Source organism: Streptomyces sp. NPDC048637, assembly GCF_040650675.1.
Taxonomy (GTDB): domain Bacteria; phylum Actinomycetota; class Actinomycetes; order Streptomycetales; family Streptomycetaceae; genus Streptomyces.
The window spans coordinates 344,432-399,049 of record NZ_JBEZHQ010000003.1; the positions used below are offsets into that span (position 1 = coordinate 344,432).

A 54,618-nucleotide genomic window follows, 5' to 3' on the forward strand; every position below is an offset into this window, starting at 1 on the left:
GGCGGATGGTGATCTCGTTGCCCTCGGGCAGCGTCAGCACATCGCGTCGCGGCGGCACCCGCTGGCCGAGCCGGGCGTCCAGATCGACCAGCGCGCGGACCCGGGCGAACTCGGTGGGGGTGAAGGGCAATTGCGGCCTTTCGATGGTGAGAGACCCCCCGGAGGGGTCGCGGAACTTCATGAGGTGCTCGTCCAGCACGCCCTCCGTGGGGACCTGCTCGGCGAGCGGCTGACCGCGCAGCGAGCGCGCGGGCACCGAATGAATGGTGCAGCGCCCCAGCAACTGGCGTAGTGCCAGGGGGAGTTCGGCGGAATCGAGAGCCGTGCGGGTCGCCAGCCCCAGCATCCGGGTCGGCGCATCGACGAGATCGTGTGCGTCGGCCCGCTCCAGCCAGGTGTGCGTGCCGCCCGCGCCGGCCACCGTACGGGTCAGCTCGGCGGGCGTCAGCGCACCGGGCGCGCGCAGCAGGAACTCGTCGACCGTGCCGTTGGAGAGCGGATGGGTCTGCAGGCTGAGTATGTCCACCCGTCGCGCACCCAGCGCCGTGCACAGCGCAGCCAGGCTGCCCGGCTCGTCCCGGACCGTGGTCCGCATGCGCCACAGCACCGTCTCCTGGCTGCCGGCCCCCGGGGCCTGGCCGGCGGAGGACGGCGCCGTGGCGCCGGTATCGGTCGGCGGCGGGGCGTAATCGTGGCGTCGTGACCACCAGATGTGGAAGCCGGCCGTGGCGAGCAGTGCCACCGCGGCGAAGCACAGCAGCACCGGGCCCGACGGGCCGTGCGCCACGGTGTTGGCGACGGCGTCGGCCACCGCCACGGCCGTGAAGAGGGCGGCCAGCTCGACGACGTCCCGCCGCCAGTGAGGGCGGCGGGCGGAATGGGCAGAGGATGCTTCAGTCATGCACACAAGCCTGGCCGACAGGTGTTGCCTGATCGCCAACACATTGTGTCCGACGGGTAAAAGACGCAATCGACGCATTGGCCACTACTGTCCTACTCGTCCCGGTTGCAGCACCTTGCTGAACAACACCTGGCCGCCCTCCTGACGAAGCCGCACCGTCAGTTCCCCGCTGCCTCCGTCGATATCGACCTCGCCGAAGTACTGCGGACTCTCCGCGGGGGAGGTGTTGGCACGGTCCGGCGCCTTGATGAACGGCTGCTCGGGCCCAAAGGTTCCATCCAGCTTCAGCGCCTGGAATCCGCCCGCGTTGAGCGGCCCCGACACGAACTCCCAGAACGGCTCGAAGTCCTTGAACGCGGCCCGCTCCGGCGCGTAGTGCTGCGCAGAGGTGTAGTGCACGTCCGTCGTGAGCCAGACGGTGCCGGTCACCCGGTCGTGCTTGATGTGCCGCAGCAGCTCGGCCAGCTGCAGCTCCCGCCCCAGGGGAGCGCCCGGATCGCCCTGCGCCACCGCCTCGAAGTTGGTCTTGCCGTCCGGGACGACCAGACCCAGCGGCATGTCGGAGGCGATCACCTTCCACACCGCATGCGAGCGGGAAAGCTCTCGCTTGAGCCAGCGCAGCTGCTCCGCCCCGAGAATGCCCTGCGGGTCGTCGGTCTGCCGGCCCGGCGAATTGGCGTTCCGGTAACGGCGCATGTCCAGCACGAACACATCGAGCAGCGGGCCGTGATGCACCACGCGATAGACCCGGCCTCCCCGGTCGGGCCGCAGCGTACGGATCGGGAAATACTCGCTGAAGGCGCGCAGCGACCGCGCGGACAGCACGTCCGTGTCCTTCTCCGTGTAGCGGTCGTCGTCGAGCAGCTGCCCCGGGTACCAGTTGTTGTGCACCTCGTGGTCGTCCCACTGCGTGATCGTCGGGACCTGCGCGTTGAAGCGGCGCAGATTGTCGTCGAGCAGGTTGTAGCGGAACGCGCCCCGGAACTCCGCGAGCGTCTCGGCGACCTTGGACTTCTCCTCGGTCGTCACGTTCCGCCAGATCCGGCCGTCCGGCAGCGTCACCCGCTCGGGGATCGGGTTGTCGGCGTAGATGTTGTCGCCGCTGCACAGGAAGAAGTCCGGGTTCCGGCGCCGCATGTCCTCGTAGATGCGGTAGCCGCCGCGGTCCGGGTTGATGCCCCAGCCCTGCCCGGCCAGATCGCCGGACCAGTGGAAGCGGAGGTCCGCACGACGTCCCGTGGGCGCCGTGCGGAACGTACCGGCGACCGGCTCGCCGGTGCGCCGCGGGTCGTCCGGGTCGGCGAGCAGCACCCGGTAGTGGATCTGCTCACCGGACGGCAGGCCGTGCAGCGAGGTCACGCCGGTGAAGTCCGTGTCCGGTCCGATCACCGGGCCGTGCCAGGACCGGGCATGCCGGAAGGACTCGGTCGCCGCGGTCTGCACCACCATCCGGGCCGGCCGGTCGGACCGCACCCACACCAGACCCGAGGAGGTGGTGACATCCCCGACCTGGACACCCCAGTCGGCGCCCGGCCGCCCGCTGCGCGCCTGTGCCGGCGCGGCACAGGAGAGCGTGGGCAGTGCCAGCGCCACCGAACCCGCGGCGGCGCCCTGCAGCAGCGACCGCCGTCCGAAGCCGCTGCCGGATCCCTGCGCCATCTCCAACCTCCATGCCTCGACCGATCTCACTGCCGACCCGTTCGTATCGCTTTCCGGTGCCCCGCAGCCGAACGGACGGTGAACACCGGCCTGTTCACGGACCACGGTGCACCGTTCGCCCCAACGGGTCCAGGGGCCTGTGACCGGTGGACCGGTCCCAGCGACGTGCGACCGGCGGACCGGCCCCAGGGACCTGTGACCGGCGGACCCGGGCCATGGTGGCAAGAGCACCGCCCGATCGCCAGGACACTGCCGTGGCGCATACGGTCTTGATACGCGCCGCCGGCACGGTGACCCCGGGAAAACGGTGGCCCCGGGAAACGGTGGCCCCGGGGAAGGTGACACCGCATGCCGGCCAACGGTTCCGCTCCGCATCGCCCGCCGGGGTGATCCGAACGACCCGCCCTAACCCACCGTGTCGAGGATGACCCGCGCCACCAGCGCCGGATCGTCGTTCATCGGCACATGCCCGCAGCCCGGCAGCCGTACGAGCCGGGCGGCCGGGATGGTGTGCTTGGCGCGTACGCCCTGGCGGGGCAGGAGCAGCCGGTCGCGGCTGCCCCAGGCGATCGTCACCGGGACGTCGGGCACATCGGAGCTGAACCGCACCTCCCGGCCGGCCGCCAGCGTCGGGGCGAAGCCGGGTGCCTCGCGCAGCGCCCGGGTCTCCGCCACGACGGCATCGGCCGAACGGCGGCCGGGGTGGGCGTAGATGGTGCCGGTCAGCGAGGCGCGGCCGAGGGCGGTCCGGGCCAGCGATGCCACCATCGGCTCGGGCAGCGCCCGGGCGCCGGCGTACATCCCGCGCAGCACACCGAAGGCGTACCGCCGCTCGGCCGGCGTCCAGAAGCCCGCGGGCGACAGCGCGGTGACCGACCGCACGGCGCGGGTGCGGCCCAGCTCCAGTGCGAGCAGCCCGCCCAGCGAGTTGCCCACCACATGCGGGCGGTTGACGCCGAGCCCGGTGAACGCCGCGGTGAGCAGCGGGACGACCGTCGACAGGTTGTAGGAGGAGCCGCCGGGCAGCGCGGGGGAGGCGCCGAACCCCGGCAGATCGAGCGCGATGACCTCGTGGGAGGCGGCAAGGATGTCGCACACGGGGCGCCAGGCCTGGAGGTGGTGGCCGATGCCGTGCAGCAGGACGATGGGTTCGCCCGCGCCCTTGCGGTCGTAGGCGACCGTGAACGGCGGCCGGTCCGCGGGGGTGATACGGGCGAAGGAGACCGGGGCGGCCATGGGTGAACTCCTCTGGGGGTGCGGGTCTTTCGGTGGTGCCGGGCGTGCGCTGACACGATGCCAGCTGGGGCTACTGAGCGGTATGGGGCGGCCGGGGTGAGAGCGAGTGTGCTGCACACCACGCACCCGCGCGGCCGCGGTCCGTGGTTTCCGCTGGACAAGGCCGGGGTGGCCGGGTGGGATGGAGAGGTGCTGAAGGATTCCGCTACCGAGGTCACCGACGTTTTCGAGGAGCACCGCGCCGTACTGTTCGGGGTGGCCTACCGGATGCTCGGCCGGGTGGCCGATGCCGAGGACGTGGTGCAGGATGCCTGGCTGCGCTGGTCGGGCGCGGACCGTACGGCGGTCCGTGAGCCGCGCGCCTTTCTCGTACGGATCACCACCCGGCTGGCCATCGACCGGCTGCGCCAGGTCCAGTCACGGCGCGAGTCCTATGTGGGGCCCTGGCTGCCGGAGCCGCTGAGGACCGACGTCGGCGGCACCGCCCCGGACACCGCCGAGCGGGCGGTGTTCACCGAATCGGTCACCCTCGCCGTACTCGTCGTCCTGGAGTCGCTCTCCCCTCTGGAACGCGCGGTGTTCGTGCTGCGTGAGGCCTTCGGCTATCCGTATGCGGAGATCGCCACCACCCTCGACCGCAGTGAGGCAGCGGTCCGCCAACTGGCGGGACGCGCCCGGCGGCATGTGGAGGAGGGCAAACCGCGCTTCGAGGTCGATCCGGACCGGCAGCGGGATCTGACCGAGCGGTTCCTGGCCGCGGCGGCCGGCGACGACCTGGACGGGCTGCTGAGCCTGCTGGCGGCGGACGCCCGGCTCGTCGGGGACAGCGGAGGAAAAGCCAAGGCCCCGCTGCGGATCATCGAGTCCGCGGACAAGGTCGCCCGCTTCCTCTTCGGCGTCACCAGGTCCGTGCCGCCCGGCCTGGAGTTCACCATCCTCGAACTCAACGGCGGGATCGCGCTGTTGGCGCATCACGAAGGCGTGCCGGACTCCGTCATCCAGCTCGGGATCGCGGACGGCAGGATCCAGACCGTCTACATCGTCCGCAACCCCGAGAAGCTGGAGTCGCTGGCGGCCTGCTGAGCGGCGGCCCGCAGCCCGAGCCGCGGACTCGACAGCACCGGGACGCCGCTGTCGAGGCCCTCGGCGGCCGGCGCCATGGAAGCCTGTGCCAGGACGATCGCATCGGCGTCCCGGATCTCCCGTGCCGCGGCGGCAATGGCCGACAGATAGCCGTCGGTGTCGCCGCTCTCGAAGCGCTCCCAGGCGCCCGGCACCAGCACGGTACGCACCCGGACCTCGCGGCCGGCCCGTTGGGCCTCCTGGGCGATCAGGGCTTCCGTAGGGGCGAGGGTGCTCTCCAGGGCGGCGAGCACGGCGATCCGCTGCCCGGCGGCGACGGCGGCCGCGGCCATCGGACGGTCCACCCGCAGGACGGGGAGACCGAGCGCGGCGCCGGCCGCCTCCGCCACCGAACCGATCGTCGAGCAGGTGCAGAGCGCTGCGCGCGCACCGTGCCCGGCCGCCTCCGCGAGCATGGCGGAGACCTCCGCCGAGACGGCGTCGGGTCCCTGCGCCCTTGCCCGGTCGAGGAGTTCGGGGTGTACGAGGTGATGCATCGCCAGGCCGGGGGCCTCCGCGTCCCGCAGCGCGTCGAAGACCGGGACGTGGACGGGTGAGGTGTGCAGCAGAGCGAGCATGCCGGGAACGGTACCGAGCGGCGCTGCGGAGGGCGCGGGCGGGCGGGCGGCCGGTCCGGGCGTGCGGGACGGTCCGAAACGGATACCGGTTGGTCTTGACCAAGGGTGAGGGCGGCCATATCGTCGGGATACTGCAACAACCTTTAATAAAGAAGCGCTCATAATCGGGCGCGCAGCGGGCCCACATCTGCCGGCCGCGCGCGGCCCGAGTCCCATGGGGGAGCAGCCCCGGTAACGGTCAGTGCGGAGGACAGGGTGGGGACCACGCAGCTCGAAACGGTGCCGGAGCCGAAGTACTGGCACCTCAAAACCGTGCTCAGCGATGCGCTCGATTCGGAGTTCACGGTCGGCGAGATTCTGCCCAACGAGCGTGATCTGGCGGCGCGGTTCGGCGTCGCACGGGCCACACTGCGGCAGGCGCTCGAACAGCTGGAGCTGGAAGGCAGACTCCAGCGCCGCCGCGGTGTGGGCACCACGGTCGCACCGCCCCGCGTCGGTGTCGCCGTCGCTCCCGCCCGCCACACCTGGCCCGGTGCGGCCGGTGACGACTGGCAGCCGGTCGACGCCGTCGAGAGCGACACGGTGCCCGCCGCGGTGACCCACCTGCTGGAGACGGCCGCCGGCGACCGGATACACATCGTCCGCCGCAGCCGGGTCACCCAGGGCCGGCCCCTCGCCACCGAGTTGCTGTACGTTCCGGCCAGCGCGGTCCCCGGGTGCCCGGCGACCGATGCGCTGAGCGGTCCGGCCCGCGCCCATGCGGTCCTGCAGGAGCTGCAGTCGCTGGACCTGGAGGGCCAGGACCGTACCGTCGAGCTCGGCTCGGCCCGCGCGGAGGACGCCAAGCAGCTGGACCGGCTGCCCGGCGCGCCCGTCCTGGTCGTCACCACCCGCTATGTCTCGGGGGGCCGCACGACCGCTGTTGCGGTCTCCACCTACCGTGCGGACACCTGCCGTCTGACCTTCGGCGAGAGCGACGCGGTCGCCCTGCTCGCGGGCTGACCCGCCCGGCAGCTGACGTACGGGCCCGCTCCGGATCATGCTCCGGAGCGGGTCCGTACCGTTGTGGTGGGCCGTTGGGGGCGGCCGCCCGCCGGGGCCGACGCCGTCCGTCACCGCGCTGCCGTTCGGGAGGTGCCCTCACCGTGCCGCCGCTCCGGGCGGGCCGTCAGCGTGCCGCCGCCCCGGGCGGGCCGTCAGGGTGTCGCCGGGCAGGAGGGGCCGTCAGCGTGCCGCGGTCCGACGACGCCCCGTCACCGTGCCCTCCACCGCGAAGAGTTCGCCCTCCACGTGGTCGAGCGCGAGCCGCAGCGCCCCGGTGGCCACCGCCGCCTCGCCGAGCTGCGACAGGGCGACCTGCGGCGGGCGCAGACAGTAGCGCGCCAACTCCCCGCGCAGCGGCTCCAGTACGCCCGCCAGGCCCGCCGCCCAGCCACCGATCACCACCAGCTCCGGGTCCAGCGCCAGCACCAGTGCCGCGACATCGTGCACCAGCCGCCGGATGAAGCGGTCCACCGCCTCCCGCGCCTGTGTGTCACCGTCCCGCGCCGCTGCGAAGACCGCCGCCACCTGCGCCTCGTCCAGGGGATGCAGCGGCTCCCCGGTCGTCGACAGCAGCTTCTCCGGCGTCGCCTCCCGGCCGAGCAGATGCAGCGCGCCGATCTCCCCGGCGGCCCCGCCGAATCCGCGGTGCAGTCGTCCGCCGATCAGTGAGCCGGCGCCCGGACTGAGGCCCGCCAGCACGAAAACGATGTCATCGGAGCCGGTCGCTGCGCCCTGCCAGTGCTCGGCCACCGCCGCGGCGTTCGCATCGTTCTCGACCAGCACCGGGCAGCGGAACGACCGTCGCAGCCGCTCACCCAGCGGCAGTCCCGTCCAGCCCGGCAGCGCGGTGCTCAGCCGGACAGTGCCGTCCGCCTCCACGATGCCGGGGCCGGCCACCCCGACGGCCCGCAGCGATCCGCGGGGCACGCCCGTACGGCGCAGCAGATCGGCCACCACGGTACGGACCCGCTCCAGCCGCTCGTCGGCCGGTGCGGTCTCCGCCACGGGGCGCTGCGCGGTGTCCAGCACCTGCCCGCCCAGATCGGACAGCAGGGCCGCGACGCGGTGCGGGCCGATCTCGATGCCCAGCAGATGGCCGGCTTCCGTACGGAAACGGAACCGGCGGGCCGGCCGGCCCTGACGACGCGTCTCACCCTCCTCGGGGGCCGCCTCCACCACCAGCCCGGTCTCGATGAGCCCCTCGACCACACCCTCGACCGTCGGCCGGGACAGCCCCGTCACCTGGACGAGGTCGGTGAGCGTGGGGGAGTCCGCGGCGCGCAGCGCATGCAGCACCACCGCGGAGTTGATCCGTCGCAGCAGGGACGGATCCCCGCCGGTGAGCCGCCCCAACGTCCGTCTCCCTCACTTTGCGTGTGTGGCGGATCGTAGCCGGTCACCTGAGGGGCGGCGAGTCCCGTGGGCGCTGCTCGCCGCGGTCAGCCGGGCGCGACGAAGCCGGACTCGTACGCGGCGATCACGGCCTGGGTGCGGTCCCTGGCCCCCAGCTTCGCCAGCACCGAGCTGACATGCGTCTTCACGGTCTCGGCCCCCAGGACGAGCTCGGCGGCGATCTCCGCGTTCGACAGCCCACGGGACATCAGCCGCAGTACCTGCTGCTCCCGTGCGGTGAGCGCTGCCCGCTCGAAGTCCGCACGGGCGCGGTCGTTGCGGCGGCCGGCCGCCATGGAGCGCAGGGCCGCCGGGAGCAGCAGCGATCCGCCCTCGGCAACGAGCCGCACCGCGTGCACGATCTCGGCCGGCCGGGAGCGCTTGAGCAGAAAGCCGTCCGCGCCCGCGCGCAGCGCCCCGTAGACGTACTCGTCCTCCTCGAACGTGGTGACGACGAGGATCCGGGGCGGCTCCGGCACCGAGCGCAGCACCGCGCGGGTCGCCTCGATGCCGTCCAGGAGCGGCATCCGTACGTCCATGGCGATCACATCGGGCCGCAGCTTCCGCACCAGCGGGACGACGGACGCTCCGTCGGCCGCCTCGCCCGCCACCTCGATATCGGACTGCGCTTCCAGGATGGCGCGCAGCCCCGCGCGTACCAGCGGCTCGTCGTCGACCAGGAGTACGGAAATCGGCACGGGATCAGCGTAGTTGGCGCAGGGGGAGACGGGCGCGCACCCGCCACTCGCCGCCGTCCGGTCCGGTCCGGGCCTCGCCGCCGAGCAGCGCGGCCCGTTCGCGGATGCCGCGCAGACCACGGCCGCGGTCGCCGCTGCCGGGTTCCGGGGAGGGGACGGGCAGCGGATTGCGTATCTCCAGTTCCAGTGCGTCGGCGTCGGCGGCGATCCGTACGGACACCGGCACCGGGCCCGCGTGCCGCAGCACATTCGTCAGGGCCTCCTGCAGCATCCGGTACCCCTCCCGGGAGACGGGGCCCGGCAGGCTCTCCAGCGGGCCGCTCAGTTCGGCGCGCAGGTCCGAACCCGCGGCCCGTGCCGACTCCAGCAGGCGCTCGGTGTCGGTGAGCGCCGGCCGGTCGGCGGGTCTCGGTGCGTCCTCCCGCAGCAGCCGCAGCGCCCGCTCCAGATCGGCCAGCGCCTGGCGTCCGGTGTCCTCGATGGCGGCCAGCGCCCGCTCGGTGAACTCGGGCGAACCGGCGGCACGGGCCGCGCCCGCCTGCACCACGGTGACCGTCAGCGCGTGGCCGATCGCATCGTGCAGCTCCTGGGCCAGCCGGTTGTGTTCCAGCATGCGCTCCGTACGGGCCTCCAGTCCGGCCAGCCGCTCGGCGGCCGAGGGACCCAGCAGCAGCCGTGCGGCGCCGGTCGTCAGTGCGCCCGCCCCGACGGCGACGGCCGGTAGCAGGACGAGGGGAAGCGGTGCGAGCAGCCCGTACCACCAGTGGGGCGCTTCGATCGCCGGCAGGCACGTGGGGTGCGTGGGGCGTCCTGCGGCAGCCTTCACGAACGCCCCGGCCAGCATGGGGAGTTGAACGGTCAGGGCCGACAGGGCAACGCCCACCTCGAGCCGCAGCAGCAGCCACACCGCCGTACGGCCTCGATCGCTCCAGGAGCCCGACGGGGTCGTGGCGATCCCGGAAGCGGTGCGCGCTTCGAGGCCGTGCGGGCCCGGAGTCAGCAGCAGTTGGGCCTGGAGCCCCTCGACGCGGCGGACCACCGGTATCAGGGCGGCAAGTACGAGCAGTGGCGCGGGGAGCGCCCCCATCCACAGCCACGTCAGACATCCGCCCCTGAAGAAGGTTCCGCTGTGCAGGAAGCCGGTCAGCACCCCGGCCACCGAGGCGATCAGCAGATGCAGCCAGCGGGTGTAGGTGACGGCCCGGGAGAGCGGGCGGAGAACGGTGGAGAGCGAGGAGGGCACCCCGTCATCGTGGCAGCGGCCACCGGTCCGCGGCCTCCCCCGCCCGGGGGAGGCGTTCCCGGGATGGCGGGGGAGGCCGGAGACCGGGTACGGCCGACGGGCGCTGCTCGGCGAGGCGGGCGTGAGCGCCGGTCGCCCGGGGGTGGCGCGGCGGGCATCGCGGTGATCGCCGGCTGGGCGGCGCCGGCAGCGGCGGCGGGGCTGCGGTCACTGCTGCGCAGATGTCTGAGGCGTCGGGCGCAGGGCAATTGTCAGACCCGGGCGGTTTACTGACGGCATGACCATTGACGCGCATCTCACCGTCATCGACCGATGGCGGCTCCGGGATTTCCCCGCCGCTCCGGGCCGTTCCGCCCTGGTCGAAAGCGGTCCGGGCTTCCACATAGCCGGACTGCGGGTCAGCCAGGAGTTCTGGGACGCGGACGCCGCCGAGGTGGCGGAGGCCGCGGAGGAGTTCGAGGCCGAGCTGACGGCGCTGGTGCAGGCACTGTCGTTACGGTGGGGCAAACCCGAAGTGATGGATCTTGCCGTGCACTTGGCACGCTCCGCGAGGGGTCTGCCGGTCCGGCCGCCGCTGGACACACTGTGCGGATATGTCCCGCGGATGCACGGCTGGCGGGTGCAGGGCCGCTGGATCGGCGTGGGGGTGGGGCAGGGCGCGCCGGAACTGCCCTTGCAGCTGCTGGTGGCCGTGGGGGAGGGGGCGGTGGTTTAGCGGGAGAAGGCGGGGGCGAGCGCGGCGGAGAGGAGGCGGTGCGGGGTGCCGGTGCCGTCGGCGGGGACGGTCCACAGATCGGAGCCGTAGTCGCCCGGCAGGGAGTAGACCAGGGTGTGGCCGTCGCGCCAGACGGCCTGGTCGTCGATGTTGCGGTGTTCGCCGGTCGCGGTCTCGCGCAAGGTGCGCAGATCGAGGACGTACAGCCGCCAGGGGGCGTCGGGGTCGGCGCCCGCGAGGCGCTTCTTGTAGGCGATACGGGTGCCGTCGGGGGACAGGGAGGGGCATTCGACGTTGGGGTGCAGGGCCCGGAGGGTTCTGGTGTTGCGGTTGCCGCGGACGAGATAGGTCTTTCCGGCCGTGGCGGCGGTGGCGTAGAAGTGGGTGTCATCGGCGAAGGTGACGCCCCAGACATTGATGTCGGCGGCGCGGACCCGGTGTCCGTCGACGGTCAGCGCATAGGTCTCCAGATTGGCGTCCAGGTGCCGGCCGCGGGTGTCGACGACGGAGGTACGGGTGGAGAAGGCGGTGCCCGCGTAGGAGTCACCGCTGACGAAGACGGTCCAGGCGACGGTGCGGCCGCTGGGGGAGACCCGGGCACGGGTGGGGGCCCCGGCCAGGTCGTAGTGGCGCAGTTCGCGCAGCCGGTTGTCCAGGAGGACGGCGTGGTAGGAGTCCCGGAGTTGGCCGTGCACGGCCTGCAAACAGATGCCGGTTCCGGAGGCCGCGTGGAACCGCAGGCAGCGGACTCCGGACGCGGTGCGCGGGCCGGTGAGCCGCCCTTCGGGTACCGCGGTGATCTCGTCGCGGTGCGGCCCCCAGGCCATGTTGCGGAAGAGACCGTGGTGCGGATCGTCCAGGCGTACGGGCCCGGAGGCCACCTCGGGGCCCCCGGACTGTGGGCGGTCCTTCCGGTCGGCGCGCCCGGCGGCGTGCAGGGTCGCGCCGACGGCGACCCCGCCGAGTACGAGGACGGTGGCGAGCAGGACGAGCAGGCGCGCGGTGCGGTTCATCGGGGTGCGGTTCACGGTGTGTGCTCCGAGGGGGAGTTCGGGGCCGGTGCCGGTCCGGCCGGGCGCAGCAGCCGGGCGCTGAGGGCCGCGGCCAGGGCCAGTCCGACGGCCGCGGCGAGGACGGCGGTGCGGTCGCCCCAGGCGGTCCAGGCGGCACCGAAGGCGAGCGAGCAGACGAAGCGAGCGGCCGTCTGACCGGTCTGCACCACCGCCAGTCCGCTGCCGCGGGCGTCCTCGGGCACCGCGTCGGCGGTCGCGGCCGCCAGCACTCCGTCGGTCGCCGCGTAGAACGTGCCGTGCAGCACGAGCACGGCACAGACCAGCGTCACGCCGCCGCCTACGGGAGCCAGCAGCAGCCCGTAGGCGCAGAGCAGCACCAGATGCCCGGCCAGGAAGAGCCGCCGCCGGCCGATCCGGTCGGCAATCGCTCCCATCGGCACCGCCAGCGACAGAAACGCCGCGGCCGTGCCCAGCGGGAGCAGCGGAAACCACGCCGCCGGGAGGTCCAGCCGCCGCTGCAGGGTCAGGTAGAGGAAGGAGTCGCTGACGGTGGTCAGCCCGAGCAGCACGGCGCACCCGGTCAGCCGGCGTACCTGCGGCCGGCCCAGCAGGGCGCGCACCGGCGTCCGGGGCGGGGCCGGGGTCCGGGGCGGGGCCGGGGCCCGTCCGGCGGTGTCCTCCGCGGCGGGCAGGGCCCGGCCCGGGACGAACAGCAGGAGGACGACCACGCCCAGTACGGCGACACAGAAGCTGACCGTGAAGACCGCGTCATATCCTTCCGCCGCCGCCCGCAGCAGCACGAACGCCACCAGCGGGCCGCACAGTGCGCCCGCGGTGTCCATCGCCCGGTGCACCCCGAACGCCCTTCCCCGGGCGGCCGGTTCGGCGGCCAGGGAGATCATCGCGTCCCGTGGTGCGGTCCGCAGCCCCTTGCCGGTCCGGTCCACCGCCAGCACCGCTCCGATCAGCGGCAACGAGTGCACCATCAGCAACAGGGGCTTGCAGAGGGCGGAGAGCCCGTACCCGACCGCGGCCACCGCCTTGTGTCCGCGGCCCCCGCCCCGGTCCGAGATCCGGCCGCCCACCAGCCGGACCAGTGCACTCACGCCGTTGTAGACCCCGTCCAGCACCCCGAACCCCAGCGGGGACAGGCCGAGTTCGGCGACGAGGTACAGCGGGAGCACGGCCGTGATCATCTCCGAGGAGATGTCGGTGATGAGGCTGACGACGCCCAGGACCAGCACTGTGGAGGGGACGGCGGCTCGGGCGCGACGGTTTCGGCCGGCGCGCCGGCCACCCGGCGGTACGGAGGCGGAAGGGGCCGGGCGGCCGTCTGCGAGATACACGGGTCAGCCGGCCCAGATACCGCTGATGTCCTTGGCGTCGGCGGCGTGGCCCGCGTGCGAGGTGCCGTACATGTCCTCAAGGGTGCGCAGCACGTCGTAGTGGTTGTAGGTGGTGGCCGAAGTCGAGCCGGCCTGCACCGGCTGGCCGTACAGGACGGTCGGGATGCGGTTGCCGCTGAGCCGGTTGTCCTCGTCGAAGGTGAGCAGCAGCAGACTGTTGTGGGTCTTGGCCCAGTCGGCGTAGCTCTTGAGGTTGTTCTTCAGCCAGGTGTCACCCGTGGACACCGAGCAGTCGTGCATGTCGCTGCACAGGTTCGGTACCACGAACGAGACGGTGGGCAGCTTCGAGAAGTCGTCGGGGAAGGCGTCGAAGGTGTGCGCCGAGCTGGTGGAGACGTTGCTGAAGCCGAACCACGGGTTGTGCTTCTGCGCGTACTTGCCGCTCTTGCAGGTGGTCGAGCCCTCGGACGGCAGCGACTCGTTGTAGCTCGCCCAGGATTTGCCGGCCGCCGTCAGTTCGGAGGCGAGGTTGGGGGCGTCGCTGAACCCCGGGTCGACGCAGCTGTCGTCGGTGACGCCCTGGGTGTCACCGGAGAAGAGGGCGTAGTAGTTGGGCTGGCTGGGGTGGGTCTCGGCATAGGAGGCGGTCAGGCTGGCGCCCCCGGAGGCCAGGGAGTTGGTGTACGGCGCGCTGGAGCTGCCGACCACCTGGTCGTAGGCGTGGTTCTCGAAGACCACCACGACGACATGGTCGGGGGTGGGCACGGCGGCCGCGGCCGGCTCGGCGCCGAAGCCGTTGCCCGCCCAGATGCCGAGACCGGCGGTGGCGAGGCCGAACGCCCCGGCGAGCGCGGTGACTTTGCGGCGGCGCGAGCGGCGGATGCGGTGGGCGGAGGGGGACACGGCGGCGGAAGGCGACGCGGACGTGGCAGGCACGGCAGTCTCCGTAGGGGAGTGGGGGGCGTGCGCGGGCGGCGTCAGAGTAGAACCGTCCGGTAACCATGTACATGCCTTCAAGGTGACGGATGGCCGAACGGTGCACGACCTTATGCGCCGTCGCCCTCCGCGAACGCCGCGGCACGCAGCCGTCCGTACTCCTCCGCCATGGTCGCCACCGTCCAATGGGCGTTCAGACCACTGGGGTTGGGCAGGGCCCAGATGCGGGTGCCGCCCAGCATCCGCTGCTGTGGCCCGATCGCGGCCTTCTTGTCGTCGAAGGCGACGCGGTAGGCCGTGACACCGGCGACGGCGAGCCAGCGGGGGCGCAGCCGCGCCACCTTCTCGGCCAGCAGCCGGCCGCCCTCGCGGTACTCCTGCGCGGTGAGCTCATCGGCCTTGGCCGTCGCCCGCGCCACGACATTGGTGATGCCCAGGCCATGGGCGAGCAACTCCTCCTGCTCGGCGGGCCGGAACTGGCGCGGGGTGAAACCGGCGGCGTGCAGTACCGGCCAGAACCGGTTGCCGGGCCGGGCGAAGTGGTGGCCGGTGGCCGCCGTCATCAGCCCGGGGTTGATACCGCAGAAGAGCACCCGCAGGCCGCCCGCGGCCACGTCCGGGACGACGCGGTCGCGAGCGGCTGCCAGCTCTTCGGGGGTGAAGCCCATGGGCCCTCGCGTCAGAGGATCGAGCCGGGGGTGTACGCCGCGGCCGCCGGGTGCTGCTTGGTGATCTCCTCGATCCGGGCGACGACGGCCGCCACCTGGTCGGCCGCCGCACCGGTGAAGGAGAGCTTGTCCGCCATCAGGGCGTCCAGCTGCGCCTTGTCCAGCGGGATCCGCGCATCCGCGGCCAGCTTGTCCAGCAGCTCGTTGCGCTCCGCGCCCTGCTCCCGCATGGCCAGCGCCGACGCGACCGCGTTCTCCTTGATCGCCTCGTGCGCCTCCTCGCGGCCCACACCGGCGCGTACGGCACCCATCAGCACCTTCGTCGTGGCGAGGAAGGGCAGATAGCGGTCCAGCTCGCGGGCGACGACGGCGGGGAAGGCGCCGAACTCGTCGAGCACGGTCAGGAACGTCTCCAGCAGGCCGTCCAGTGCGAAGAAGGAGTCCGGCAGGGCGACCCGGCGCACCACGGAGCAGGACACATCGCCCTCGTTCCACTGGTCACCGGAGAGCTCACCGGCCATCGAGGCATAGCCGCGCAGGATCACCATCAGGCCGTTGACGCGCTCGCAGGAGCGGGTGTTCATCTTGTGCGGCATCGCCGAGGAGCCGACTTGGCCGGGCTTGAAGCCCTCGGTGACCAGCTCGTGCCCGGCCATCAGCCGGATGGTCTTGGCCAGCGAGGAGGGGGCGGCGGCCAGCTGCACCAGCGAGGTCACCACGTCGTAGTCGAGCGACCGCGGGTAGACCTGACCGACGGAGGTGAAGGCCTGGCCGAAGCCGAGGTGCGCGGCGATCCGCTGCTCCAGTTCGGCGAGCTTGGCGGCGTCGCCACCCAGCAGGTCGAGCATGTCCTGGGCGGTGCCGACGGGGCCCTTGATCCCGCGCAGCGGGTAGCGGGTGAGCAGGTCCTCCACCCGGGCGTACGCGACCAGCAGCTCGTCCGCCGCGGTCCCGAAGCGCTTGCCCAGCGTCGTGGCCTGCGCCGCGACATTGTGCGAGCGGCCCGCGAGGACCAGCTCGGCATTCTGGGCGGCCAGCGAGCCCAGGCGCGCCAGCACGGCGACCGTACGGTCCCGCACCAGCTCCAGGGACAGCCGCACCTGCAGCTGCTCGACGTTCTCCGTCAGGTCGCGGGAGGTCATGCCCTTGTGGACCTGCTCATGGCCGGCGAGGGCGTTGAACTCCTCGATACGGGCCTTGACGTCGTGCCGGGTGACCTTCTCGCGCTCGGCGATGGAGGCCAGGTCGACGTTGTCCAGGACCCGCTCGTAGTCGGCCAGCGCCTGCTCGGGGACCTCCACCCCCAGGTCCTTCTGTGCACGCAGCACGGCAAGCCACAGCTTCCGCTCCAGCTTGACCTTGTACTCGGGGGACCACAGCACGGCCAGCTCCGCGGAGGCGTAGCGGCCGGCCAGGACATTGGGGATGCGAGGCTTCGCAGACACAGCAGTCACGTGGTCAGAGTCTACTGGCGGTTTGCGCAGGCCAGCGCCCCGGCCCCGGCTGTACTTTCCTCCAAACCGCGCCCGGCGGGTGCGGAGCCCGGCGAAGAGCGGGCGTCAGCGCTCGTACGGCAGCAGGTCGGGGCGCCTGGCCGGACGGCTGTCACCGGACGGTGCACCACCCGCCCCAGGTGCCCCAGTGGCAGCGGGTTACGGCTCAGCCCCGGTATCTCTACCAGGTGGAGATACCGGCAGCGCCGTCAGCTTGGGCCGGACCCTGTGGTGCCAGCCCCTGACACAGCCAAGAGCATGCAGGAGAGCTTCCGCGGGTGAGCCCCGGCGAATCCACGCGGACGATCTCCGGTCATCTGAGCGCGCGAGGCACTCCGGGGCCGGAAGAGGAATGCCGGCGGGCGCATGCGGCCCCTGGCCGGCCCCGCTCACGCAAATCCACGTTCTGGACCGGGTCGCGAGAGCCTGCGAAGTCCTGCGTCCGGACCGCGATGCCGCAGCCCTCACCTGGGTAAACTGTTGCTGCCCCGACAAGCCCCGAACAGCAGCAGGAGACCGGATGCCGCCGCACGACACGTCCGCGCCCGGGGCACCGCGGGCTGGGAACGGACGGGACCTGCCTCCTGCCCGTCAGGCTCTCTCGGACAGCGTCTACGAGAACATCAAGGCCATGGTCATGGACCATGAGATCACCCCCGGCGCACGTGTCAGCATCGAGGCCCTGGCCCGCGACCTCAACGTCTCACCGACCCCCATCAGGGAGGCACTGGCCAGACTGGAGTCCGACGGCCTGGTGGTGAAGCGGCCGCTGTCGGGGTACCGCACCACCGAGCTGCTGACCCGCCAGGGACTTGAGGAACTCTTCGAGATGCGGCAGCTGCTGGAACCGAGAGCAGCCGCTCTCGCTGCGGTCAACGCCACTGAGGCTCAGCTCGACGGCATCGAGCGGATCGTGGAAGAGATGCAGTCCAACCCAGAGCCTGCCGGGCGCTATGCGGACTACCGCGACTTCGCCGCACTCGACCAGCGCTTCCATGACGCGATCGCACAGGCATCCCAACGGCCGCTGCTCGCGGACGCGGTGGAGCGGCTCCACTCCCATCTGCACATCTTCAGGCTCAGCAGCGCTTGCGGCACCGATGACCCGACCCTCGCGGAGCACCAGCGCGTGGTGCACGCGATCTTGCGCCGCAATCCCGACCGCGCGGCCGAAGCGATGGCGGAGCACCTTTCCCGCAGCCTCCAGCGCCAGCTCAGCCGGGACGAGGAAGCCTGACCGCGCGGCTTCCCGCATCAGCTCGGCCAGGGCGGGGCCTGCCTGGCCGGTGGACCACCAGCCGTCACAGCACTGGCTGGTCCACCGTCATTCGGTAGACCCGGGCGGCGGTGCTGGACCATACGGCCGATTGCTCGGTTCTGGTGAGTGTGGCGGTGAGAGCCTGGGTGTAGGCAATGACGTCGGTGCAGCTTGCGGCCAGGGTGCACACCGGCCAGTCGGAGCCGAACATCAGCCGGTGCGGGCCGAATGCCTCCAGTGCCGAGTCCGCGTAGGGGCGCAGATCATCGACGGTCCACGATGCCCAGTCGGCTTCGGTGGCCATTCCGGAGAGTTTGCACACGGTGTTCGGCAGCGCGGCGAGGCGGCGCAGTTCGGCGGACCAGGGCTCGACCGCGCGCGAGGAGATGGGCGGCTTGCCCAAGTGGTCCAGGACGAAGGTCAGTTCCGGCACGGCGGCCGCTGCCTGGATCGCGGCGGGCAGTTGGTGGGGGAGCACCACCAGGTCGTAGACGAGACCTGCGGCTGCCACCGCGCGCAACCCACGCAGCACATCCGGCCGGGTGAGCCATCGCGGGTCGGGCTCGCCCTGTACCTGGTGGCGGATGCCCCGCAGGAACTCTCCTCCGGGAAGGCCCCGCAGGCGGGCAAGTTCGTCGCTGATGCCGGGCGAGGTGAGGTCCGTCCATCCGACGACCGCACCGATGAGATCGCTGCCGGCAGCCAGGGACAAGAACTCCGGGGTCTCCTCGGTCACGGCCACCGTTTGCACCAGGACGCCTGCGGCGATCCCGGCCGACCGGGCTTCGGTCTCGAAGTCCTCCAAGGTGAACGAACGCCGTAGTGGGGCGAGTTCGGTCCCGGTGATCCACTCCTGGTCGCGTACGTCCAGGTCCCAGAGGTGGTGGTGTGCGTCGATGATGCGCATGACTATCTCCTCTTCGGCACTGGCACGTGAGGCGGCAGCAGGCCCTGGCTCCGCAGCGCCTGCCACATCCCGTCGGGGATCACGCGATCCAGCTGTACGACAGTGTCGTGGACCTGAGATGCCGAGCGCGCCCCCGTGAGGACGGAGGCGACAGCCGGGTGCCCGAAGGGGAAGCGCAGTGCGGCGGCGCGCAGTGGCACCCCGTGTTCCTCGGCGACGGTCCGCATCCGCAGCGCACGGCTCACCAGAGGTCTCGGAGCGGCGGTGTAGTCGTAGGTGGCTTCGGGCTTCGGGTCGGCCAGCAGGCCGGAGTTGAACACGCCTCCGACGATCACACTCTTGCCGCGCGCCGCGGCGGCGGGCAGGAGTTCACCCAGGGCCGTCTGTTCCAGCAGGGTGTAGCGGCCGGCGCACAGCACGGCGTCGACATCGGTGTCCTCAAGGAAGCGGGTCAGCATGCGGCTCTGGTTCATGCCCGCGCCGATCGCGCCGACCACGCCCTGGGACCGCAGTTCTTCCAGCGCGGGATACGCGTCCCGGAACGCCTGCTCCTCGTGGTCGTCGGGGTCGTGCAGCAGCACGAGGTCGACGCGGTCGAGGCCGAGCCGGGTCAGGCTCTCCTCCAGCGAACGGCGGACGCCGTCGGCGCTGAAGTCCCACAGCCGGTGGTGGGTCGCGGGTACGGCGAAACCGTGGGCGAGGTCGTCTCCCGGGTCTCCCTCGTGCCCGCCGCCTTCGATGGGGACGAGCAACCGCCCGACCTTGGTCGAGACGGTGTAGGTGTCCCGGGGCTTGGTGCGCAGTACGGCGCCGAGTCTGTGCTCCGACAGACCCAGACCGTAGTGCGGGGCGGTGTCGAAGTAGCGGATGCCCGCGTCCCAGGCCGCTTCGACCGCAGCGGCGGCCTCGTCCTCGCCGACAGGGGAGAAGAGGCCGGCGATGGCGGCGGCGCCGAACCCCAGGGAGGTGACGGCGACTTCACTGCGCCCCAGGGTGCGGCGCGGAAATTCCGTGGCGTGAACGGCGCGGTGCATGCCCGTCACTGTCCCGCCGGCCGCAGGCGCAGCCCCTGCATCCCGCCGTCCACCGCGAGGACGGCGCCGGTGACCGAGGCGGCGGCCGGTGAGGCCAAGTAGACGATGGCGGCGGCCACTTCGTCAGCCGTAATGAGGCGGCCCAAGGGCTGACGGGCGTTGAGCGCGGCGCGCTCCGCGGCGGGGTCCGCGGCCTGGTCGAGGAGGCGGCCCACCCACGGAGTGTCCGCCGTGCCGGGGTTCACGCAGTTGACCCGGATGCCCTCCCGTACGTGGTCCGCGGCCATGGCCAGCGTCAGCGACTGGACCGCGCCCTTGCTCGCGCTGTACAGCGCCCGCTGGGGCAGGCCCGCCGTGGCGGCGATCGAGCAGACGTTGACGAGCGCGGCGTGAGAGGAGGCCCTGAGGTGGGGCAGTGCCGCCCGGGTCGTGCGCACCACGCCCATGACGTTCACGTCGAAGACACGGTGCCACTGGTCGTCGGCACCGTCCTCGACGGTGCCGACGGCCCCGATGCCCGCGTTGTTGATCACGATATCGAGGCCCGTGAGGTCCGAAGCCGCCGCATCCACCGCGGCCCGCACCATGGCGTCGTCCGTCACGTCCGCGCGGTAGCCGCGCAGTGGCTCCGGCACGGCCGACGGGTCGAGGTCGAGCACGGCGACGTCCGCGCCGCGGGCAGCGAGCAGCCTTGCCGTGGCCAGTCCGATACCGGAAGCCCCGCCGGTGACCAGGGCTTTGAGTCCGGAGAGTTCCCTGACCGGTGCGCATTCCCCGATCCGGGCGTCGCGGCCGTCATACCCATTCATGTCCGCCCCTTCCGTCATGCCGCTTCATCCCGTCGCCTCCTCGGGCCCGTTCCTGTCCGCCGTCCCTTCATGCCTGTTCGAAGGTCTGGCGTTGGCTGCCGAGACCGTCGATGGCGAGTTCGGTGGTGTCACCGGCCCGGAGGTAGGGCGTGTCCGGCAGGCCGAGGGCGACTCCGGCGGGGGTGCCGGTGTTGATGACGTCGCCGGGCTCCAGCACCATGTACTGGCTGAGGTACCAGACGAGGAACGCGACGTCGAAGACCATGTCCTTGGTCGTGCCGTCCTGCCGCCGCACGCCGTTGACGGACAGCCGCAGACCGAGCGCCTGCGGATCGGGCACCTCGTCCGCGGTCACGAGCCAGGGCCCGAGCGGATTGAACGTCTCGCAGGACTTGCCGAGGTCCCACTGCGCCGAGAGTTCCAGCTGAAAGGCGCGCTCCGACACGTCGTTGCTGATCGCATAGCCGCCGATCACCTGTGCTGCGTCCGAGGGGTGGGCGAGATAGCGTGCGCGCCGGCCGATCACCACCGCGAGTTCCACCTCCCAGTCGGTCTTGGCCGAGCCGCGCGGGATGAGGACGGTGTCGTGAGGGCCGATGACGGTGGACGGGTCCTTCATGAACACCACCGGTCGCTGTGGCACGTCGGCCCCGGTTTCCGCCGCGTGGTCCCGGTAGTTGAGGCCGATGCACACCACCTTGCCGGGACGAACCACCGGTGCGCCTGTACGCATGCCTTCCGGGTCCAGCAAGGGCAGTTCGCCGGAGCCGAGGGCGACTCGTACCCGCTCCACACCGCCGCCCGCCAGGAAGGGGCCGTCGATGTCGTGGGTGAGTCCGGAGAGGTCGTAGGTGCGTCCGGCGCTGTCGCGGACTGCCGGACGCTCCTTGCCGGGGGCGCCGATGCGCAGCAGTTTCACGTGGTTCTCCTTGCGGTCGCGCGTTGCGGGGCGAAACGGTGGCTGTCGTAGGGAGCCGGGGGCGGCGGACGATCGTTCGCACACAGGCTGAAGTGGGGTGCTGCGCTCTACTCCATGAAGAACACCTGCTCCATGGAGGCCCACCACTCGTCCGGCGCGGCCTCCGGCACGGGTTGCTGGCAGGGAGCGGTGCGTTTCCACCAGGCCTGCGTCGCCTCGTCCGCAGCCATGAGGGTCATGTCCGCGGCCAGGTCGTCGCCGTGGTACTCGAAGTAACTGAACAGCCGGTCGCCGAGCAGGTGGATCGAGTAGTTCGCGATGTGGCAGCGCCGCAGCTGGTCCAGCACCGGCTGGGGGACGTCGCGGTGCAGTGCGCGGTACTCGTCGAGCTTTTCCGGGCGGACTCGGATCACCTGCGCCACGCGCATCATGCCTCCACCGCCTCCGGGCGCACGGCCGAGATCGCACGGTCGTGGATGATACGGATGATCCTGCTGCTCATCTGCTCGTAGTCGCGGTCGTTGTCGACCTCACCGCGGATCCGGTGGTCGGCCATCACGACCACCCGGTCCGCGAGCGTGATCATCTCCGCCAGGTCGCTGCTGATCAGCAGAATGGGCAGGCCGTCGCGGGCCATCTCCCAGATGAGTTCGTGGAAGGCGTGCTTGGTGCGCACATCGACACCGACTGTCGGCTCATCGACGATGAGCAGCCGCGTGTCGGCCGCCAGCCACTTCGCCAGACTCACCTTCTGCTGGTTGCCACCGGACAGCTCACCGGCGTTCTGCCCGAGTCCGGAGATGCGGATGCCGAGACGTTCGACGAGGTCGTGCGACACGTCCCGCTCCTCGCGTGCGGAGACAAACCCGAGCGCCTTCGCCAGCCTCTTCCACACCGTCACCGTGATGTTCCGGACGATGGGCTGCTCCAGGAAGACGCCTTCCTCCTTGCGGTTCTCGGTCAGATAACCGATGCCGAAGCCATGCAAGGCCTGCCGGGGCGAAGCGATACGCGCCGGCTTGCCGTGCACCCGGATCTCGCCGCCGGTGACGCGGTCGAGGCCGAGCACGGCCTTGACCAGTTCGCTGCGCCCGGCGCCGACCAGTCCGTACAGACCGACGATCTCGCCGGGACGGACGTCCAGGCTGATGTCCCGGTGGCCGGCGGCGCTGGAGACTCTGTCGAGCGAGAGCACCGGCGCAGCGGACGTGTCCACCTCCCGCGGCCGCATTTCGGTCGCCGAGTGGGCGCGGCCCACCATGAGGCTGACCACGTCGTCCTGGGTGTGATCGGCGAGCGGCGAGGACTCAAGCACGGACTTGCCGTCGCGCAGCACGGTGACGGTGTCGCAGAGGGCGAACACCTCCTCCAGTTTGTGACTGACGAAGACGACGCACGTCCCCCGGGCCTTCAGCCGCCGGACGACCTCGAACAGGCGCTCCGCCTCCTGCGGGGAGAGGGAAGCGGTCGGCTCGTCGAGGAGCAGCACCCGGCTCTCGGTGTACAGGGCCTTCGCGATCTCCACCAACTGCTGTTGTGCCACGGATAGTTCACGGACCGGCTGGTCCGGGTCGATATCCAGGCCCAGCTCACCGAGGCACGTCAGAGCGGGGGCGGTCATGGCCGCGTGGTCGACGAGACCGTGGTGCGAGGGAGGGCTCTGCAAGGTGATGTTCTCGGCCACCGAGAAGCCCGGAATCAGATTGCGCTCTTGGTGCACGACGCCGATGCCGGTGCGGGTGGCCTCCAGTGGCGAGCGCAGGTGGACTTCGTCGCCGCACCAGGTGAGACGGCCACTGTGGGGAGTGTGCACCCCGGTCAGGACCTTGATGAGGGTGGACTTTCCCGCGCCGTTCTCGCCGAGCAGCGCATGGACGGAACCTGCGGTGAGGTGCAGTCCGACGCCGTCCAGGGCCCGTACTCCGGGAAAGACCTTGACGATGGCCTGGCATTCGAGAAGGACGTTGCTCATCGGGAACCTCCCAGGTGCGGCAGGACGGCAGCCGGCGGCGCTGCACTCTCCGGTGGCGCGGGCGGTGTGCGGCCGCGCGAACTGCCCTTCTTCTCCAGGCGGGTCTGGTGGAAACGGCCGCCGACGACCGTGCCGAGCACGACCAAGCCGATGAGGAAGTTCACCCAGCTCGGGTCGAGCGAGAACTGCGCCCGGGTGGCGTCGATGAGCCGCATCACGAAGGCTGCCAGCACCGTGCCGAGCACCGCGACCGAACCTCCGGTGAGCGCGACACCGCCGATGATGGGAGCCGCAAAGCTGGGCAGCAGCCAGTCGCCGCCGACACTGCGGTTGACTCCCGGCAGTGACGCCGTTGCGGTCAGGGCGGCCACGCCGATCAGGAGCCCCGACAGGGTGTGGGCGAGCACGATCTGCCGTTCGGTGGAGATGCCCGACAGCCTGGCTGCCAGCGGGTTGCCGCCTGCCGCCAGGAGCCGCCGGCCGGCGGTGCTGCGGTAGAGGAAGGCGGCGAGCAGGGCCGCAGCGGCCAGAGCCGTGATGAACACCAGCGGGACGTTCAGCGGGGCCGCCCTGCCGAGGTCCCGCAGGCCGGCGGAGTAGCCGTCGACGGTGCGCGTGCCGGCCAGCCGGTACTGCGCTCCCAGGAGGATCGTCATCGTCCCGAGTGTGACGATAAAGCCGTTGATCTTCGTCGCCACGATGAACAGGCCTGTCATCAGGCCGACAACTGTCGCCGTCAGCACACCGGCTGTCACTGCGACCCCGGCGGGCACGCCCTGGTCTGCCATGAGGACGCCCATCAGGCAGGCGGTGAAGCCGCCGAGCGCGCCGACCGCGAGGTTGAGCTGTCCGACGCACAGCGCGACCATCTGGGCCAGCCCGATGAGGACAGGGGTGGCCAGGTACTGCAGGAAGGTGCGCACCGAGGGACCCTCGAAGAACGAGCCGGCGGAGGCCACCCCCAGGGCGACGTAACCGGCGAGCACCACGCCCAGCAGGGTCATCGTCGTGGAGCGGGAGAAGCGGCGCAGGACCGCGACGCCCCGGGCTCCTCGACCGCGGATTGTGATCATGTGGACCGCACCACCTTGCGATGGGAGACGACGGTGCGCACGCGGTCGGCCGAGAGGGCCAGCAGGAGTACGCATCCGAGGTAAATATTGAGGCTTTCGAGACCGACACCGAGCAGGTCGAGCCCCTTGCGGATGACGCCGACCAGGGACGTGCCCAGCAGAACTCCCACTACGGAGACGACGCCGCCGGTGAGCAGGGTGCCGCCGAGCACCGAGCCGAGGAACGAGGGCAGCATGAAGTCGTCCCCGATGGAGGCGCGGAACGTTCCGGTGCTGACGGCGGCCATGAATCCGGCGAGCGCGGCGAGCAGCCCCGAGAGCGTGTGCGCCAGGATGACGCGGCGGCCGGTGGGAATGCCGGAGAGCTCCGCCGCCGCGGGGTTCGCCCCGGTGAGCAGCAGCTCCCGGCCGATGCGGGTGCAGGCGTACAGGAAACCCAGGCCGAGCAGTGCCAGGACGGTGAACTGCGCCAGCTGCGGTACGACCGGGGATCCGCACACGGGCCCGGCGCAGATGTCGGCCAGCGAGTACGAGCGCAGTTCCGCGAGCCCCGACGGCTTGGTGGTGAAGGCGGCGTTCTCGGTCAGGGCCGAGTAGAGCAGGGAGACGAGTCCCAGCAGTGCGAAGTCCATCGCCAGGGTCACGACGAAGGAACTCACTCCCGTGCGGGTGATGATCCAGCCGGTCAGCGCGCCGATGCCGGCTCCGGCGACCAGGCACAGCAGCAGACCCAGTGGCAGTGGCAGGCCCAGCCGGTCGTATCCGAATCCCGCGAACAGGGCTCCGAAGGCGGCCATCCGTCCGACAGCCAGGTTCATGTGCCCCACCGAGAGGACGACCATCTGGGCGAGCGCCACCACAGTCAGTGTCGAGATGTCCCGCAGCAGCGGGAACAGCACGAGCCGCTCGTCGAGGAACGACGGCTGCAGCACGCCGAACAGGGCACCGAGGCCGACGACGAGCGCAAGCAGGCCAAGCCGCTGATTGACCCAGAACGGCAGCCGGTGCACGGCACGCGACGACGTGGCCCCGGCGGTGCCGGTGTCACTGTCCGGCGGGATGACGGGCGCTTTCATGACACCCTCCGGTTGTCGATGGCGTCCACGTCCCAGTCGATGCCGATCCCCGGGGCGTCGGGCGCCACGGCCAGCCCTTCGCGGAACGTCAGCTGACTGCGGGTGACGGCGCGCAGCTGCGGGATGTGCTCGACGTACCTGCCGTTGGGCACCGCGGCGGCGAGACTGACATGCAGTTCCATCAGGAAGTGCGGGCATACCATGACGTTGTGGCTCTCCGCCGTGTGCGCGACCTTGAGCCAGGGCGTGATCCCGCCGACGCGGGCGACATCGACCTGCACGATGGAAGCGGCGCCCGCTTCGAGGTAGTTGCGAAATTGCGTGAGCGAGTACATGGACTCGCCGACGGCGACGGGAGTCCGTGTCGCATTCGCCAGCCGGGCATGGCCGCTGATGTCGTCCGCCGGCAGGGGCTCCTCGATCCAGTAAGGGTCGTAGGGCTCCAGCGCGGCTGCCAGCTGGAGGGCCGAGGACATCGTCTGCGACTGGTTGGCGTCCGTCATGAGGTGCAGTGAGGAGCCGACGGCCTCCCGTACGGCGCGCAGGCGCTCCGCGTCCTCGGCGGCGTGCGGCTTGCCCACCTTGATCTTGACACCGGCCCAGCCGGCTTCCTGGGCCTGGAGCGCGCCCTTCACCAGTTCGTCGGTGGTCAGGTGGAGCCAGCCGCCCTCGGTGTCGTAGACCGGAACTTCCTGGCGGTGGCCGCCGGCCAGCCGCCACAGCGGCTCGCCCGCGCGCTTGCAGCGCACGTCCCACAGTGCGGTGTCGACGGCGGCAAGCGCGAGCGAGGTGATGGCTCCGGTGGTGGTCGCACGGGTCAGGGCAAACAGCCGCTGCCACAGCGCCTCGACATTGCGCGCGTCCTGCCCGATGAGGACGGGCAGCAGGTGGTCCCGCAACAGGGCCAGTACGGAGGTTCCGCCGGTGCCGATGGTGTAGGCGTAGCCGGTCCCCGCGCTGCCGTCCGCCGTGGTGATGTCGACGAGTACCGTCTCCTGCTTGAGGAAGGACTGCACCGCGTCGGTGCGGTCCGTCTCCACGGCGATGTCGGCCAGCTTGGCCGTGGCGGTCGTGATGATGCTCATCTCGTGATGTCCGCTTTCTGTGGTGCGGGGACGGCAGGGATCATCTGCACGCCAGGACGTCGTCAGCGAACTGCTGCTTCAGCCGCTCGGTCTTCCTCTTCCTCGCACTGTCGTAGGTCGCGGTGTTGTCCTTGGTGACGACGAACGAGCCGGAATCGACGGACTTCCCAGGCGTGCGCACAGAGCACTGCTTTGTCTGCAGCAGCGCGAGTGCCCATGCCCCGACCTCGGCCTGTCCCACCGGGTTCTGCACGACGGTGGCGGTGACCGTGCCCTGCTCGATCGAGCTGAGGATCTTGGCATCGTCGTCGATGGCGACGACCTTCGCCCGTGAACCGGAGCTCTTGACCGCGTCGGCGGCGGCGACGGCCGGGTTGTAGGCGGTGGAGACAATGCCCCGGATCTGTGTGCCCTTGGCCGCCAGCAGGTCGGAAACCGCCCTCTGCGCGGTCTGCAGGTCCTTGTCGATGTCGGTGACGGTCTGCAGCAGCTTCACCTTGCCGCCCGACTCCCTCACGGCCCTGGCGACGCCCTTGATCCGCAGCTGGGTGTTGGCGTCCACATTGTTGCCTGTCAGGTGGACGATCTTGCCCTTGCCGCCCATCGCGCTGATAGCGGCCTTGGCCGCCTTGTATGCGGCGAGTTCGACATCCGTGGAGAGGCAGAAGTCGGCCTCGTTCTTCCTGCCCGCCGGGCAGGAGCCGAGTGAGGCCACGGCGAAGCCCTGCGACTTCAGGTCTGCGAATGTGGTGTTGATGTCGGTCGGTGAGACCCCGAAGATGCCGAACGCGTTGTAGCCGCGCGCGGCGAGCGTGGACAGCAGGTTGTTCTGCTTCTGCTGGTCCCACTCCGCCGTCTCGTCGAACGTCACGTCCCCGAGCCGGTAGGTCTTCTTCGCGGTGGCGCCGGCGGTCTTCCAGGGCTGGAAGTAGGGGTGAGCACCGCCAGGCACGAGTGCGACCTTGGTGGCCGACCCGTCCTTGAGCACAGCCTTGCCGCTGCCCGCCCCTGCGGACGCGAGTGCCTGCCCGCCTGCCGGCTCATCCGAGTTCTTGATCGAGCAAGCTGTCGAACCCGCGGCCAGCAGCGCGACGGCCACCACTCCCGGCAGGAGAGATCTGGTGCGGAGAGACATCCCCCTCACCTCCAGAAATCAAATAGGAAATCGATGTCGCGATAGTGAGTCAATCGAGCCATCTCGTCAAGACCTCTGACTGAAGCGAGGTCGCCGGCATCCGCTGCAGCCACGAGCCGACCACGTATTCAGGGCCTCCGGCCGGGCAAAGTGCCGAGCTAGATCCCCTCCCTGCGGCTCGCCGGCGCCCCTGCTGGCCAGGCTTCAGGTCGCGCGACGCAGGCCCACCGCTCCGGAGGGTGACGGCGAGTTCAAGCCATGGCCCTCTCTTGGCTGGCCGCAGTCGATCCCACGCTCATATAGGAAACGCGTTGCAGTTTCATGAGAGGGCGGCAAGGGGTCGTCGTCTGGAACCGCGCCGCAGCGAACGGCCGCTACCGCCGGATTGCGGAACGGACGGTCCGTGGTGGACCGGCCGCAAAACACCCCCTAACGCCCCTCGTCGATGACGGCCTGGTGATCACCCACGCCTCTCTCCGCCGTGGAGCCGGACGTGTCAGCGAATGCCGCAGCCTGCGAATCGTATATGATCTTGAGGGGGTGACTGGTTCAGCCCGCGCCGACATTTCCGGCTCGAAGGCGGGTGCGGACGAGGTGATGCACCCTTTTGTGCTCGACGGGAAGGCGCCTGCGCCCAGGGGAATGAGCGGCATTCACGGCGACGACGGGCTCGGTGTGCCGCATGACCGGCGGCACCCACTCCCGCAGCCGGCCACGCGAGCGGTTCGATTTGGACGTGTCGTAGCTCTTGACTCGTCCACAGGGTTCTGAATCATATAGGAAACATCTTCATGTGAGGAGGTTTGAAATGATCAGATCGTTGAGAACCTACGTAGTCACCGGCCTGGCGGCGCTGAGCCTGATGTTGGCCGGCATCTCAGGCGGCGGCACCACGGCGCAAGCCGCTGGCCCGTCGCCCGCGCAGAAGTGGGTGAAGGAAAACCCGTTCGGGGCGTTCTTTCACTACAACATGTCGACCTACCAGGACGTACAGGTGACTCCCGTCGGCGCCTCGCCCACGGCATTCAATCCGACCAACCTGAACATCGATCAGTGGGCCAAAGCCATCAAGTCCGCCGGGATGACATACGGGACCCTCACCGCCAAGCATCACGATGGATTCGCGCTGTGGCCCACGGCCTACTCCAGCCATGACATCGCCGCCAGCCCGTACAAGAACGGCAAGGGCGACATCGTCCGTGAGTACGTCAATGCGATGCGCGCCAACGGCCTCAAGGTGGGCCTGTACTTCTCCATTTGGGACATGAAGAACGGCGACACGACGCAACTGGTCAAGAACCAGCTGAAGGAACTGCTCACGAACTACGGCCAGATCGACTACCTGTGGTTCGACGGCTGGGGCTGGAAGATTCCCTATTCCACCATCCCCTACCAGCCCGTCCGGGACTATATCCGCGCGCTCTCGCCCAACACCGTGGTCGCCAACAACGACCACAAGAGATCACTCACGACTTCGGACGTCATCGTCTATGAAGTCGCCAACGGCGTGGATGGCATGCCACCGGCGACCAACACCAACCCCACCGACGGCAGTGACACCCTCGACTCGAACGGCACCTGGTTCAAGACCACCAGGACTGGCGCCCCCCGCAGCGCCGGAGACATTCTCACCAAGCTCAAGAGGCTCCATGACGGTAACTCCCTGTACCAGCTGAATATCGGTCCGGACAAGACGGGCGTCATCCCGCAGAACTACGTGGACCGGCTCAAGGACATCGGGAGCCTGCGAGGGAATGGGAACGTCGCCCATGGCCGGCCTGCGGAGGCCAGAACGGAGTGGTCAAGCGCCTTCCCGGCGTCCAAAGCTGTCGACGACAATCCCAGTACCAGTTTCGCCAGCACTACGGGCGGGACTCAGTGGTGGGAGACTTCCCTTCCGAAGCGGTACACCCTGTCGCGGGCAGAGATCGTCTTCCGGAACGACGGCTATGACATTCCGACCGAGCGGCAGAACTTCCAGGTCTGGGTGTCGAACAACCACGACATGTCCCAAGGGCACACCGTTGCCTGCACCGTTGGTGCGACACCACTGCCCCACGCGAGCACGTACAGCTGCCGGCTGCCGGCCGGGCCTTGGCAGTACGTCGCGGTGGTCAAGACCGACGCCCACACACTTACCCTTGCGGAGGTACGGGTGTTGGGCCGCTGAGCCGTCGCAGCGGCTGACCGGCACAGGATGCCTCGCCGGCGACGGCGAGGCATCCTGCACCGACGACGATCGAGTTGCCCGCCTTGTGGAGACGGCGAGCAAGGCAGCCGGGCGGGGCTCCCGGTTACGCCCCCACTCGTCGCCAGTTCGTCACCGGGCCGGGCTCTGTGTGGTCTGCAGGGGTGACCCAGAAGGCTTGGCCCAGTTCAGGGCTGACATGGGCGCCTGTCCGGCCATCACCCGAGGACCGGCCGGTGAGCCGCCGGCCTATCCACGGCACCAGATGCTCGCGCGCGAACCGCAGATCCGCGGCGCGGCGCGCGCCCCAGCCCGGCGGTGCGGTGGCCGGCAGCGGTGCGTCCCAGTCCGACGCTGCGGCCGGCCCGAGTGCCTGCCAGACGGCCTCCGCCACCCGGCGGTGGCCCTCGCCGTTCAGATGCAGCCGGTCGTCGGCCCACAGCCGCGGGTCGGACAGTGCGCGCGACGCATACAGATCCACGACCACCGCACCGTGCCGCGCGGCCACCTCGTCGATCCGCGTGAACAGCTGCTCCATGCGCGGCCGGAAGCGCTCCAGCACCGGACCCTGCTGCCCCGGGCTGCGCATCAGCACCAGCTGCCCGCCGCCCCTGGCCAGCTGCCCGGCGGCGTCCTCGAACCGGGCGCACACCTGGTCCACATCGCACTTGGGCCGCAGGACGTCATTGAGCCCGCCGACCAGTGTCACCAGATCGGCGCCCATCGCGGCCGCCGGCCCGCACTGCTCGTCGGCGATCTGCCCGATGAGCTTGCCGCGCACCGCGAGATTGGCGTAGCGGAAGCCCGGTACGGCGGTGGGTTCCCCGGACGGCGGCCGGGCCGCGGCCGCCAGCCGGGAGGCGAGCAGATCGGCCCAGCCGCGGTACGAGCCGTCCGGCAGGGTGTCCGACATTCCCTCGGTGAAGCTGTCGCCGACCGCGACGAAACTGGTGTAGTGGGCATTCATCTCCATGGCGCGGTGATCCTACCGCTCGCCGTACCGCGCGGTATGCCCGGTCCCGCCGGATGCGGCGGGCGCCACCGAGATGCTGCTCGACGACGAGGGAGGCACCCGGCTCAAGACGCCGGGGTCGCACGACACCCACGGTCGGTGGCAGCGGCTCGCCGATCTGCTGACGGAAGGCCAGAAGGCGGGTGTGCTACGGGAGTTCCCCACGCAGACCGTCGCCCTGGCGATCGGCGGTGCGATCGACGGAGTGATCGCGCACTGGCTGGCCCACCCCGAACTCGATCTGGACGCCGCGGCCGCGGAGCTGGAGGAGTTCACCCTCCACGCGATCGAGCGGCGGAGCTGACCCGGGCGAAGGCAGGGGCACGCTCGGGGCGTATCCCGAACCCGCCCGGAGCCCGCCACGGTCCGCAGTGGCGGCACCCTCCGCAGCAGCCGCATCGGCACCGGCAGCCGGTCGCCGTCGAGCGTGCCGGCCAGCGCGGAGCGGATCATCGTGTGCTCGGCCTGCTGGGACTTCTGCACCACGGCCATTGGCAGGTGCCGCCGCTTCTGCACCCGCGCCAGATCGGCCACCCCGACCGTGCCGCGGTGCGGTGGCTCCGTCAGGATCCGGGCCGCGGCGACCGCGTCCTGCAGCGCGAGGTTGCCCCGACGCCGCCGACCGGCGACATGGTGTGCGTCGCGTCCCCGATGCACAGCAGTCCGTGCCGGTACCAGCGCCGCAGCCGTCCGAAGGTGACCTCCAGCAGTGTGACGTCGTCCCACGAAGCGATCGCGCCGGTCACCTCGTCGTCCCAGCCGAACAACGCCCCCAGCCGGTCCCGCACCTAGATGCCGGCCCGGGCCAGCAGCAGTCCGAGCATCATTCCGGCGGGTCCCCCGCCCACGATGAAGCACGTGGTGCGGTCCATGCCTGTGCCCCCTCCTCGCGTACATATGCGATGGCGATCGGCGAGGACAACGCGCCTGACCGATCGGTCAGCAATCCAACCGATCGGTCAGGGGGCGCGGGGTACCGCCCCTCGTCAGGCCGTGGGGCGTTGCAGCACCAGCTCCCGGAGTACGTCCTCCATCGTCACCAGCCCGGCCAGCCGCCCGTCGTCGCCGATCACCGCGGCCAGATGCGTACTGGACCCGCGCATCGCCGTCAGCACGTCGTCCAGCAGCGTCGAGGCCTTCACACGGGCGATCGGGCGCAGCGCGGAGACCGGGAACGGCAGCTTGCGGGGGCTGGCGTCCAGCGCGTCCTTGACGTGCAGATAGCCGAGGATGCGCTGAGTGTCGTCGACCACGGGGAAGCGCGAGAAGCCGGATTCGGCTGCCAGCTGCTCCAGCCCCTCGGGAGTGATCCCCATCTGTGCGGAGACGACCTTCTCGACCGGCAGCACCACATCCCTGACCGGGCGGCGCCCCAGCTCCAGCGCGTCGCGGAGCCGCTCCTTCGCCCGCTCGTCGAGCAGACCCGCCGCCCGGGAATCCTCGACCATCTTCGCCAGCTGGTCGTCCGAGAACGTCGCGGCCACCTCGTCCCTGGTCTCCACCCGCAACAGCTTGAGCAGCCCGTTGGCGAGCGCGTTGATCGCGAAGATCGCCGGGCGCAGCGCCCGGGTCAGGGCGACCAGCGGCGGCCCGAGCATCAGGGCGCTGCGCACCGGCTCGGCCAGGGCGACGTTCTTCGGCACCATCTCGCCGAAGAGCATGTGCAGATAGGTGGCCAGCGACAGCGCGATCACGAACGAGATCGGGTGGACCAGCGCGGTCGAGATGCCCATCGCATGGAACACCGGCTCCAGGAGATGGGCGATGGCGGGCTCGGCGACCGCGCCCAGCACCAGGGTGCACAGGGTGATGCCCAGCTGGGCCGCCGCGAGCAGGGCCGAGACATGCTGCAGACCCCACAGCACGCTGGTCGCCCGGCGGTCACCGCGCTCGGCGTACGGCTCGATCTGGCTGCGGCGCACCGAGATCAGGGCGAACTCGGCGCCCACGAAGAACGCGTTGACGACCAGCGTCAGCAGACCCACGAAAAGCTGCACCGCGGTCATCGGCGGGCCTCCTTCTCCTGCTCGTCGGTGCTGCCCGGCAGCGGGGCGTGCAGCAGTACCCGCGCCGCGCGGCGGCCGGCGGCGTCCAGGACGTCCATCGACCAGCCGGTCACCTCCAGGGTGTCGCCGGTTTCCGGTATCCGGCCGAGCTCGGTGGCGATCAGGCCGGCCAGGGTCTCGTACGGGCCCTCCGGGAGGCGCAGGCCGATCCGCTCCAGCTGGTCGGTCCGCGCGGCGCCGTCGGCCTGGTAGACCTTGCGGCCCTCCGTGTCGGTGCCGGCCGGCGCCAGGTCGGGGGTCTCCAGCGGGTCGTGTTCGTCGCGGACCTCGCCGACCACCTCCTCGACGATGTCCTCCAGCGTCACCACGCCGGCCGTGCCGCCGTATTCGTCGATGACCACGGCCATCGTGCGCTTGCCGGAGAGCCGGTCGAGCAGCCGGTTCACGGTCAGCGTCGTGGGGACCAGCAGCGGCTCGCGCACCAGCTCGGAGACCGGATGGCGGGGGCGGCGCTCGGCCGGGATGGCCAGGACGTCCTTGATGTGCGCCACCCCGACGACGCTGTCCGGGCTGCCGCGGTAGATGGGGAAGCGGGACAGGCCGGTCGCCCGGGTCGCATTGGCCACGTCCTCCGCGGTGGACTGCACCTCCAGCGCGATCATCTGCACCCGCGGTGTCATGACGTTCTCCGCGGTCAGCTCGGCGAGATTGAGGGTGCGGACGAAGAGCTCGGCGGTGTCGGGCTCCAGTGCGCCCTCCTTGGCGGAGTGCCGGGCCAGCGCCACCAGCTCCTGCGGGCCGCGGGCCGAGGCCAGCTCCTCGGCGGGTTCCAGGCCCATCCTGCGGAGCATGTGGTTCGCGGTGTTGTTGAGGTGCCGGATGAACGGCTTGAAGGTGGCGCTGAAGCCGCGCTGGGCGGTGGCGACCTTCTTGGCGATGCCCAGTGGGTTGGAGATGGCCCAGTTCTTCGGGACCAGCTCGCCGACGACCATCAGGAGGACCGTGGAGATCGCCGTACCGAGGACGACGGCCAGCGAATCCGCCGCCGAGCGCGGCAGGCCCATGGCGTCCAGCGGTCCCGCCAGCAGGGTGGCGATGGCCGGTTTGGACAGCATGCCGATGACCAGGCCGGTGACGGTGATGCCGAGCTGTGCCCCGGAGAGCTGGAAGGTGAGACCGCGGACCGCCTTCAGGGCGCTGTCCGCGCCCCGCTCGCCGCGCTCGGCGGCCCGTTCGAGTTCGCTGCGCTCGACGGTCGTCAGTGAGAACTCGGCCGCGACGAAGACACCACAGGCCAGGGTCAGGAGGAGCGCCACGCCCAGAAAGAGCAGGTCGGTCATCGAGTCACCTCCGTCCCATGATCGAACAGGATCGGGAGGTTCGCGCTCTGTCGGGAGGATGCTCGACAACTGGGAGGTTCGCCCATGGCTGGACGCTCACACACCTTTCACGGAAGAGGGAAACACCATGGTAAAGGATCAGCAAAGTCGCTGATGAAGAAAGAGCCCGCCCTGGTACCGGGGCGGGCTCTGCGGGCTCTGCGGGCTCTTCGGGTGCCGCGCTCAGTCGTCGAGGTGTTTGACCCAGCGGCTCCACTGCGGCTCGGGCGCGTAACCCGCCGCGCGCCACGCATGCTGCGCCGAGGCATTGCGGTCCAGCACCATCGCATCGCCGCGCCGGCCGCCCAGCGCACGGAACCGCTCCTCGGCGGCCGCCAGCAGTGCGCCGCCGATGCCCTGCCTGCGGTCCCCGGGGCGGACGGCCAGCCGGTAGAGATGGCAGCGCCAGCCGTCGAAACCGGCGATCACCGTGCCGACCAGTTCACCGTCCCGCTCGGCCAGCAGCAGTGACTCGGGATCCCGGGCCACCAGCCGGGCCACACCGTCGGTGTCATCGCTGATGCTGGTGCCCTCGGCGGCGATTTTCCAGAAGGCCAGTACGGCATCGAGATCGGCCGGCGTTCCGGCCCGCACGTTAAGATCACTCATGATCCGATCCCACCACCGGGCGGAACGGGGTGTCGAACGGATTCCGCTCCGTGCACCATGATCGTTCGAACGCCGGTGGACGGGGCGGCAGTTGCGGGCCCCGGACTCCTGCCGCTTTCCCCGCCGCACAGTAGCCCCCGGACGCTTTGGCGCCGCCCGCCCGGGTGGCGTCGGGGCGCTACCGGACTACTGCGCCGCAGTGAGCCCCTTCCTCTTTCCGGCCCGTAGCGCCTCATTGACCGGACGTGGCCGGCGCCGTGGGTGCTTGATCGTCGGCATGCGGCGGATCGGTTGCCGCCGGTTCGCGCGACAGGTGGCGACCGAGCATGGCAGCCGCGGTCGCCGTGGTGCCCAGGAGCAGTCCGACAGCGAGCCAGAACGCAAGCCGGGCGGCCTCCAGCGAATCGGCCGCGGGCCTGACGCCGGCATGCAGGGAGTGAAGGAAGGCGGCGCCCAGGATGGCCGTGCCCAGGCTCGCGCCGAGTTGCTGGACCGCGTTGAGCAGCCCGGCGGCAGAGCCGGTCTCCTGAGGTTGGACGCGTGCGAGCGCGGTGGTGAAGAAGGGCACGGTGAACAGTCCGTTTCCCAGTCCGGTGACGGCCAGCGCGCCGAGGAGCGGCCAAGGGTAGGCATCAGGCTGCGCTGTGCCGTACGCGCCGATGGCACCCGCCAGGCCGGCGAGCATGACGGCCAGGCCGGCGAACATCACCTTCGGCCCGTAACGGGGGACCAGCCGGGTACCGGCGAGCCAGGAGGAGACAGCCATGGCGGCGGACCAGGGCAGGAGCGTGAGTCCCGCGGCCAGAACACCACGGCCGAGACCGAGCTGAACCTGGAGCACCACCACCAGCATCAGCCCATTCATGACCGTGAAGAAGAGCGTGGAGGTGGCCAGCGCGGCCGGGAAACCCCGGTCATGGAACAGACTCACCTCGACCAGCGGGCTACGGCCGGTTCGGGAGCGATGGCGCTGGTGCAGGCCGAACAGACCCAGCAGGCCGCAGCCCACCACGAGGGCAGCCCAGCTCCGTACCGGCCAGCCGGCCGTACTGCTCTGGATGAGTGGGTGGATGACCAAGCTGGTGGCGAGTATCGCCAATACGGTGCCGACTCCGTCCAGACGCGGGGGACGTGTAGCGGACCGCACATCCTGCCGAGGCAGCAGCGGCACGGTGGCCAGCACTGCCACCGCGAGGGGGATGTTGACCAGGAAGATGGCCCGCCAGGAAGAGCCGAAGAGGTCTGCGTGCGTGAGCAGGGCGCCGAGAACCGGACCGAGAATCGCGGCCAGCCCCATCACCGGGCCGATGCTGCCCATGGCCCTGGACAGTTCCGCACCGTCGAACATGGTGCGGATGAGACCGATCGTCTGCGGAATGATCAGCGCGGCTGTGGCTCCCTGGACGGCCCGCACGCCGATGAGTGTCCCAGCAGTCGGGGCCAGAGCACACGCCAGGGAAGCTGCGGCGAAGCAGATGACCCCGACCGTGAAGACGCGTCGCCGTCCGGCCAGATCCCCCAGCCGCCCGCCGGTGATCAAGAAAACGGCGAAGGACAGGGTGTAGGCGGCGTTGAACCACTGGATCTCAAAGGCCGCACCGCCGAGGTCGCTGTGGATCACGGGGGCTGCCACCGTGACGATCGTCGCGTCGAGCAGGTTCATCGCCTCAGCGATCAACAGCGTGATCAGCGCTGCCCACCGCCTTCGGTGAGCCCCTTCCACCTGGGCCTTCTGCGACATGACGCTTCTCCTCCCGCCGGTCCGTTCGTCCGGGCAAGAGTCGGCCCCGCACCGCACCCCATTCCAGCCATCCCGCTGAGGTGATGAATTTCTTCCTCACAGCCCGCCTGAGTGAGAAAATGAAGTGAGAAAATGAAGTCATGCTGGGTGAACTTGAGCGGGGCCTCATCCAAGCCCTGCAGATCGACGGCCGGGCACCGTTCAGCAAGATCGCCGGTGTCCTGGGCGTCTCCACGCAGACCGTCGCGCGTCGCTATCAGCGGCTCCGCGCGGAGTACGGACTCCGCGTCGTCGGGCTCGCCGACCCCCACCGGTCCGGGCAGACACAGTGGATCATCCGGGTATCCGCCACTCCCGGCACATCCGAGGCGATCGCCGATTCACTGGCCCGCCGCCCCGACACCTCCTGGGTCAAACTCACCTCTGCAGGCACCGAGTTGTTCGCCATCCTCCAGGCCCCTCACGCCATGCACCCACCGGTCCTGCAAAGACTCCCGCGCACCCGCGGAATCACCGCCGTCTCCGCGCACTGCCTGCTCCACACCTATCTGGGAGGGCCCACAGCCTGGCGCGGCCGTCTCCAGACACTCACCGAGGGACAGCAGCAACGGCTTCATCTGCCCTTCCATCAACCACCCCGCTCCGTACCGCTCACGAGCGTGGACCAGGCCCTCATCGCCGCCTTGGGCCACGACGGCCGCGCTCCCTATGCCGAACTCGCCACCGCCATCGGCTCCTCCCACGCCACGGTGGCACGCCGCCTGAGCGACCTCCGCGCTCAGCGCACGCTCTTCTTCGACGTGGAAGTCGATGCCGCCGCCTACGGCATCACCACCCAGGCGCTCCTGTGGATGGCCGTCCCGCCCGCCCACCTCGAACACGTCGCGACCACCCTCGCCACCCACAGCGAACTCGCCGCTGTCGTTGCCACCACCGGCCCCACCAACCTGCTCGCCCAAGCCCTTTGCGCCGACCCGGCAGAACTCCACCGCTACCTCACCCACCGGCTCGGCGGACTCACCCAGATCCACACCCTCGAAACCGCTCCCGTCCTGCGCACCTTCAAGGCAGCCGGCCACCTCGCTCCCCCCACCGGAGTGCGGCAAGGTCGCTGACCTTGGAGAGGACAGGACGTCGATCAGGGCGTCATGCCGCTCGGCGGAGGCCGACCTGGTGCGCCATCACCTCGCCGCCCTGGGGGCTGCCGAGGCCACCCAGGCCGCCGAGGTGCCGTTCACCCTGCTCGGCGAGGCGCTGGTGGTCGGCGTCGCGGCACCGGCGCTATCGGGCGGGGCCGGTCTGGCGCTCATCGTCCTGGGGCTGGGTGCGCAGGCGCTGGGTCAGGTACCCGGCGGCGGCGACCACCAGCAGCAGGACGACGGTGCCGAGGGTGAACGCCTCGAAGGTGAGCCGGGAGACACCCCAGACCGCCCGGAAGCCGTTCGGGAGACCGAAGAGCTGATCCAGGGTGCCGGGAAACAGCGCCACCCATGATCCGAGCACGATCCAGGCGTGGACGAGCAGCGTCGCCACGGTGAAACCGCGGGTGCCGAACGGGACCCGGTAGGGCCGGGGCACCTCGCGGTGGCGCAGCCGCAGTGCCAGCAGCGCGGCAGCGCACGTCTGCGCCGGCCGGCGGGCCGCACCCCGGCCGTGCGGGGCCGGAACGACCGGTACGGCAGACAGCGGTTCGCCCGGTCGCCGTGCCACCGCCCGGTCACCGTGCCGCCGCCCGGCCGCCGCCGTCGGTCGGGTCGGGTACCGGCCGCCGCCGTCCGTCGGTCCGGCACCGGCCGCCGGCTGAGGATCGAGGATTCGCCCCGCGCGTCCTGCACCGAAATGGAGATCCGGGGGAGGACCGATCTTGGTCATTGACCTGATGGCCCGGGTGCCCGAGACTCCCGTTCAGCCCCCCTCGTCGGCCGCCCGCCCCGCCGGTCTTCCGGCAGCTCCATGCTGCCCGCCGCCGGTTGGCCGTCCCGTCACCCACCAGCCCGCGACCCCGCGCGGGCCAGCCCCGAGGAGGCCGCCGTGACCCATCGGCACGGAGCCGCGCAGCCCGCCGCGGTCGGACGCCACACCGCCGACGAGGCACCGGAGGGGGCACGCCACGGGTGTACCCGTGAGCTGTTCACCCTTGGGTTCGGCACCCATCTCGCCCCGTTGGCGCTGGTCACCGGCGCGATGGGGGTGCAGGTGTTCCATCAGCCGCTCTGGTCGGGTGTCCTGGCGGTGCTGGTCGGGCAGTTGCTCGGCGGTGTCTTCATGGCACCGCACCGGACACCGGGGCCGCTGTCCGGTATGCCGCAGATGATCGGGCGCCGGGCCCGGTTCGGCTCGCTGGGCGCGCTGCCGAGCGTGGTCGTCGCGGCCGCCCTGTACGTCACCTTCTTCGCCGCCCACCTCGTGCTCGCCGGGAAGTCGCTGCACGTCCTCGCGCCCGGTCTGCCGGTCGGCGCGGGCATCCTGCTCGGCGCCGCCGGCTCCGCGGTGCTCTGCCTGATCGGCCACCGCGTGATCCGCACCCTCAACAAGGTGGCGGCGGTGGTCCTCGGCCTCGGCATCGTGGCGGGCCTCGCGCTGGTCGTGGCCCGTGGCCTGCCCGCGGACTTCTTCACCCGGGGCGGCTTCACCTTCGCCGGCTGGCTCGCGACGGTCTCGCTCAGCGCCCTGTGGCAGCCGGCCTTCGCCCCGTACGCCGCTGCCCCCGCGTGCTCGCTGCCCCGGACCGTCCGCCCCACCGCCGCCTTCTGGGCGACGTACGGGGGCTCCTGCCTGGGCTCCCTGCTGCCGTTCCTGGCCGGTGCGGCCGTCGCCCCGGCTTGCCCCGGTCCGGACACCGTCGCTGGATTCGGCGCCGCGGCCGGGTCGTTCGGGCCGGTGCTGCTGGCGCTCTTCCTCTTCAGCGTCCTCCACCACAATGTGCTCAACCTCTCCCGCGCGGTGCATGCGACGCTCACCATCGGGCAGACACTCCGGGCCCGTCGGCAGCCCCGGCCGAGGGCCCGTGGCGCGGTCTCCGCACTCGTCCTGGCCTGCGGGCCGGCCCTCGCCCTCGGTCTCGCGGGCGACTTCGGGACGCGCTTCGCCGATCTGGCCCTGGTGCTGCTGGCCGTGCTGGTGCCCTGGGCCGCGATCCACCTCGTCGACGTCTCTCTGCTGCGCCGCAGCCGCCAGGAATCCGATGAACTCTGCGCCCCGGACGGCGACCACCACGGGCGCTTCGACCCGGTCGCACTGGGCTCGTACGCCCTGGGCATCGCCGTCCAGATCCCGTTCCTCGCCACCGGCCTGTACACGGGGCAGTCGGCGGCGCACTTCGGGGGCGCGGATGTGTCCTGGCTCGTCGGGCTGACCGTGACCGCGCCGCTGTACTTCCTGTGGGCGCGCTCCCGGCGGCGGTGCGAGGGGGGAGCGGTGCTCGGCATGCGCGAGCAGGCCGCCCGCATCCTCGATCCGCTCCGGCCCCTGTACCCCGAGGACGTACGGGGCTTTGCGGACACCCGTTAGGCGCGTCGGCCGCAACCCGATTTTCCGCTCCGGACCTTCATTTCGCAGGCGCTGAAATTCTGTGCCTGGACCGAGAGTTCCTCAACCTGGCCCGGAGTGGAAAAGCGATGCGGCACCCTACGGATGTGCTCGGCGATGTGCTGTCCGCCACCGGAACTCCGGTGCACGTTCCTTTGTGACGGAGATCCACCGGCTGGTCAACAAGGCGCGGGCCGAGCACGGCGGTGCCTCTCCGGAACGCCTCTGCCGCCCTCCGTACCCCGCCGCTTGCCGCTGCTAGCAGATGCGCGCTAGCTTTGAGGGGTGGCGAAGACGCAGCTGAACGTCCGGGTGGACGAAGCCACTGCCGAAGCGGCGCGAGAGCGCGCTCTGCAGCGGGGAGTGAGCATGAACCGCTATATCGAGGAACTCGTCCTGAAGGACGCCGGTGAGGTCGGCCAGACCTTCGTCGAGGCGGCCTCCGACTTCATGAAGCAGTACGAGCGCGTCTTCGCCGAGGAATTCGGCCTGCGACCAGGCAGCGCCCAGGCCACCCCGAGCACCACCGACCACGAAGGACTGCCGGGCACAACGTGACGCTGCGCATCGACCTCGCCTGGCTCCTTCTGATTGCCGAACAGCACACCCCCGGAGACCCCCAGGTCACCGACTGGGGCGCCCTGGTGGCCGCCGTCAGCCGCCATGAAGCCGAGATATTCGGTGTGCCCGTCTACGACGACCCCCAGGAGCGGGCCGCCGCACTGCTCCAACTCCTGCTGCAGGTACCGGCGTTGGAGGGCGCGAACGCGATGTTCGCGACCGCTGTCGCCTATGGCTACCTCGTCGCCAGCGGTCTGAAGATCGCCACCTCCCCCGAGCAGGTCCGCGACCTCGCCCGCCTCGTCAAGGACGGCACGGCCGACGTCCGGGCCATCGCGGACGAGCTGCGCACCTGGACGGTGTGAGGGCCTCCGCCGCGCGGGCCGCTCAGTCGGCCGGCCGCCGCGCCGTGCCCAGCACCGCCGGCGAGGTCGGCAGCGTCGGCCCGCGCTCCGGCACCTTCAGCCGGCGCACCCGCAGCACCTCGAACCCGGCCGTGCGGATCTCGCCCAGCGGGTCCCGGCCGGTGTGACAGCCGCCCATCAGCAGTGGCCAGACCGTCTGGTCCAGCGACCACTGCACCGCCGCCAGACCCCGTCCCGCGGCCCGCCCGTGCTCGAAGAACCGCAGCTCACCGCCCGGCCGCAGCACCCGGCGCAGCTCCATCAGGGCCCGCTGCACCTCACGCACCGAACACAGCACCAACGACGCCACCGCGGTGTCGAACGCTTCGCTCTTGACCGGCAGCGCCTCCGCCACACCCGGCACCAGATCCACCGGCACCTCCGCACGCGCCGCCGCCGATCTGGCCACCTCGCGCAAGGTGGACTCCGGTTCGATCGCCACCACCTCCGAGACCGTCCCCGGATAGTGCGCAAAGTTCAGCCCGGTGCCCGCGCCGACCTCGATGACCCGGCCCGTGGCGCCCGTCAGCAGCTCTTTCCGGAGCGCGGCCACCCCCGCCCGGGCATCCGCGGCCGGACCACAGCAGCTCGCATAGAAGCGGGCGAACACCGGGTGGTGCACCGTGCCGTGCGGAACTCTTCTGCGCTGCCACATGACGGACCCCTTCGCCGACGCTGCCCGCTCCTGCAGTCAGTCTCCCCACCGGGCGGGCAAGGAGTCACCGGGAGCCACCCCGTCCGCGGCCCGGAAATCCGTACGAGACGAGGGCCATCGCGCCGCACGGGGGCTTCCGGCGGCCGTCGTCTCCCGTCCTCGCCCCACACGCTCCGCCCTCGCGGAGGTGGTGGGCCGGCGGCCGCACCGGCGTCACGAGGGAATGCGGAACCCGTCCGATCCACCGAGCGCCGGCGCCAGCCAGTCCGGGGCCGCGGCACGGAAGGCATGCGGCGACAGCCCGCCCGAGCCCTCCGGGACCAGGCCGAGGAGCGGGGCGCCCGCGGCGTCCGGGAGGTCCGCCAGATTGCAGCGGGAGGCGAGGTCGGCCTCGGCCGGCCAGCTGCCGATGACGACGCCCGGGGAGTCGAGCCCGTACGAGCGCAGGGCCAGCGCGGTCAGCGCGGTGGCGTTGAGGGTGCCCAGGCCCGCCTGGGCAACCACCAGGACGGGGGCCTCGGCCAGCCGCGCCGCATCGGCGAGCGTATGACCGTCCGCATCGAAGCGGACCAGCAGACCGCCCGCGCCCTCGACCAGCACCAGGTCGTGCGAGGCGGCCAGTTTGGCGGCGGCCTCGGCGATGTCCCCGGGGCGCACCGGCGGCAGACCGGCCCGCAGCGCGGCCGTCGCGGGCGCCAATGGTTCCGGGTAGCGGGCGAGTTCGACGCCGGTGACCGGGCCGGCCAGCCGCTCGACCTCCGCCACGTCACCCGTCTCGTGGGCCGTGACACCGGTCTGGGCCGGCTTGAGCACGGCCACCGAACGGCCCCGGGCCATCGCCGCCGCGGCGATCGCGGCCGTGGTCACGGTCTTGCCGATCTCCGTGCCCGTGCCCGTCACGAACAGCACCGACATGGTGTACCTCCGAACTCTGCGTGGCCGATCCCGCGCAATGACTGTGCGTGTTGCTGTGTGCCCGGTGCTCACCGGCACCGTTACCGGGGCGAAGGGCAGGCGGCGGGGCGCGGACCACCGGCCCCCGCCGCCCGGGAGGTCAGCCCTCGCCCGCCGCCGCGCACACCGCGGCGCAGATGCGCGCCACATCGTCGTCGCCGGTGATGTACGGCGGCATGGTGTAGATCAGATCCCGGAACGGGCGCAGCCACACGCCCTCCCGGACCGCCGCCCGGGTCGCGGCCGCCATGTCCACCTCGTGGTCGAGCTGGACGACACCGATCGCGCCGAGTACGCGCACCTCGCGCACCCCGGCAACGTCTCGGGCCGGCGCCAGACCGTCCCGCAGCCCGGCCTCGATCCGCTTGACCTCCTGTGCCCAGTCCTGGGACAGCAGCAGTTCGATCGAGGCATCGGCAACGGCCGCGGCCAGGGGATTGCCCATGAAGGTGGGGCCGTGCGCCAGCACCGGCAGGGCGCCGCGGGAGATCCCGTCCGCCACGGCAGCCGTGCACAGCGTCGCCGCCAGGGTGAGATACCCGCCGGTCAGCGCCTTGCCGAGGCACATCACATCGGGCGCGACGCCCGCGTGTTCGGCGGCGAAGAGGGCGCCCGTACGGCCGAAGCCGGTGGCGATCTCGTCGAAGACGAGCAGTACGTCATGGGCGTCGCAGGCCTCCCGCAGCACCCGCAGATAGCCGGGGGAGTGGAACGACATACCGCCCGCCCCCTGCACCACGGGCTCCACGATCACCGCCGCCAGCTCCTCGGCGTGCCGGGCGATCAGCTCGCGCAGCTGCGCCGTATACGCCTCGTCCGGCGCCGCATCGAAGCCGGCCGGCGGGGTGTCCGCGAAGATCTGCCGCGGCAGCACCCCCTGCCACAGCTCATGCATCCCGCCGTCCGGATCGCACACCGACATCGGCTGCCAGGTGTCGCCGTGATAGCCGCCCCGCCAGGTCAGCAGCCGCTGTTTGCGCGGCTTCCCGAGCGAGCGCCAGTACTGCAGGCACATCTTGACGGCGACCTCGACCGACACCGAACCGGAGTCGGCGAGGAAGACATGCTCCAGCGGCTCCGGGGTGATGTCGACCAGCCGCTTCGCCAGACGGACGGCGGGCTCATGGGTGAGTCCGCCGAACATCACATGGCTCATGCGTCCCAGCTGGCCGTGCGCGGCGTCATTGAGCACCGGGTGGTTGTAGCCGTGCACCGCCGACCACCAGGACGACATGCCGTCCACCAACTCGTCCTGGCCCTCGACCGGTTCGGCCAGCCGGAGCCGGACACCGGACGCCGACTCCACCAGCAGCGGTGCGGCGCGGCCGGGCATCGGCCCGTACGGATGCCACACATGCTGCCGGTCGAGCGCGAGCAGTTCGCCGGGGGTGAGCAGCTCAGGCATTGGGCGGCAGATCGGTACCGGCACCGCGGCGGCGTACCGACACCAGATCACGGTGGGCGTCGTCGGACGGCGCCGGGACGGTGGCGGCGGGCTCCTTGGCGTTCGCGGGCTCCCCGGCGTCCTCGGACGCGCAGGCTCCCTCGCCACAGCCCTGCCTGCGGTGCTCGGGCAGCGTCGTGGTGTCCGTGCCCTCGACCTCGAAGCCGGCGTCCGCGATCATCGCGAGGTCGTCCTTGCCGGCCTGGCCCTCACTGGTCAGATAGTCGCCGAGGAAGATGGAGTTGACCAGGTGCAGGGCGAGCGGCTGCAGGCTGCGCAGATGCACCTCGCGGCCGCCGGCCAGCCGTACCTCGACGTCCGGGCAGACGAACCGCACCATCGCCAGGATCCGCAGCGCCCGCTGCGGGGTGAGGTTCCATTCCTTGGCGAGCGGGGTGCCCTCGAAGGGGATCAGGAAGTTGACCGGGACGGAGTCCGGGTCCAGGTCGCGCAGTGCGAAGACCACATCGATGAGGTCGGCGTCGCTCTCGCCCATACCGGCGATCAGCCCGGAGCAGGCGGACATACCGGCCGCCTGGGCCTGCTGGACGGTGGACACCCGGTCCGAGAAGTCGTGCGTGGTGCAGATGTCGCCGTATGTGGCTTCCGAGGTGTTGAGGTTGTGGTTGTACGCATCGGCGCCCGCCGTGCGCAGCCGGCCGGCCTGGCCGTCGGAGAGCAGCCCGAGGCAGGCACAGACCTCCACCCCCTCGTTCTGCTCCTTGATGGCGGAGATGGTCTCCGAGACGCGGTCCACGTCCTTGTCCGTGGGGCCCCGGCCACTGGCCACCAGACAGACGCGCTTGGCGCCGCCGGCCACTCCGGCGGCGGCCGCCTTGGAGGCGTCATCCGGCTTCAGCCAGGTGTACTTGAGGATCTCGGCCTTCGAGCCCAGCCGCTGGGAGCAGTACGAGCAGTCCTCGGGGCACAGGCCCGACTTGAGGTTGACGAGATAGTTGAGTTTGACCCGCCGCCCGAACCACTGGCGGCGCACCTTTCCGGCCGCGGCCACGACATCGAGCAGTTCGTCATCGGAGGTCGCCAGTACGGCCAGCGCTTCTTCACGGGTCGGCAACTCGCGCCGCAGTCCCTTGTCCACCAGTGTGTTCAGCAGGTCCATGGCGTTGATCCTGGCGTACGCCACCGCCCCCGGCCAAGGAGGATTCCCACAACGACCCTGGATCGAGGTGTGTGTATCACCACACTGTGGGCGTGCGGAACGACCGCTAACGTCTATCGACAGCCGACAATCGAGGCCGACAGACGAAGGACGCCGATGACGCAGGACACCGCCCCGTCGCTGCTCCACGACACTCCGCCGGCGACCCCCGACGAGCCCACCGCCGCGCCCTCCCGGCCGGTGTACGGCGCTGCCTTCGACTGGATCGACGAGGCCCGCGCCGCACGCCATCATGCCGGTCTGGTCCGCACCCTGCGCCCCCGCCCCGCCGACGCCCGGCTGCTCGATCTGGCCAGTAACGACTATCTCGGACTCGCCCGGCACCCGGAGGTCACCCGCGGCGCGGCCGCCGCAGCGCACCGCTGGGGCGCCGGCGCGACCGGCTCCCGGCTGGTCACCGGCAGCACCGAGCTGCACGCCCGGCTGGAGGCGGAACTCGCCGCGTTCTGCGGCTTCGAGGCCGCTTTGGTGCTGTCATCCGGTTATGCCGCAAATCTCGCCGCCGTCACCGCGCTCACCGCACCCGGCACCCTGCTGGTCTCCGACGCGGGCAACCACGCCTCCCTCATCGACGGCTGCCGGCTCTCCCGGGCCCGGACCGAAGTGGCCCCGCACGCCGACCCCGAGGCCGTGCGTGCCGCGCTGACCGGCCACGAGGGCCGGGCGCTCGCCGTGACCGACGCGGTGTTCTCGGTCGACGGCGATGCCGCGCCGCTCCCGGCGCTCGCCGAGGCCTGCCGGGCAGGGGGCGCCGCGCTGCTCGTCGATGACGCACACGGTCTGGGCGTACTGGGCGAGGGGGGCCGCGGTGCGCTGTGGGCCGCCGGTCTCGCGGGTGACGGCGATGTGGTGGCCACCGTGACGCTCTCCAAGTCGCTCGGCTCCCAGGGCGGTGCGGTGCTCGGACCGGCCCGGGTCATCGAGCATCTGGTCAACACCGCCCGGTCGTTCATCTTCGACACCGGTCTCGCCCCGGCGGCGGCCGGCGGCGCCCTGACCGCGCTCCGGCTGCTGCGCCGCGAACCGCAGCGCGCCGCCCGGGCCGGCCAGGTCGCACGGGAGCTGCACGACCGGCTCACCGCGGCAGGGCTGTCCGCCGTCCGGCCGGACGCCGCGGTGGTCTCGATACGTGCCCCCTCGCCGGAGGCGGCGGTCCGCTGGGCCGCCGACTGCCGGGCGGCCGGACTCGCGGTCGGCTGCTTCCGGCCGCCGTCCGTGCCCGACGGGATCTCCCGGCTGCGCCTGACGGCCCGCGCGGATCTGACGGATGCCCAGCTCGACACGGCGGTCGGCACGATCGTGGCCACGGCACCGGCGGTCTGACGCGCACGACGGACCGGGGCGGCCGGCCGCCGTCGGCACCGGTCGCGCGTGCGTCCGGAGCCCGGTGGCGTGGCATCCCAAATCCGGTCTCGCGTCGCAGAGTTCACCGCAACGAGCGATAGATCTCCGTATATGTGGGTGGATCGAGTATCCCATTGACCGTACGGGTGGCAGTCTGGCGCCCAGCAGAAGTCCGAGGCCGCACCGGTGTCCGGAGCGGCATCCCGGCTCCTTGGTCAGCGGACCGGAGCCGGGCCTCGGTGGGAAAGGGACGGCGCCTCGATGGCAGACCATCACGAATCCTCACTGACTCTGCCGAGCGCCCCCGCCTCGGTCCTCACCGCCCGCAGACACGCCCTGGCCGTGCTCGCCGAATGGGGCCTGCCCGCCGACTCCGAACTCGCCGACTCCCTCCGCCTGATCGTCTCCGAACTCGCGACCAACGCCGTCGTGCACACCTTCGGCCGGTCGCCGGAGTTCACCGTCGAGCTGCGACTGGACCGCGACGAACAGCTGCGGATCGGCATCACCGACAGCCATCCCCGCCGGCCGCGCCGGCTGCCCGCCGCCGTCCAGCAGGACAACGGGCGGGGCCTGGTCATCATCCGCTGCCTCGCCGCGGAAGCCGGCGGCCGTCTCTCGGTCGTACCCACCGAGTCCGGCGGAAAGACCGTCTGGATCACCGTGCCGTGGCAGGCCGCCGTCCGCTGAAGACCGCTGCCGCACCGGCCGCCCGCCGGCTACGGCGCGGGGGAGTGGCGGGTGAAGGCCCCGCGCAACAAGGCACGCAGAGTGTCCGCGGCCGGGCTCCCGCCGCCGGGGCGGTAGGCCACCGAGATCCGGCGGTGCAGCTCCGGCGGGTCCAGGCTGCGGATCCCCAGCGGCGTCACCGAGCCCTCCGCCATCATCTCCGGGACCACCGCCACCCCGAGTCCCGCGCTCACCAGCGCACACACCACCGCATAGCTCGGCGACTCACAGCGCACCGCCACACTCGCCCCGGCCGCCGCCAGCACCGCCTCCACCGCACGCCGGTTCGGGTTGGCCGGCGCCATGCTGACCAGCGGCTGACCGGCCAGCTCGGCGAGCGGCAGCCGTCCGGCGCCCGCCGACAGGGCATGGCCCGGCGCGGTGACCAGCACCAGTTCCTCGGTCAGCAGCGGTTCGAGACGCACCCCCTCCGGCGGCGGCATCGCCTCGCCCGGCACATACTCGTGCGTCAGCGCCAGATCGACCTCGCCCAGCGCCACCGCCGCGGTGGCCTGCGGAGGTACGTACTCCGTGATGCTCAGCTCCACATCGGGGTGCGCCCGCCGGAAGGTGCTGAGCGCGGGCGGCAGCAGATGCGTCCCGGCGGTCATGAACGTGCCGACCCGCAGCCGGCCGCCGGACAGCCCCGTCAGCCGGGACAGCTCATGCCGCGCCTGATCCAGCTCGTCGAGCACCCGCCGGGCCCGTACGACGAGCAGCTCACCCGCCGCCGTCAGCCGTGCCCCGCGGTGGTGGCGCACCAGCAGCGCCGTCCCGGCCTCCCGCTCCAGCTTGGCGAGCTGCTGGGAGAGCGCGGGAGCGGTGTAGCCCAGCCGGGTGGCGGCCCGGGTGATCGAACCGGCCTCCGCCACTGCTACCAGAGCGGCCAGCCGCGTGGGGTCGTACATATAAGAACCTCTTTAGGCTCTCCAAGAACATTGCCAATACCCATTAAAGGCTCTGACCAGCGAAGCTGCTCTCATGGACGGACAGCTGATCGCCTTCACCGGAGTCGCCGCCGGCATGGTCACCATGCCGGGCGCGGATTTCACCGTCGTGGTGCGCAATGCGCTCGACTCGCGCCGGGCGGGGGTGGCGACCGCCATCGGAGTCGCGGGCGGGCTGCTGGTGCACACTGCACTGGCGGTGGCCGGGCTCGCGGCGGTGCTGGTCGCCGTGCCCGCGCTCTTCAGCGCTGTCCAACTCCTGGGCGGGGTCTATCTGTTGTACCTCGGTGCCGGTGCGCTGACCGCGGCCGTCCGGCGCAGGGGCGCGCACGCCGATTCCGCGACCGGCCCGGCCGACCCACCGGCCGACGGCCCGGCTGCCCTCCTGGGCACCGCGCGGAGCCTGCGCCAGGGCTTCCTGACCAATGCCCTCAACCCCAAGGCGCCGGTCCTCTTCCTCAGCCTGCTTCCGCAGTTCGTCCCGGCCGGCGAGCCCGCGCTGCCCCGCACGCTGCTGCTCGCGACGATGGTCGTCGCCCTGGCGCTGGTGTGGTTCCCGGCCGTCGCGCTGCTGGTCGACCGCCTGGGTGGCCTGCTGCGCCGCCCACGGGTCACCCGCGCCCTGGAAGCCGTCACCGGAACGCTGCTCACCACGCTGGGCGGCATCCTGCTCGTCGAGGTCGTGCTGGCCTGACAGACGGGCGCACCCCGGGCAGCCCGCTCAGTGGCGACATCACCCGGCCAAGTTGGCCAATCCCACTGACAATTGATCAGACGTAAGACGAGATCCCAGGTCAGCCGCCCACGCGTCCGTAGGAGACCGTGCGGCTCCAGATCCGCTCCAGCCGCACCACGCTCCCGGCCTTGGGGGCATGCCACATCCGGCCCCGGCCCGCGTAGATGCCGACGTGGTAAATGCCGCGTGCGGAACGGAAGAAGACCAGGTCACCGCGTCTGCGCAGGGAGGCCGGGATATGCCGGGTGCGGACGTACTGTGCGGCGGCGGTACGGGGCAGGGCCCGCCCGGCGCGCTTGAACGAGTACAGCGTCAGCCCCGAACAGTCGAAGCGGTACGGCCCTTGGGCACCGTACTGGTACGGCGCGCCACTCTTAGAGGCCGCGATCCGCAGCGCGTAGGCGGACACGGAGGCGGCTTCGGCGTTCCCGGCCTCTCCTGGGGCGACAGTAGTCCCGCCCAGGGTGACCAGCGTCAGAGCGGTGACGGTGCCGGCGCGTGCCAGCAGATTCGGCGTATGCGTGCGCACAGTCATGCGCAGACCCTTCGTCAGCCGCCTGCGAAGGAAGACCTGTCGGGTTCGGGCAGGCGAAGATGCCCGGCCGTGCGTACGGCTTCACCCCAAGGAGCCCTCGGCCGTCAGGCCGGGACCCCGTCCTGCTCGGGTCCTCCGCTCCCGCCGATCCACAACGTCGACCGGACATCCGGTACGGCGGCGGGATTAGGCGCCCGTCCGGACCGCCCCGTCGCTGTGGCGGGGTCTTGCCGTCGAAGGGATCGTCACGCACCCGGCACCCGAATTCCGAGCTGAAAATGCCGTATGTGAGATTGGTCACATTTGACCTGAATGGTTACTTTTGTTCCCTCAGGTGACGTGGCGCGGGGTGTCGCACCCCCCGGACCAGGGGCGAAACATCAAGGGTCCAAGGAATTGTGTCCGCCCCGCGCAATTCGTCGCCTCCTCACATCGGGCCCGGACGCTACGCCGTATGCGCAGCCCCGTGCGCGTGTCGGGTCAGATGTCCTCGGGCGGTGGCACCGTCACGAGTCCGGCCCGGCGTTCGCCGTCCAGCACCCGCAATGCCCGGGTCAAGGTCTCGCGGTGCAGCTCGCTCTCGCCCCGGTTGTGCATCAGCGTCAACGCGTCGCGCAGCCCGGCGGCCTTGGTCACCAGCGCCTGGGCGGCCCGCAGTCCGGTGTAGGTGCCGCCGCCGCGGGCCGGGTTGATCCTGCCCAGCAGGTCGAGCACCTCCAGATAGCGGTCGATCAGCTCACCCTCGGCACGTGTCAGGGCGGGCAGCGGCGGCAGTTCCGGCGGCAGCATCCGGGCTCACCGCGCACCGAGTTGGGGGACGGACTGCTTGCGCTGATGGGTGAGTCCGTCGATCAGGCCGTACTCCTGGGCGGCTCGGGCGTCGAAGATCTTGTCGCGCTCGATATCGGTGGCGATCCGCTCACGGGGCTGTCCGGTGTGCTCCGCCAGCATCCGCTCCAGCATGTCGCGGGTGCGCAGCAGCTCCTCCGCCTGGATCTGCAGATCGGTGGCCTGGCCCTGGATGGGCTCACTGATCGAGGGCTGGTGGATCAGGATCCGGGCGCCAGGCAGCGCCAGCCGCTTTCCGGGGGTGCCGGCGGCCAGCAGTACCGCGGCGGCGGAGGCGGCCTGCCCCAGGCAGAAGGTCTGCACGTCGCACGACACGAAGCGCATCGTGTCGTAGATGGCGGTCATCGCCGTGAAGGAGCCGCCGGGGGAGTTGATGTAGAGCGAGATGTCCTGCTCGGGTGCGGCATGTTCGAGGTGGATGAGCTGCGCCATCACATCGTTGGCGGAGGCGTCGTCGACCGGGGTGCCCAGGAAGATGATGCGCTCGCTGAGCAGCTTCGAATACGGGTCCATGGTGCGCGTCCCCTGGGACGTGCGCTCGGTGAACTCCGGAAGGATATAGCGGGCCGTTGGTCGCAGCATGAGTGCTCCTCTCTCTGTAGAAAATGTACAGGATGTACGTCCAGTGAGAATGACCGGGGCGTCGTCACCATCACATTCGGCAGCTCGCCAGTCGTCCTCCCCACACCACTGACCAGCCTGGTCCGCGAGCTTGCTGCGACTCGCCGCGGTAAGGCCGAGGTCGGCACCCCGGACGACGTCCCTTGGCTGTTCCGGGCGGTCATCCAGGGCGCCCTGTCACCGACAGCCAGATCGGCAAGCGCCTCCACAACATCGGGATTCGATCCACGCAGGATCGGTCCGCTGCGCTGTTCACCCTCGCGAGCGAGCTGCCTGCCGCGATCCTCGCCCGGATGCTCGGCACCCAGATCAAGGTCGCCGTCCAGTGGCAGAAGGCATCGGCCGGAGACTGGGGCGCCTGCGCCGCCGATGTCGGCCCGCGAGGGAGAACGTGCGTGCGGTGGGCCGCTTAGCCTGGTTTCTCGCACCGCCTTCCAGCAGCTGTGCAACGGGGGTGGGCCCGGGTGAGCCAGGTTCGCCTTCTGGGCCCTCTGGCCCTCGGGGGCCGCGGGCTGCCTGGCCTGGTTCGCCACGGCTGCCGGGTGGACCAGCGATCGGCTTCGCACCCAACTGCTGCACCTGTCGAGCGAGCGCGTCACGGGCCCGTTGGCCGGTTCGAGATCGCGATGCAGACCGACCACTTGGACAGCCAGCCAGACGAGGAACAAGAGGATCAGGACGCCAGTGGCTACCCCAAGCAGTTCGGCTTGAGGCAGGCGCGGTCGGTGGCGAGGCGATCGGTGGGCGGTGTTCACTTCGCGACCACCGCCCAGACCGAGATAGCCGCTGCGAGTACGCCCATCAAGACGGGCACGATCATCTGATACAGCCGGGCTTGGCGCTCTCGTTTCCGCCGGTCGCGCTCGGCCAACTGGTACTGCTCGAACTCACGCTCAAGGACCTCGCGGGCGTCGACAGCCTTCTGCAAGTCCTGGCTGAGCTGGGTGATGCGCTGGTCCGTGTACGCGGACTGCAGCGAATACACCTCGGTCGACACGACCTTGTCCAACCTCGCATTGATGACCTGCGCCTCGCGGCGCGTGGGACTGCGGGGTGAACTGATCCCATTGTGCCTATACGCCCCGCCAAGCCCGGCCGCTACGGAAGCCGGCTGGCCGCCGCCTTGTACTGCCCGGCTTGCTGCGGGGTGAGGTATCGGGAAACGCGGATGACGACGGTGCCGTGGACGTAGTCGTATTCGCTGAGCGCCGGCATCCCCTTGGTGACGGCCTGGATGTACTTGGCTCGCGCTGCGGCGTCGGCTGCGTTGGCGAAAGCTTCGATGGCGCCGCCGAGTTCGATGTCTCCAGGCTTGTGGCCGGACCGGTTGGAGGCGGCTACCCGGCTGTCGGCGAAAGCGACCTTCGAGGTGTACTGGTTCGGCCGCCCGAGGAGATGGTTGGGATCGTTGGCGGCGGTGACAGTGCCGCTCTTTTTGGCGGTGGTCACCGTGGCGGCGATGTCGTTCAGTGCGGTAGCAGCGTCGAGCTTCGTCGCAGCCTTGGGTGCCGTGTGGCCCTTGGCAGGTGCCGCGTCCGGCTTGCTGTCGCCGTTTGAGCAACCGGCCACGGACAGGGTGGCAGCGATGGCCACAGCGGCCAGGGGAAAAGTGGGCTTCATGACCGGGGATGTTCCCACGCGCGACCCGCTGTTCGGGGGCTTTCTGCCACAATTCGCCCCGCTGGGGCGGGAAGCGGGCAGACTGATCCCATGGCGGCTGTCTTCACAGTGCCGGCGGACACGGAAGCCGACGCGGCCGCGGACCTGACCCGCCTGTGCCACCTGCTCGGGCTGCAAGCCGATGGGGGCGCCGTCGGCGGTGCTGGGGCGTGGCCGGTGGCTGGCCCGAGCCGTGCCCGCAGACTGGCCGGCGGAGGCTGAGCAGCAGGTCTGACCTGCGTCGGCTGAATGCCCGTCGGACAAGCCATGGGTTTCGTGTCACGGTCACGGCATGAACAGCTATCCGCGCGCATGCACGCGCTCCGAGTACTCCAGCATCCGCTCCAAGACCTGCCCCTGAACGCGGAAGCCGCTATCGACAGACGTGGACCAAAGCGACCGGGATATTCGAGGAATCCGTCGACCCGATCGTGTCCTGCGTCCAGCTCGCAGATCCACCATTACGGGTCACGGAGAAGGCACCCGCTCCGTGGTCGACAAACTCGTCTCGCACCAGTTCGACCGGCACGACAAAAGATCTGGACTCAGGCCCGCCAACTGCTGGAGCACGAAAGCCCCCACCCGGCACGACCGCCCGAACGCAGGTCAGCCGCAAGTCGCTGCTGGCCAACGTCGCGAACCTCACGGGCCAGCAACGGGCGACTGTCCGCGCACATCACCCGGCTTGAACGGCTCCTGTCCGAGACCCTGGGACAGACGGCTTGGGAAGCCTCCGGGCTCGTCGTCCTCGGCCGACGTCGAGACGCTCACTCGCCGCATCACCGAGCCGGAACAGCAGCTTCTCGACCTACGCGGTGAATTCGCGGAACGCGACGAGGACTTGGGGGCCGCCCACGCCGCCAACCGCGAGCTGGTGGCCCAGGCCAACCGCTGATCGCGTCATCCCTGTCACCCCCACCACGTGAGGGCGACGGCGTTGATGGCCAGAGTCCAGCGGAACGCCATGAGGTATGTCGCCCAAATAGCGCATAACCCGGCAGGTGACTAGCGTGGGAACGGGCTTATAGATATGTGATGGGGTCCTTGCAGCGCACCAAGAGGAGGTACCGCCCTTCAGCGGAGCGTCACGAAAGTCGTATCGGGTGCGTTGCCCCCGGCTCATCGCGACGCACCCCAACTGCTACTGGGTCAACTACACGCAGCGCGACACCAGATGTGCCGTGTATGCGGGGTGGAAGCGGAGCATTTCCATCCTGATTTCTGGCGCCTTCGCGACCTGGTGTGATGTGGCAGTGGCCGCCCGGTCGGTACCAGGACCCTTATCTGGAGACCTAGGCCGGTTGGTCGATGAGGGTGTTCAGACCGCTGATCAGAGCTAACAGTGGGTTGGAAAAGGAAGCACTGCACAGACAGGAGAATCTCGTGAGCTCGGTAGACGAAAAGACTACGAAAATGCAGACCCTTACCGCCAAGGGTGAACCGACCAAGGACGCACCGGAACGAATCGGCGGCCAAACAGGCAACACCAGAGGCCATGGCCAATTTTGGGCGGGCGTCACGGATGGAAGAATCACAAAGGACAGCGCCGTTACGGTTGCAATAACCGAAATAGGCCTCAGTGGGCCGGTGATGGCCCAGGCTCGAATGCAGGTGAGCAATGTTGTCCCCAGGAACGGGGGCGTGGATGTCTGGTGCAACATCGACGCGCCGAGCGACAGGACATTCAGACTGCTCTACGTCATCGGCTGATCAGCACCCTCGCTCAAGGGTGATTGCGGGCGTGGGGCCCGGCTTACCGGCGCGGCCGAGCCCCGGGGTGGACGGTTAGGCACTGTCCGGCGGATCATGCTTCGGGGTCGAGGGCCCGGAGGTCGTAGAGGTAGGAGCGGTCGTTTTTGAAGCTGCGCCAGACGGTGGCCGGGGGTTCGGGTTCGTCAGCGCGGCTGCTGAGGGGATGGGCGGTGACGAGGCCGTCAGCGATCTCGCAGTGCCAGCCGTCGGTCGGCGACCAGAGACACCACACGTTCCCGTCCGTTCGGCGGTAGGCGGGGCGGCCGTTGTGCTCGCCGTCGCGTTCGAAGTGGTAGCGGAGCCCGTCGATGTGGCGCACGAAGACGAAGGATGCAAGTGTCGTCATGCCTTCGGCACTGTATGGGACGGCGCTGCTGGCGGCTGAGGAGTTCTGGGCGTAACCAGGTGCAGGGCGCATCTCGCGGGCGGAGCCAGAGCCGGATTGCGGCGACGGCGACGGTTCCGTGGAAGAC

General features: G+C 70.7%; 58 protein-coding genes and 1 riboswitch (2 of these 59 only partly in view). Of the genes, 16 read left to right on the forward strand and 42 right to left on the reverse strand.

All coding sequences use genetic code 11. The annotated features are described in order from the left end of the window. The 3 genes from AB0C46_RS06735 to AB0C46_RS06745 form a co-directional block, all read right to left on the reverse strand. On the reverse strand, positions 1–901 hold the 5' portion of the coding sequence (locus AB0C46_RS06735; RefSeq protein WP_362826219.1) for a GNAT family N-acetyltransferase. The gene continues 497 nt to the left of window position 1, outside the view; only the first 901 of its 1,398 coding nucleotides appear in the window; the start codon lies at positions 899–901; its stop codon lies off the left edge, out of view. An 84-nt stretch (positions 902–985) separates the two neighbouring features. Then, the gene (locus AB0C46_RS06740) at positions 986–2,560 is read right to left on the reverse strand and encodes an alkaline phosphatase D family protein (protein WP_362826221.1); all 1,575 of its coding nucleotides are present in this window, start codon (positions 2,558–2,560) and stop codon (positions 986–988) included. 405 nt (positions 2,561–2,965) lie between these two features. Continuing rightward, positions 2,966–3,796 carry an alpha/beta fold hydrolase gene (locus tag AB0C46_RS06745; protein WP_362826223.1) on the reverse strand — a complete coding sequence of 277 codons (831 nt, stop codon included), beginning with the start codon at positions 3,794–3,796 and terminating at the stop codon, positions 2,966–2,968. A gap of 189 nt (positions 3,797–3,985) precedes the next feature. Here AB0C46_RS06745 and AB0C46_RS06750 point away from each other — a divergent pair, with 189 nt between their 5' ends. After that, positions 3,986–4,879, forward strand: a complete 894-nt coding sequence (locus AB0C46_RS06750; protein WP_362826440.1) for an RNA polymerase sigma-70 factor — start codon at positions 3,986–3,988, stop codon at positions 4,877–4,879. Here the strand turns inward: AB0C46_RS06750 and AB0C46_RS06755 are convergent. Continuing rightward, complete coding sequence (locus tag AB0C46_RS06755; RefSeq protein ID WP_362826225.1) at positions 4,831–5,496, reverse strand: aspartate/glutamate racemase family protein; 666 nt, start codon at positions 5,494–5,496, stop codon at positions 4,831–4,833. The two genes, AB0C46_RS06750 and AB0C46_RS06755, sit on opposite strands and share 49 nt — an antisense overlap. A gap of 255 nt (positions 5,497–5,751) precedes the next feature. On the opposite strand from AB0C46_RS06755, the gene AB0C46_RS06760 reads away from it, so the two are divergent. Further along, positions 5,752–6,498 carry a GntR family transcriptional regulator gene (locus AB0C46_RS06760; protein ID WP_362826227.1) on the forward strand — a complete coding sequence of 249 codons (747 nt, stop codon included), beginning with the start codon at positions 5,752–5,754 and terminating at the stop codon, positions 6,496–6,498. Positions 6,499–6,720: 222 nt separating this feature from the next. Here AB0C46_RS06760 and AB0C46_RS06765 read toward each other — a convergent pair whose 3' ends face one another. From AB0C46_RS06765 to AB0C46_RS06775, 3 genes are all read right to left on the reverse strand, one after another. Next, positions 6,721–7,893 (reverse strand): ROK family transcriptional regulator, encoded by a 1,173-nt coding sequence (locus AB0C46_RS06765; RefSeq protein WP_362826229.1) that lies wholly within the window; start codon positions 7,891–7,893, stop codon positions 6,721–6,723. An 86-nt stretch (positions 7,894–7,979) separates the two neighbouring features. Further along, positions 7,980–8,630 (reverse strand): response regulator transcription factor, encoded by a 651-nt coding sequence (locus tag AB0C46_RS06770; RefSeq protein WP_362826230.1) that lies wholly within the window; start codon positions 8,628–8,630, stop codon positions 7,980–7,982. Positions 8,631–8,634: 4 nt separating this feature from the next. Then, complete coding sequence (locus AB0C46_RS06775) at positions 8,635–9,873, reverse strand: histidine kinase (protein WP_362826232.1); 1,239 nt, start codon at positions 9,871–9,873, stop codon at positions 8,635–8,637. 277 nt (positions 9,874–10,150) lie between these two features. Here AB0C46_RS06775 and AB0C46_RS06780 point away from each other — a divergent pair, with 277 nt between their 5' ends. Continuing rightward, positions 10,151–10,588, forward strand: coding sequence for a hypothetical protein (locus tag AB0C46_RS06780; protein WP_362826233.1), 438 nt, complete (start codon positions 10,151–10,153; stop codon positions 10,586–10,588). On the opposite strand, the gene AB0C46_RS06785 is transcribed toward AB0C46_RS06780, so the two are convergent. The 5 genes from AB0C46_RS06785 to purB all read right to left on the reverse strand — a co-directional run bounded on the left by AB0C46_RS06785 (position 10,585) and on the right by purB (position 15,996). Further along, complete coding sequence (locus AB0C46_RS06785) at positions 10,585–11,601, reverse strand: TolB-like translocation protein (protein WP_362826442.1); 1,017 nt, start codon at positions 11,599–11,601, stop codon at positions 10,585–10,587. The two genes, AB0C46_RS06780 and AB0C46_RS06785, sit on opposite strands and share 4 nt — an antisense overlap. Before the next feature lie 11 nt (positions 11,602–11,612). After that, positions 11,613–12,947 (reverse strand): MFS transporter, encoded by a 1,335-nt coding sequence (locus AB0C46_RS06790; RefSeq protein ID WP_362826235.1) that lies wholly within the window; start codon positions 12,945–12,947, stop codon positions 11,613–11,615. A gap of 3 nt (positions 12,948–12,950) precedes the next feature. Further along, positions 12,951–13,829 carry an alkaline phosphatase family protein gene (locus AB0C46_RS06795; RefSeq protein ID WP_362826444.1) on the reverse strand — a complete coding sequence of 293 codons (879 nt, stop codon included), beginning with the start codon at positions 13,827–13,829 and terminating at the stop codon, positions 12,951–12,953. A gap of 164 nt (positions 13,830–13,993) precedes the next feature. After that, positions 13,994–14,551 (reverse strand): G/U mismatch-specific DNA glycosylase, encoded by a 558-nt coding sequence (mug, locus tag AB0C46_RS06800; RefSeq protein WP_362826236.1) that lies wholly within the window; start codon positions 14,549–14,551, stop codon positions 13,994–13,996. 11 nt (positions 14,552–14,562) lie between these two features. Further along, positions 14,563–15,996 (reverse strand): adenylosuccinate lyase, encoded by a 1,434-nt coding sequence (gene purB, locus AB0C46_RS06805; RefSeq protein WP_362826445.1) that lies wholly within the window; start codon positions 15,994–15,996, stop codon positions 14,563–14,565. A gap of 568 nt (positions 15,997–16,564) precedes the next feature. Here purB and AB0C46_RS06810 point away from each other — a divergent pair. Next, positions 16,565–17,281: a GntR family transcriptional regulator gene (locus AB0C46_RS06810; protein WP_362826238.1), complete on the forward strand. Its 717-nt coding sequence runs from the start codon at positions 16,565–16,567 to the stop codon at positions 17,279–17,281. 64 nt (positions 17,282–17,345) lie between these two features. Here the strand turns inward: AB0C46_RS06810 and AB0C46_RS06815 are convergent, their stop codons facing one another. The 10 genes from AB0C46_RS06815 to AB0C46_RS06860 all read right to left on the reverse strand — a co-directional run bounded on the left by AB0C46_RS06815 (position 17,346) and on the right by AB0C46_RS06860 (position 27,312). Continuing rightward, positions 17,346–18,209 carry an amidohydrolase family protein gene (locus AB0C46_RS06815; protein WP_362826239.1) on the reverse strand — a complete coding sequence of 288 codons (864 nt, stop codon included), beginning with the start codon at positions 18,207–18,209 and terminating at the stop codon, positions 17,346–17,348. A gap of 2 nt (positions 18,210–18,211) precedes the next feature. Then, on the reverse strand, positions 18,212–19,243 hold the full coding sequence (locus AB0C46_RS06820; protein ID WP_362826240.1) for an aldo/keto reductase: 1,032 nt from the start codon (positions 19,241–19,243) through the stop codon (positions 18,212–18,214). A 5-nt stretch (positions 19,244–19,248) separates the two neighbouring features. Next, positions 19,249–20,052 (reverse strand): SDR family oxidoreductase, encoded by an 804-nt coding sequence (locus AB0C46_RS06825; protein WP_362826242.1) that lies wholly within the window; start codon positions 20,050–20,052, stop codon positions 19,249–19,251. Positions 20,053–20,119: 67 nt separating this feature from the next. Beyond that, positions 20,120–20,971, reverse strand: a complete 852-nt coding sequence (locus AB0C46_RS06830) for a fumarylacetoacetate hydrolase family protein (protein WP_362826244.1) — start codon at positions 20,969–20,971, stop codon at positions 20,120–20,122. A gap of 107 nt (positions 20,972–21,078) precedes the next feature. Then, the gene (locus AB0C46_RS06835; RefSeq protein ID WP_362826245.1) at positions 21,079–21,402 is read right to left on the reverse strand and encodes an L-rhamnose mutarotase; all 324 of its coding nucleotides are present in this window, start codon (positions 21,400–21,402) and stop codon (positions 21,079–21,081) included. Then, positions 21,399–22,943: a sugar ABC transporter ATP-binding protein gene (locus AB0C46_RS06840; RefSeq protein WP_362826246.1), complete on the reverse strand. Its 1,545-nt coding sequence runs from the start codon at positions 22,941–22,943 to the stop codon at positions 21,399–21,401. The genes AB0C46_RS06835 and AB0C46_RS06840 overlap by 4 nt, the downstream gene beginning before the upstream one ends. Further along, positions 22,940–24,016 (reverse strand): ABC transporter permease, encoded by a 1,077-nt coding sequence (locus AB0C46_RS06845; RefSeq protein ID WP_362826248.1) that lies wholly within the window; start codon positions 24,014–24,016, stop codon positions 22,940–22,942. Before AB0C46_RS06845 ends, AB0C46_RS06840 begins: the two co-directional genes overlap by 4 nt. Further along, positions 24,013–25,092 (reverse strand): ABC transporter permease, encoded by a 1,080-nt coding sequence (locus AB0C46_RS06850; protein ID WP_362826250.1) that lies wholly within the window; start codon positions 25,090–25,092, stop codon positions 24,013–24,015. Before AB0C46_RS06850 ends, AB0C46_RS06845 begins: the two co-directional genes overlap by 4 nt. After that, positions 25,089–26,177 carry a mandelate racemase/muconate lactonizing enzyme family protein gene (locus tag AB0C46_RS06855; RefSeq protein WP_362826252.1) on the reverse strand — a complete coding sequence of 363 codons (1,089 nt, stop codon included), beginning with the start codon at positions 26,175–26,177 and terminating at the stop codon, positions 25,089–25,091. The genes AB0C46_RS06850 and AB0C46_RS06855 overlap by 4 nt, the downstream gene beginning before the upstream one ends. Before the next feature lie 40 nt (positions 26,178–26,217). After that, a complete protein-coding gene (locus AB0C46_RS06860; RefSeq protein WP_362826253.1) occupies positions 26,218–27,312 on the reverse strand; it encodes a substrate-binding domain-containing protein in 1,095 nt (364 codons plus the stop codon). Positions 27,313–28,120: 808 nt separating this feature from the next. Between AB0C46_RS06860 and AB0C46_RS06865 the strand changes: the two genes are divergently transcribed. Further along, entirely contained in the window at positions 28,121–29,482 is a 1,362-nt protein-coding gene (locus tag AB0C46_RS06865; protein WP_362826254.1) for an alpha-L-fucosidase, read from the forward strand. 124 nt (positions 29,483–29,606) lie between these two features. Here the strand turns inward: AB0C46_RS06865 and AB0C46_RS06870 are convergent, their stop codons facing one another. Further along, positions 29,607–30,473, reverse strand: coding sequence for an SGNH/GDSL hydrolase family protein (locus AB0C46_RS06870; RefSeq protein WP_362826256.1), 867 nt, complete (start codon positions 30,471–30,473; stop codon positions 29,607–29,609). Between the two features lie 73 nt (positions 30,474–30,546). On the opposite strand from AB0C46_RS06870, the gene AB0C46_RS06875 reads away from it, so the two are divergent. Further along, a complete protein-coding gene (locus AB0C46_RS06875; RefSeq protein ID WP_362826258.1) occupies positions 30,547–30,816 on the forward strand; it encodes a hypothetical protein in 270 nt (89 codons plus the stop codon). A gap of 259 nt (positions 30,817–31,075) precedes the next feature. Here the strand turns inward: AB0C46_RS06875 and AB0C46_RS06880 are convergent, their stop codons facing one another. The 6 genes from AB0C46_RS06880 to AB0C46_RS06905 all read right to left on the reverse strand — a co-directional run bounded on the left by AB0C46_RS06880 (position 31,076) and on the right by AB0C46_RS06905 (position 36,247). Then, positions 31,076–31,300, reverse strand: a complete 225-nt coding sequence (locus AB0C46_RS06880) for an FAD-dependent monooxygenase (RefSeq protein WP_362826260.1) — start codon at positions 31,298–31,300, stop codon at positions 31,076–31,078. Beyond that, entirely contained in the window at positions 31,301–31,384 is an 84-nt protein-coding gene (locus tag AB0C46_RS06885; protein WP_362826447.1) for an FAD-dependent monooxygenase, read from the reverse strand. A 114-nt stretch (positions 31,385–31,498) separates the two neighbouring features. Continuing rightward, complete coding sequence (locus AB0C46_RS06890; protein WP_362826262.1) at positions 31,499–32,518, reverse strand: hemolysin family protein; 1,020 nt, start codon at positions 32,516–32,518, stop codon at positions 31,499–31,501. Continuing rightward, entirely contained in the window at positions 32,515–33,858 is a 1,344-nt protein-coding gene (locus AB0C46_RS06895) for a hemolysin family protein (protein WP_362826264.1), read from the reverse strand. The genes AB0C46_RS06890 and AB0C46_RS06895 overlap by 4 nt, the downstream gene beginning before the upstream one ends. Before the next feature lie 222 nt (positions 33,859–34,080). After that, entirely contained in the window at positions 34,081–34,506 is a 426-nt protein-coding gene (locus tag AB0C46_RS06900) for a GNAT family N-acetyltransferase (protein WP_362826266.1), read from the reverse strand. Between the two features lie 232 nt (positions 34,507–34,738). Continuing rightward, on the reverse strand, positions 34,739–36,247 hold the full coding sequence (locus AB0C46_RS06905) for an MFS transporter (protein ID WP_362826268.1): 1,509 nt from the start codon (positions 36,245–36,247) through the stop codon (positions 34,739–34,741). 140 nt (positions 36,248–36,387) lie between these two features. Here AB0C46_RS06905 and AB0C46_RS06910 point away from each other — a divergent pair, with 140 nt between their 5' ends. Beyond that, on the forward strand, positions 36,388–37,362 hold the full coding sequence (locus AB0C46_RS06910; RefSeq protein WP_362826270.1) for an AsnC family transcriptional regulator: 975 nt from the start codon (positions 36,388–36,390) through the stop codon (positions 37,360–37,362). Between the two features lie 166 nt (positions 37,363–37,528). Here AB0C46_RS06910 and AB0C46_RS06915 read toward each other — a convergent pair whose 3' ends face one another. After that, positions 37,529–37,957 carry a hypothetical protein gene (locus AB0C46_RS06915; protein WP_362826453.1) on the reverse strand — a complete coding sequence of 143 codons (429 nt, stop codon included), beginning with the start codon at positions 37,955–37,957 and terminating at the stop codon, positions 37,529–37,531. Between the two features lie 321 nt (positions 37,958–38,278). Between AB0C46_RS06915 and AB0C46_RS06920 the strand changes: the two genes are divergently transcribed. The 3 genes from AB0C46_RS06920 (at position 38,279) to AB0C46_RS06930 (ending at position 40,701) form a co-directional block, all read left to right on the forward strand. After that, positions 38,279–39,757, forward strand: coding sequence for a cytosine permease (locus tag AB0C46_RS06920; RefSeq protein WP_362826272.1), 1,479 nt, complete (start codon positions 38,279–38,281; stop codon positions 39,755–39,757). A gap of 303 nt (positions 39,758–40,060) precedes the next feature. Beyond that, positions 40,061–40,333: a toxin-antitoxin system HicB family antitoxin gene (locus AB0C46_RS06925; RefSeq protein ID WP_362826274.1), complete on the forward strand. Its 273-nt coding sequence runs from the start codon at positions 40,061–40,063 to the stop codon at positions 40,331–40,333. After that, entirely contained in the window at positions 40,330–40,701 is a 372-nt protein-coding gene (locus tag AB0C46_RS06930) for a fic family toxin-antitoxin system, toxin component (RefSeq protein ID WP_362826275.1), read from the forward strand. The genes AB0C46_RS06925 and AB0C46_RS06930 overlap by 4 nt, the downstream gene beginning before the upstream one ends. 22 nt (positions 40,702–40,723) lie before the next feature. Here AB0C46_RS06930 and AB0C46_RS06935 read toward each other — a convergent pair whose 3' ends face one another. From AB0C46_RS06935 to bioB, 4 genes are all read right to left on the reverse strand, one after another. Further along, on the reverse strand, positions 40,724–41,395 hold the full coding sequence (locus AB0C46_RS06935) for a class I SAM-dependent methyltransferase (protein ID WP_362826277.1): 672 nt from the start codon (positions 41,393–41,395) through the stop codon (positions 40,724–40,726). Between the two features lie 213 nt (positions 41,396–41,608). Then, positions 41,609–42,310 (reverse strand): dethiobiotin synthase, encoded by a 702-nt coding sequence (bioD, locus tag AB0C46_RS06940; protein WP_362826279.1) that lies wholly within the window; start codon positions 42,308–42,310, stop codon positions 41,609–41,611. 139 nt (positions 42,311–42,449) lie between these two features. Further along, positions 42,450–43,754 (reverse strand): adenosylmethionine--8-amino-7-oxononanoate transaminase, encoded by a 1,305-nt coding sequence (locus tag AB0C46_RS06945; RefSeq protein WP_362826281.1) that lies wholly within the window; start codon positions 43,752–43,754, stop codon positions 42,450–42,452. Beyond that, complete coding sequence (gene bioB / locus AB0C46_RS06950; RefSeq protein ID WP_362826283.1) at positions 43,747–44,913, reverse strand: biotin synthase BioB; 1,167 nt, start codon at positions 44,911–44,913, stop codon at positions 43,747–43,749. Before bioB ends, AB0C46_RS06945 begins: the two co-directional genes overlap by 8 nt. Positions 44,914–45,069: 156 nt before the next feature. Between bioB and AB0C46_RS06955 the strand changes: the two genes are divergently transcribed. Together AB0C46_RS06955 and AB0C46_RS06960 are read left to right on the forward strand one after the other, a co-directional pair. Beyond that, entirely contained in the window at positions 45,070–46,296 is a 1,227-nt protein-coding gene (locus AB0C46_RS06955) for an 8-amino-7-oxononanoate synthase (RefSeq protein WP_362826285.1), read from the forward strand. Between the two features lie 282 nt (positions 46,297–46,578). Further along, positions 46,579–47,007, forward strand: coding sequence for an ATP-binding protein (locus tag AB0C46_RS06960; RefSeq protein WP_362826286.1), 429 nt, complete (start codon positions 46,579–46,581; stop codon positions 47,005–47,007). A 29-nt stretch (positions 47,008–47,036) separates the two neighbouring features. On the opposite strand, the gene AB0C46_RS06965 is transcribed toward AB0C46_RS06960, so the two are convergent. Beyond that, positions 47,037–47,954, reverse strand: coding sequence for a LysR family transcriptional regulator (locus tag AB0C46_RS06965; RefSeq protein ID WP_362826288.1), 918 nt, complete (start codon positions 47,952–47,954; stop codon positions 47,037–47,039). A 73-nt stretch (positions 47,955–48,027) separates the two neighbouring features. Here AB0C46_RS06965 and AB0C46_RS06970 point away from each other — a divergent pair, with 73 nt between their 5' ends. Continuing rightward, entirely contained in the window at positions 48,028–48,687 is a 660-nt protein-coding gene (locus AB0C46_RS06970) for a LysE family translocator (RefSeq protein WP_362826290.1), read from the forward strand. Between the two features lie 100 nt (positions 48,688–48,787). Here AB0C46_RS06970 and AB0C46_RS06975 read toward each other — a convergent pair whose 3' ends face one another. The 3 genes from AB0C46_RS06975 to AB0C46_RS06985 form a co-directional block, all read right to left on the reverse strand. After that, positions 48,788–49,264 carry an NlpC/P60 family protein gene (locus AB0C46_RS06975; protein WP_362826292.1) on the reverse strand — a complete coding sequence of 159 codons (477 nt, stop codon included), beginning with the start codon at positions 49,262–49,264 and terminating at the stop codon, positions 48,788–48,790. A 4-nt stretch (positions 49,265–49,268) separates the two neighbouring features. Next, positions 49,269–49,467: riboswitch (cyclic di-AMP (ydaO/yuaA leader) on the reverse strand. 277 nt (positions 49,468–49,744) lie between these two features. Beyond that, entirely contained in the window at positions 49,745–50,053 is a 309-nt protein-coding gene (locus AB0C46_RS06980) for a hypothetical protein (RefSeq protein ID WP_362826293.1), read from the reverse strand. A 6-nt stretch (positions 50,054–50,059) separates the two neighbouring features. Continuing rightward, complete coding sequence (locus AB0C46_RS06985; protein ID WP_362826294.1) at positions 50,060–50,695, reverse strand: ATP-dependent Clp protease proteolytic subunit; 636 nt, start codon at positions 50,693–50,695, stop codon at positions 50,060–50,062. Positions 50,696–50,877: 182 nt separating this feature from the next. Between AB0C46_RS06985 and AB0C46_RS06990 the strand changes: the two genes are divergently transcribed. Then, on the forward strand, positions 50,878–51,147 hold the full coding sequence (locus AB0C46_RS06990; protein WP_362826295.1) for a hypothetical protein: 270 nt from the start codon (positions 50,878–50,880) through the stop codon (positions 51,145–51,147). 338 nt (positions 51,148–51,485) lie between these two features. On the opposite strand, the gene AB0C46_RS06995 is transcribed toward AB0C46_RS06990, so the two are convergent. Together AB0C46_RS06995 and AB0C46_RS07000 are read right to left on the reverse strand one after the other, a co-directional pair. Then, positions 51,486–51,743, reverse strand: a complete 258-nt coding sequence (locus AB0C46_RS06995) for a hypothetical protein (RefSeq protein ID WP_362826296.1) — start codon at positions 51,741–51,743, stop codon at positions 51,486–51,488. 89 nt (positions 51,744–51,832) lie between these two features. Further along, entirely contained in the window at positions 51,833–52,354 is a 522-nt protein-coding gene (locus AB0C46_RS07000) for a hypothetical protein (RefSeq protein ID WP_362826297.1), read from the reverse strand. Between the two features lie 724 nt (positions 52,355–53,078). On the opposite strand from AB0C46_RS07000, the gene AB0C46_RS07005 reads away from it, so the two are divergent. After that, on the forward strand, positions 53,079–53,288 hold the full coding sequence (locus AB0C46_RS07005) for a hypothetical protein (protein ID WP_362826298.1): 210 nt from the start codon (positions 53,079–53,081) through the stop codon (positions 53,286–53,288). A gap of 488 nt (positions 53,289–53,776) precedes the next feature. Next, positions 53,777–54,103, forward strand: a complete 327-nt coding sequence (locus tag AB0C46_RS07010; RefSeq protein WP_362826300.1) for a hypothetical protein — start codon at positions 53,777–53,779, stop codon at positions 54,101–54,103. A 94-nt stretch (positions 54,104–54,197) separates the two neighbouring features. Here AB0C46_RS07010 and AB0C46_RS07015 read toward each other — a convergent pair whose 3' ends face one another. Next, positions 54,198–54,491 carry a hypothetical protein gene (locus AB0C46_RS07015; protein ID WP_362826301.1) on the reverse strand — a complete coding sequence of 98 codons (294 nt, stop codon included), beginning with the start codon at positions 54,489–54,491 and terminating at the stop codon, positions 54,198–54,200. After that, positions 54,488–54,618, reverse strand: the 3' portion of a protein-coding gene (locus tag AB0C46_RS07020; protein ID WP_362826303.1) for a hypothetical protein. 514 nt of this gene lie beyond the right edge of the window; only the last 131 of its 645 coding nucleotides appear in the window; its start codon lies beyond the right edge, outside the window — the gene reads right to left on this strand; it ends in the stop codon at positions 54,488–54,490. The genes AB0C46_RS07015 and AB0C46_RS07020 overlap by 4 nt, the downstream gene beginning before the upstream one ends.

Bases quoted from the DNA above. Each gene is read 5' to 3' on its own strand.
- AB0C46_RS06740 (WP_362826221.1), bottom strand. From the start codon at position 2,560: ATGGCGCAGGGATCCGGCAGCGGCTTCGGACGGCGGTCGCTGCTGCAG.
- AB0C46_RS06745 (WP_362826223.1), bottom strand. From the start codon at position 3,796: ATGGCCGCCCCGGTCTCCTTCGCCCGTATCACCCCCGCGGACCGGCCG.
- AB0C46_RS06755 (WP_362826225.1), bottom strand. From the start codon at position 5,496: ATGCTCGCTCTGCTGCACACCTCACCCGTCCACGTCCCGGTCTTCGAC.
- AB0C46_RS06780 (WP_362826233.1), top strand. From the start codon at position 10,151: ATGACCATTGACGCGCATCTCACCGTCATCGACCGATGGCGGCTCCGG.
- AB0C46_RS06785 (WP_362826442.1), bottom strand. From the start codon at position 11,601: ATGAACCGCACCGCGCGCCTGCTCGTCCTGCTCGCCACCGTCCTCGTA.
- mug (WP_362826236.1), bottom strand. From the start codon at position 14,551: ATGGGCTTCACCCCCGAAGAGCTGGCAGCCGCTCGCGACCGCGTCGTC.
- AB0C46_RS06810 (WP_362826238.1), top strand. From the start codon at position 16,565: ATGCCGCCGCACGACACGTCCGCGCCCGGGGCACCGCGGGCTGGGAAC.
- AB0C46_RS06815 (WP_362826239.1), bottom strand. From the start codon at position 18,209: ATGCGCATCATCGACGCACACCACCACCTCTGGGACCTGGACGTACGC.
- AB0C46_RS06820 (WP_362826240.1), bottom strand. From the start codon at position 19,243: ATGCACCGCGCCGTTCACGCCACGGAATTTCCGCGCCGCACCCTGGGG.
- AB0C46_RS06825 (WP_362826242.1), bottom strand. From the start codon at position 20,052: ATGAATGGGTATGACGGCCGCGACGCCCGGATCGGGGAATGCGCACCG.
- AB0C46_RS06835 (WP_362826245.1), bottom strand. From the start codon at position 21,402: ATGATGCGCGTGGCGCAGGTGATCCGAGTCCGCCCGGAAAAGCTCGAC.
- AB0C46_RS06840 (WP_362826246.1), bottom strand. From the start codon at position 22,943: ATGAGCAACGTCCTTCTCGAATGCCAGGCCATCGTCAAGGTCTTTCCC.
- AB0C46_RS06845 (WP_362826248.1), bottom strand. From the start codon at position 24,016: ATGATCACAATCCGCGGTCGAGGAGCCCGGGGCGTCGCGGTCCTGCGC.
- AB0C46_RS06850 (WP_362826250.1), bottom strand. From the start codon at position 25,092: ATGAAAGCGCCCGTCATCCCGCCGGACAGTGACACCGGCACCGCCGGG.
- AB0C46_RS06855 (WP_362826252.1), bottom strand. From the start codon at position 26,177: ATGAGCATCATCACGACCGCCACGGCCAAGCTGGCCGACATCGCCGTG.
- AB0C46_RS06860 (WP_362826253.1), bottom strand. From the start codon at position 27,312: ATGTCTCTCCGCACCAGATCTCTCCTGCCGGGAGTGGTGGCCGTCGCG.
- AB0C46_RS06865 (WP_362826254.1), top strand. From the start codon at position 28,121: ATGATCAGATCGTTGAGAACCTACGTAGTCACCGGCCTGGCGGCGCTG.
- AB0C46_RS06870 (WP_362826256.1), bottom strand. From the start codon at position 30,473: ATGGAGATGAATGCCCACTACACCAGTTTCGTCGCGGTCGGCGACAGC.
- AB0C46_RS06875 (WP_362826258.1), top strand. From the start codon at position 30,547: ATGCTGCTCGACGACGAGGGAGGCACCCGGCTCAAGACGCCGGGGTCG.
- AB0C46_RS06885 (WP_362826447.1), bottom strand. From the start codon at position 31,384: ATGGACCGCACCACGTGCTTCATCGTGGGCGGGGGACCCGCCGGAATG.
- AB0C46_RS06890 (WP_362826262.1), bottom strand. From the start codon at position 32,518: ATGACCGCGGTGCAGCTTTTCGTGGGTCTGCTGACGCTGGTCGTCAAC.
- AB0C46_RS06895 (WP_362826264.1), bottom strand. From the start codon at position 33,858: ATGACCGACCTGCTCTTTCTGGGCGTGGCGCTCCTCCTGACCCTGGCC.
- AB0C46_RS06900 (WP_362826266.1), bottom strand. From the start codon at position 34,506: ATGAGTGATCTTAACGTGCGGGCCGGAACGCCGGCCGATCTCGATGCC.
- AB0C46_RS06905 (WP_362826268.1), bottom strand. From the start codon at position 36,247: ATGTCGCAGAAGGCCCAGGTGGAAGGGGCTCACCGAAGGCGGTGGGCA.
- AB0C46_RS06910 (WP_362826270.1), top strand. From the start codon at position 36,388: ATGCTGGGTGAACTTGAGCGGGGCCTCATCCAAGCCCTGCAGATCGAC.
- AB0C46_RS06935 (WP_362826277.1), bottom strand. From the start codon at position 41,395: ATGTGGCAGCGCAGAAGAGTTCCGCACGGCACGGTGCACCACCCGGTG.
- bioD (WP_362826279.1), bottom strand. From the start codon at position 42,310: ATGTCGGTGCTGTTCGTGACGGGCACGGGCACGGAGATCGGCAAGACC.
- AB0C46_RS06945 (WP_362826281.1), bottom strand. From the start codon at position 43,754: ATGCCTGAGCTGCTCACCCCCGGCGAACTGCTCGCGCTCGACCGGCAG.
- bioB (WP_362826283.1), bottom strand. From the start codon at position 44,913: ATGGACCTGCTGAACACACTGGTGGACAAGGGACTGCGGCGCGAGTTG.
- AB0C46_RS06955 (WP_362826285.1), top strand. From the start codon at position 45,070: ATGACGCAGGACACCGCCCCGTCGCTGCTCCACGACACTCCGCCGGCG.
- AB0C46_RS06960 (WP_362826286.1), top strand. From the start codon at position 46,579: ATGGCAGACCATCACGAATCCTCACTGACTCTGCCGAGCGCCCCCGCC.
- AB0C46_RS06965 (WP_362826288.1), bottom strand. From the start codon at position 47,954: ATGTACGACCCCACGCGGCTGGCCGCTCTGGTAGCAGTGGCGGAGGCC.
- AB0C46_RS06970 (WP_362826290.1), top strand. From the start codon at position 48,028: ATGGACGGACAGCTGATCGCCTTCACCGGAGTCGCCGCCGGCATGGTC.
- AB0C46_RS06975 (WP_362826292.1), bottom strand. From the start codon at position 49,264: ATGACTGTGCGCACGCATACGCCGAATCTGCTGGCACGCGCCGGCACC.
- AB0C46_RS06980 (WP_362826293.1), bottom strand. From the start codon at position 50,053: ATGCTGCCGCCGGAACTGCCGCCGCTGCCCGCCCTGACACGTGCCGAG.
- AB0C46_RS06985 (WP_362826294.1), bottom strand. From the start codon at position 50,695: ATGCTGCGACCAACGGCCCGCTATATCCTTCCGGAGTTCACCGAGCGC.
- AB0C46_RS07000 (WP_362826297.1), bottom strand. From the start codon at position 52,354: ATGAAGCCCACTTTTCCCCTGGCCGCTGTGGCCATCGCTGCCACCCTG.
- AB0C46_RS07015 (WP_362826301.1), bottom strand. From the start codon at position 54,491: ATGACGACACTTGCATCCTTCGTCTTCGTGCGCCACATCGACGGGCTC.